Consider the following 57,671-nt stretch of genomic DNA (forward strand, 5'->3'; position numbering starts at 1 on the left):
GTAATTAAATATCTCCTTTCAGACTTTTATTTCTAAATGCAATACGAAATATTAAGATCTATTTTTAAATAGCTTCAATTCTAAATGCTATACAATGTACAAGAAACTAGTCTTACTCTCTTTTGTTTATCTATTATGTGCCTTTGATCGTGGTTCGGACGCTATTTTCACTTATACCAAAACTGGAGATCATGAAGCAATTGCCGTTTTACCCAATGGTAAGCATTTTATAGCCGGAAGCACTGGCTTTTTGGACCTTTGGAATGTGGAGACTGGTGAGAAAGTAAAAACGTTTACGAATTGGGGAAATCATAAAGCGATAGCAATTCTTCCAGATGGTAAACGTTTTATTGCAGGTAGCACTGGCTATTTAGATTTATGGGATATTGAGACAGGAGAGAAGTTGATGACTTATACAAAATCCGGTATTCATGAGGCAATTGCTATTCTACCTGATGGTAAACGTTTTATTGCAGGTAGTACGGGATACTTGGATTTATGGGACATTGAGACGGGAGAGAAGCTGAAGACCTACACAAAAACGGGTAGTCACAAAGCAATAGCTGTACTACCTGATGGCAAACGTTTTGTGGCAGGAAGTACCGGTTATTTGGATTTGTGGGATGTAGAGACAGGAGAGAAGCTGAAAACCTATACAAAGTCCGGTAATCATGAAGCTATTGTAGTTTTGCCTGATGGTGAACGTTTTATTGCAGGAAGTACCGGTTACTTAGATTTATGGGATGTTGAAACGGGACAAAAGTTACTTTCTTATACAGAAAGAGGAAGTCATAAAGCAATAGCATTATTGCCCGATGGTGAGCGTTTTATTGCAAGTAGTACGGGCTATTTAGATTTATGGGATATTGAATCTGGAAAAAAGATACATTCTTATACACATTTTGGAAGTCATGAGGTGATAGCTGTTTTACCTGATGGAAAACAGTTTATTGCATCAAGTAATAGAAGGCTTGAGAAGTGGAATGTAGAATAAAAAGGAGGTCATTAAAAAATAATCCACTCTTTATAATAATGTAAAGAGTGGATTATTCATTTATGATAGATTAAGGTGAGTCTAGCAAGTACTGTTCGGATTTTCAAAGTTGTTGCTTTCGTCTTCATCACGATCAGTCAGACATTTGAAGTCTTTTTCAATCAATAATTTCAATGAAGAACCATCTTCGTTATTTTGAACAGAAGAATAACCTACTTTACTTGTAGAGTGCCACTCGTTGATTTGCTCAACATTAAGGTGGAACTGTAAGCGGTTATTTTCCATGTCAACACTCATTTCTCCTTGCTCTACAGATTTGACGCCATAAGCAAAAGAAGTTTTTCCTAATTGTGAAACAGTCCAAACTTCACCTTCATTATAAAGAGTATCAAGATCGACTTTATTCAATCTTAATCGGATGCTGTTGTCTAATAATCTTAATTTCATAATCTATTTTTTATAGAACCAAATTGGTAATTTTTCATCTTTAGAGAAATCACTTTTTTCTCCTGGTAATTCAAGGAAAGCGTTGGCTTGTAAAAGGCTCGTCATATCACCTGATCCTCCACCTTTAACAGGTTGTGCCCAAAGTTTGCCCTCTTCATCATAATAGGCTTTAACTTGCAAGAAGAAGGAAAGAGGCTTCTTGAAAGTGAACTCATCTGACAATGTAGCGTACTTTTGAACTAGAGGAGCACTAATACATTCTTGTTTGTATAACCAAGGCATCAAATACCTATTTGTACATAAATAAGTTGAGACAGGGTTGCCTGGCAATGCAAAAATAGGTTGGTTTTTAGCCGTTACTCCAAACCAAAAAGGTTTTCCAGGCCTTTGTTTAACACCGTGAAACTTCTTGGAAACACCCAATTCCTCAAATACTTTTGGAAGATAATCAAACTTTCCTTTTGAAACGCCACCACTGAATACAAAAATATCATATTCTTCGAAAAGTGACTGTATCGCTTGTTTTAAACGCTCATAATCATCTTTAAGGTGGAAGATTTTAGAATCTAATCCTTCTTCTTGTAACCTGCTTTGAATTGTAAAGCAATTTGACATTCTGATCTGATGAGGAGCAGGTGTGTCTTCAATATTTACTAACTCATCACCAGTGGCGATAATGGCCACTTTTGGTTTTGCATATACTTTTACTTCGTATTTACCAACCGTAGCTAATAATCCAATTTCAGCTGATGTAATAGGTGTGCCACTTTCAAGCAGAAGATCACCTTTTTCTTGGTCATTTCCTTGCTTATGGATATTGCCAAAAGATTGAATATTGTTGAAGTCTTCAACAATCATTGCGTCACCTTCTTTTCGTGTCCACTCATAAGGAATAACTACATCTGCATTTTCAGGTAACATGGCGCCAGTCATCACTTCCAGACAATTTTCAGTATCTTGAAGCGTCATTTGTGGACTTCCTGCAGCCTGAATGCCTTCAATTTTAAACTGATGCTTTCCTTTTTCAATTGCATTATAATTAATGGCAATTCCATCCATGGCCACTCGGTTAAATGGAGGGAAATCACGATCTGCATGAATAGTCTCTGCCAATACTTTGCCTATTGCTTCTGAAAGTGAAACCGTTATTACCTCTGTTTTTAAAGCGACCTGACTAATTATTTGGTCAACTTCTAATAGTTCTATCAATTGATTTTGCATAGTAGTTTGTTTCTTTAGAAATTGGACTTCGAAATTACTTATAGAAAGCTTAAGAATGAAAAAAGAAGAAGAAAAAAACAATACCTTGACCCATCTTGATGAAGAAGGAAATCCTTCTATGGTAGATGTGGGAGGTAAAAGTGTAACGAAAAGAATAGCGATTGCTCAAACTGTTATAAGCTTTCCAAAAGAAGTGGCACTTCAGATTCAAGGTCAAGATAATTCGACTAAAAAAGGATCGATTTTTCAAACTGCGATGATTGCAGGTATCATGGGTACTAAAAAGACATCGGATTTAATTCCACTTTGTCACCCACTCCCTTTAGATAAGTGTAACATAGAAATTGATTGGTCTTCTGAAACAGAAATTACTATCAAAAGTACAGCCTCTGTTACTTCAAAAACTGGAGTTGAAATGGAAGCATTAACGGGTGCAAGCGTTGCAGCTTTAACGATTTATGACATGTGTAAGGCACTTTCACATGATATTGTCATCAAAGAGACAAAGTTGATGCATAAAACTGGCGGTAAATCGGATTTTAATAGATAGATGAAGCGTCAGAAAAAAGCCAAAATAGCACAGAGAGAAATAGGGAATTATGGTATCAATGAAATAGCCATAATGGGAGTAGATAACAATGCTATTCGTGAGTTTGTAGTTAATGTTTTCAGAGAGTTGCCTTCCCTAAAAATTGCACTTTTAGATCAAAGGGTAGATAAAGAACAAGCCTCCTTTATTAGAGGGGAAATCTTTGGTAATAATGATCATTCAGGACTCAAAAAGTTTGATGTTTCTGTATCAACTTCTGCATTTGAATTGAAAACTTACTTTAGAGATTGTGCTGTTACGTTTGTCAATGGAAATTATTTTACTGGTCAGCAGCAATTGTTGTTTATTGACAGTCGAACTTCTTTAATCGATCAAATTGAAGATATAAAAAATCCGATTGGAGTTGTATTTACAGAAGGGAGCAAGGCTATTCCCACTGAGTTGTTAACTGTAAAACCTGAGTTGGCTGATTTACCTACTTTTACAGTGTCAGATTTGGAAGGTATTGCTTCATCCATTTTATCTCATGTTGAAATTCAACCTCAATTAAAAGGTTTGGTGTTGGTGGGTGGTAAAAGTACTAGGATGGGTGAAGATAAAGCCATGTTAGATTACCACGGAAAACCTCAGTGGAAGTATTCGTATGATCTATTATCTCAATATTGTGATGAGGTTTTTGTATCTGTCGCAAATAAAGAAGACAAATATACAGAGGTTGAACAGCTAGAGGATAAGTTTTTAGGATTAGGGCCTTTAGGTGGAATCTTATCTGCTTTCCAAAGTGATCCTAATTCGGCTTGGTTGGTGGTCGCATGTGATTTGCCATTGCTGAGTGCTAATTCGATCAATCAATTAGTACAATCGAGGAATCCTCAGAAGTTGGCGACTACTTTTAAGAGTCCAGCCATGAAGTTTCCAGAACCTTTAATTTGTATTTGGGAACCGAAAGCCTATGGTAAATTATTAGAATTTTTGAGTTGGGGATATTCCTCTCCATTAAAAACATTAGTAAATAATGATATAGAATTAGTCATACCGACTTATAAAGAAGAAATGACCAATGCTAATACACCGGAAGAGTATCAACGATTGAAAGGTCTTTTATAAAAAATAACCCCATTCCTCTTTTTGATAGAGAATGGGGTCGTTTTATGATTAGAATAAATCCCAGTTTCCTTTTCCATAATACGTAGGAAGAACTGGATTATGAACTGTATTGACCTCAACCTGACTACTGTCAAATTCAACAAGTCCTTTTCCAAAAGAAGTTATACTATTGAGTGCTTCGTTATTCAACCAACGCGTTGGGATTTCTTCAATATCAAGACCTCTTATTTTTTGCTTCATTTCAGCAGGGCTTAACGTTTTTGTGCCCATTACCCATCCCCATTCACCTAGTGTTAATACCTGATTTCTCATAGGAATAGTATTGAAGCCAGCTTCTTGCATTGTTTTTTCTATACAATAAAAAGCTTTTGTAGCATAATAGGGACTTCCCGCTTGTGTTACAATTACGCCATTGGGTCTCAAATGATGCCAACACATTCTAAATGTTTCCATGGATTGTAATCTCCCTAATTCAATAGATTTGGGATCTGGGAAATCCATTAATATCACATCAAAAAACTCTTCTGTTTTCTCTAGATAAGTAAAAGCATCACTGTTGATAACCTCCACTTTTGAGTTGTTGAGTGCATTTCCATTGAGTTCAACAAAAATCGGGTGTTCTTGACCTAACCTTGTCATGCCTGGGTCGAGATCCACTAAGGTCACTTTTTCGATAGAAGGATACTTTAGTGCTTCTCTAGCTAAACATCCATCCCCACCACCAAGGATCAATACTTTTTGTGGACGCCCATTCAAAGATAAAGCTGGAATAGCCATAGGTTCATGGTAAAGCCATTCGTCAAAAGTACTTAACTGTAAGTGCCCGTTGATATATAACCAATAGTCATTTTTCCATTTGGTAACAACCAAACGTTGATAAGAAGTTTGCTCTTGAAATACAACCTTATCTTTATAGAGATGCTGTTCTCCAAAATTAATAACTTCCTTCGCACTGAACATTCCTATACCTATAACAATGAATAATGAAATACTGCCAATCTTTAATTTTTTGACCCAATTCGGTGCTATAATATCATCTAATCTCCATAATAATAATATGGCTACACTAAGGTTCACAAAGCCAAGGACAAAAGGAGTATACGTTAATCCTAAGAATGGAAGTCCTACAAAGGCGAAGAATAACCCTCCAAATAAACTGCCGAAATAGTCTTTTTCCATGACTGAGGAAATATTGACTTTCAGAGTTTCAAAAGAATCGTTTAGGCGTGTTGCCAATGGAATTTCTAAACCAATTAAAAAGCCAATACAAATACTGGTGAAGTAAATTAAAACACCATCAATTGGTAAGGGAAAAACATAGAGTTCTTGATTAAAACTCACGTAGGCCGAAATGCCATAGGCTATGATGGAACTAAAGGAAACTAAAAAGGAAAGGATGAATTCAACTAAAATAAATTTTTCAATCAAATTCTTGTCTAAATATTTACTGTATCTACTTCCTAATCCCATTGCGAAAAGCATGAAGGATAGGGTTAAAGTCCATTGTAAAACGGAGTTTCCTAAAAAGTAAGTGGCTAGCGTTGATAAGACATACTCTGCTACAATTCCTGATAAACCTGTAGCAAATAAAGCTAATTTTAAAGTGTTTGATTTAGATAAAAATGAAGTTTTCATTGTTTGTTTGAAACAAAAACCCTCAGTAGTATGAAATACTGAGGGCATTGAAAAATGGTAATTTAATATTTTTATTTTCCTCCTGAAGAAGAAGATCTTGATCTTGATGAAGCTCCGCTACCGTATCTAGAAGATGTACTTTTGTAACCCGAAGATCTAGAACCTGCTGCAGAACGGGCAGGGGAACGGCTTACACTATTGTTAACAGTGCTTTTAAAGCTACTACTTGTACTCATTCTTCTAGCAAAACTAGGGTTAGATTTAGATACACCAGAGGAGTAAGTACCGTATCTTGGTGAACCTGAGCTACCTCCGTAGTAGTTTCTGCCTGAGCTGTAATGTCTTCTGTAATCGTAGTAACTAGATCTGTAAATTGGGCCGTAGTAACCCATTCCAAAAATGCTTCTTAACATGGCATATCTTCCGTAAAACTCCCAAAAGCTTGTGCCTGTACTTGGGTTTGTTTTCCATTGACCATATTGAGAGTTACCTACATACCCAGAGTAACCTGGAGGTGAAACTTGCTTTGAAACTTTACCATCGATTTTCGAAGCGATTTCCATTCCAATATCTCCTGAATGTAAATTGAAAAATGCTTCAGAAACAGGATACCACTCAGTAGTTTTAGTCTGAGGGATACTATCTGCTCCCATCGTAATGATTTGATATTGGTGACGATATTCATTGGCAGTAAACATATGTTCTTCTGCATCCATGTCGTGAAGTAAGATAGTGAAGTCTTTTACATCACTCATGTCAACGATGAATTGATCGACAGGTGTTTTTCTGAAGGTTTCTTGAGAAGAACAAGAAATCAAAAAAAGAAAAGATAGAAATACGAATATTCTTCTCATGTTTTTAGATGTTTGCACGTTATGATTGTAAATGTATATAAATAATGTAACGTAATCTGTGCTTAAAAAGATATTACTTGAGCTTAACTAGTCGGTAAGATATTAGTGAACGCATCAGGTGAATAAACTATACCTTTTGATGCTTCAAAATCCTCATCTCCAAAACGCTCTAATGTGATTATATTTTTCTCCGTGTCGTCATAATATTCCCAACACATATATTCCAAACTGTCATCACCACTCATTGTTTGAGTATTTCTCCAATAGCCTACACTTTTTGAATCTCTGTAGTATGTAATGCCTTCAAATGTGATTTGCTTAGGTGGTTTGCCTTTTTGTAGAATTCCTTCTTCTACTTCTTCAGGAAGTTTACCCCACATGATTTTCTTGGAAACAGTACCTGTGATAAAATCATCTTCACCGATACTTAAGAATACGCTATCAGTAGCACTTTCAAGTTTGAATTCATAAGAGAAATCATTGTCTCCCCAGTCGTACTCAAACTCTTCAGTAACTTCCCAAGTTTGAAGATCAAAATCGAGTACATATCCTTTACGTAAATCAGTAATTCCAATATTGGTAGGGTCGTAATGTGACTCCTCTTTCTTTTTCTTTTTGAAAAATCCGAATGGCATATCTTTTATATTTTATTTGACACTATCAAATATAATATAAAACTCAATGAATAGAGTGAGTTTGAAATATAAATTTCATTAAAAAGAGAGATATGAAAGAGTGGATTAGTCTGTTTCGATAATTGTGAATTTTTTGCCTTCTTTGGCCAATTCAGTATTATCAAATTCAGTTCTAGACTCATCAAGAAGCACTTTGAGGTCGCCATATCGGGCTGAAAAGTGTCCGATTAATAGCTTGCCGACTTTTGCTTCTCTAGCAATTTGACCAGCCTGTAAAGCCGTGGTATGAAATGTAGTGTTAGCTCTTTCTAAATGTCTGTGCATGAAAGTGGATTCATGATACAATAGATCAACACCATAAACTTTTGAGATAACACTGCGACTAAACTTAGTGTCAGAACAAAATGCATACGACCTTGATTGACGAGGAGGGAGAGTGACATCTTGATATTGGATTGTTTCTCCTTGGAATTCTATGTTTTCTCCACGTTTCAATGCTCTAAAGGCATCAAAAGGAAGACCTGATGGTAATTTTTCTGGAATGATTCTATACTGTTTCTTCTTTTCCCTAAATAAGAAACCTGTACATGGTACTCGGTGGATTAACGGGATGGTTTCGACAGTAATATGATCGTTCTCAAAAATCACATCTGAAAACATAGTAGGATTGTCATACAGACAAATTTTGTAATTAAGCTCGGTATTTGAATGCTTAAAACTAGCCAATAAAACCTCGTCTAAACCTCTTGGTCCATGAATATACAAAGGAGCTGTTCTACGTTGGATATTCATCGTAGAAAGTAATCCTGGTAAACCAAAGAAGTGATCGCCATGAAGATGACTGATAAAAATATGCTCAATTTTATGTAAGCTAATTCCCATCTCAATTAATTGATGTTGTGTAGCTTCTCCACAATCAATCAAAAACTGATGGTTACCTATACGTACATGTTGAGATGTCATGTGCCTGCCTTTCACAGGTACAGCAGCACTAGACCCTAAAATTGTGATTTCGAACGACAAGGGATAAGTTTGTTAGTAATAAATTATTAAGCCGTTAAACAATTGTATTGTAATCGTTCAAACCTTTTTCTGTAGTCCACTGAGAATTGGAATTTTATTGTTGTGATCATAGCTTTAACTCTTTGATAACACGAAAAGATTTTCAATACTGCTTCTTTAACTGCTTAAAAAGCTCGAATTGCAAAAATTGCAATTCGAGCTTTATAAAAATAATACTATTTAATAATAAGGCTTAATTTTCTTCTTCGCCTTCAATATCTTTTTCGATTTCATGTAAAAATACAGAATCAATAGCCTCTTGTACTGTTGGTAAAAGGTTTAAAACTGTCTCTAACTTAGAAATCTTGATTAATTTCATTACGTGCTCATTCAAGCCAGCAAGAACTAGTCTACCGTTTACTTCACCTGCAAGGCGGTTAGCAACCAAAATAGAGCTTAATCCTGATGAATCAACATATTTCACGCTTGATAAATCAATGATAAGGTTCTCAGTACCTGATTGGAACATTGTAACAATTTCCGCTTTTAATTGAGGTGCTTTTAGAGAATCTAACTTTTCTTCTTCAGGGATTAATACCGTATATTTCTCGCTCTTATTTACAGAAAATCTCATAATTTCTTTATATAATATCTATTTTAATAAAAAGCAATATACACACATTTATTTAGAGATCGTAAAATTATCCTAATTGTGTGCTTATTGAATTAAAAATTTCTTCATCACGATTCTCATAGGAAGTTTTTTCAAACTTTTCTCCTGTGATTTTCTCGTACAATTCAATATATCTATCAGAAACAGAATTTACAAACTCGTCGCTCATATTCGGCTGAACTTGTCCATCTTTTCCTTGGAAATTATTTTCGATCAACCACTGTCTCACGAATTCCTTCGATAATTGTTTTTGAGGTTCGTTTGCATCTTGACGCTCAGCATAACCTTCTTTGTAAAAATACCTTGATGAATCTGGAGTATGTACTTCGTCAATCAAGTAAATCTCACCATCATATTTTCCAAACTCATACTTTGTATCTACCAAAATTAGGCCTTGCTCGTCGGCAAACTCAGTTCCTTTTTGGAATAAAGCATAAGTATATTCTTCTAACCTTGTGTAATCTTCTTCTGAAACAATTCCTTGTGCTAAGATTTCCTCACGAGAAATGTCCTCATCATGACCTTCTTTTGCTTTAGTAGAAGGAGTGATAATAGGAGTAGGAAGTTTGTCATTTTCCTTTAACCCTTCAGGAAGAGCTACACCACAAAGCATTCTTTTTCCTGCTTTGTACTCTCTCCAAGCGTGACCTGCTAAATAGCCTCTAATAACCATCTCCACTTCAAAAGCATCACACTTTTTACCGATGTGAACATTAGGACTTGGTGCTGATTCTAGCCAGTTTGGAACAACATCTGAAGTTAACTTCAGAAACTTTTCTGCGATTTGATTTAAAACTTGCCCTTTGTAAGGAATCGCTCGATCAAGTACAACATCAAATGCTGAAATTCGGTCGGTGGCAACGATAGCAATCTTATTTTCAAAGAAATACACATCTCTGACTTTGCCGTGGTAAACACCTGTGGCATTTTCGAAAGAAAAATTGGTGCTTTTAATTGCGTTCATAACTCTTTAAATGATGTACTTAATATTTGTATAATGTATAAATTTGCTGCAAACATACATAGTATAAATGTTTTATTGCAATTTTCTTTTCATCATTTTTTCACAAGATTTTCGTTTTGTCGTAAAACTATTGTGAAAATCAGTGGAATTACAAAATATAATATTTGAGTATTGTGACAATTTATAGAATTAATAGTGCTTATCCTTGAAATTCATATAAATATGTTCGTAATTTGGGAATAGGAAGTACTTAAACTTCACTATACCAAACAAAATACAAACTCACATCACAGGTTCCGCTACTGATCTTCAGCTTTCTGTACCTGTAGTACTATTATTATAAATATTCTCATGTTAGACTTAAACGAAAATATCCTTGATAAATTAGCTGGATTATATTCAGGTAAGCTATTCAAAGTTGTGGACGATTTTAAATACGAAATCGATGCACAAACATCAATAACAGTGGACAATAGCAACAACCTTCGCTTAGAAATTATTATGGACGGTTGTGAAAGTGGAGAAACGATGCCTTTAGCTATGAAAGAGGTAGGTTCAGATATGTTTGAAGTTTGCTGTAATGATCAAGAAGAATGTTTGGAAGGCAAAGTAGATCTATTGAATAGAATGCTGAGCTTTAAAGTAGAAAGTCCTAGAAGTGGCGAAACAGAATTTGTAGGTTGCATCTAATTTCTAGAACTTTCTCTGTTTATTTTTTATCTAGAGTAGATTAAATCTCTTGCGCTTATCATTGCTCCTTCTGAAGGTTGTGAGCCACCAATCATTTGTGCTATTTCCAAGACTCTTTCCTTTTCTGTAAGTGTCCTGATCTTACTGACTGTAGATTCACCAGAGTGATCTTTGTAAACATAATAATGTTGTTGCCCTAATGCTGCAATTTGTGGTAAGTGACTGATTGTAAATACTTGATGATTGTCGCTCATTTCTTCCATTATTTTACCCACTTTGATCGCAATCTCTCCTGAGATACCTGTGTCAATTTCGTCAAAGAAAATAGTAGGTAATGATGTTTTGCTCGCTAATATGTATTTAATGGCAAGCATTAATCGAGAAAATTCACCACCTGAAGCAGCATCTCTCAATGGAAGTGGAGTTCTTCCTTTGTTGGCTGTAAATAAGATTTCAACTTCATCTATACCTGATGCTGAAACTTCAGTTGTTTTTTGATCAATAAGAATTCGACCATTTGGCATTCCAAGATCATTCAATGCACTATTGAGCTCTTCAGTTAATGGCACAATCACTTTTTTACGAGCTTCAGAAAGTGTTTCAGAAATTTCCATTAAAGTTTCATAAGCCACTTTCTTTTCAGTCTCAGCTTCAAGAAGTGCTTCATCAAAGCTTTCAACTTTATCTACTTTAACACGAATGTCTTCTCGTTTTTCAATCAATTCTTTTAGATCATTGACTCTATGTTTTTGCTGTAAACCATATACTTGATCTAGAATCTCTTTGATTTGGAAAATGCGTTCTTGATCGAAAAGTAAATCTGTTTCTTCTCCTTCAATCTCACTGATAATATCTCTAAGTTCGATATGACAACTGTCTAAACGATCTCTTAAGTTAGAGAGTTTATCAGAGAAAGAAGACAGGTTAGACATTTCTGTAATGGAAGTATAAATACTTGCATCAGCAGAAAAATCAGATCTACTTAATGACTCTAACACTGTGTTTAAGGCAATTTTTATATTCTCAGCGTTCTCTAAACGCTCTAGTTCTTTTTCGAGTTCTTCTTGATCAATGTCATCTAAGTTTGCTTCATCCAATTCATTCAATTGGAATTGATTAAATTCAAACTCTTCTTTTACTTGCTGATATTCTTCCAATAGATGTTGGTAAGCTTGAGCTGTTTTGCGGTATTCTTTGTAAGCCACAAAAACGTGTTCAACTTTTCCATCTAATTTACCGTAGGAATCCACCAAGTTAAGTTGGTAGATATTAGATCCTAACTGTAATGTGTCATGTTGAGAGTGAATATCCATTAAACACTCACTGATCTTACGCATTACTTCTAAACGTACAGGAGTGTCGTTGATAAAAGCTCTTGACTTCCCACTTGGGGTAATCTCTCGTCTTAATAAAGAAACCTCTTCGTAATCTAATTCAAGATCTTCAAATACATCGTGTAATTTATAAGAAGAAACATCAAAAGTACCTTCAATAACACATTTTGTAGTTTGATCAAATAATGATTTTGTATCGGCTCTTCCTCCCTTTAACAATCCAAGTGCTCCAAGCATGATTGATTTACCTGCACCAGTTTCACCGGTGATAATATTCAGACCTTTGTCAGGAGTTATTTCTGTATGTTCAATTAAGGCGTAATTTTTAATCAGTAGATTCTTTAACATGACATTGTTATTTGATGGTCATCTATACCTTTACTACGTTTGTAATGCAATAGTAAACAAAAATGATTAGTATATCTAAATTACTTTGCCAAATTTACAAGAAATGTTTAAAAAATGAATAAAAAAATAGTAGTAGCTTCTAAAAATCCTGTTAAAATTAATGCTGCGTTATCAGGAATGCAGAAAATTTTACCAAATGTTCAATTTGATGTCATAGGGTGTGATGTGCCGTCTGGGGTGTCTGATCAGCCGATGACAAGTCAAGAGACATGGGAAGGGGCTTTGAATCGAGCTAATAATGCTAAAAAAATGGAACCGAATGCGGATTATTGGGTAGGCATGGAAGGTGGTATCGATAAAGATGAAGCCGGTAAGATGATCGCTTTTGCATGGATGTGTGTATTGGATAAAGATGGGAATATGGGGAAAGGACAGACAGGTATGTTTTATCTCCCGCCTAAAGTACAGAAGTTAGTAGAAGAAGGAGTGGAACTAGGCCATGCCAATGATCAGGTATTTAATGAGGTAGGTTCTAAACAAAAAGGAGGAGCAGTAGGGTCCCTTACTTTTGGAGCTTTAGGCAGAACAGAATATTATGTACAAGCAATGGTGTTGGCAATGATTCCTTTGGTCAACCCGAAATTGTATTTGGTCGACTAAGTTATAGAAGAGTCAGTTCTACTGAACGGCATTCTGTAGTGATAGAAAAAATGCACTATAAAACGAAAGGGTTAATAACATAGAGGACATGTTATTAACCCTTTTTCAATTGTTAAAGAGAGTGATAGGTCATTTAACCCATCAAAATATCGTCTAATTAACAAATAGATCCATTAAAAAACAAATATTAATTGTATTATTTACGTGACTAATAATATTATATTAATAATGTGTAATTCATTTTAGTTTAAATACGGAATTAATTTTTTACCGCATTTTCAATTTTGAATTTTGCTTTTTTGCCTGCTTTCTCTAATCCAGATGGTTCAAATTGATTGTAGGCTAAGTAGCCAATGATACAAATTGCAGCAATGGCAATTAATTTGATAGCTGTTTTAGCAATTCTCCATACAATTAAAGCAATAGCGATAACTACGATTAGTAGTGTATATTTTTGTTCTTCCGATAATACGGCGAAAAATTCTTGAACTTGATCCATAAAAAATGAGCTTTTAAAAAATGTGACCTAATTGATCTCAATGATAGCTATTTTTTCTGATTCAATTCAACATAAATAAAAGAAATATTGCACACCATACTTAAAATCTTGTATTTATCTGTTAACTTAAATAGATATGTACAAGAACTTATGTAAATTGCAATAAACTATATATAACCGGTATAAACTATAGGATTAGTATGTTATCCAAAAAGACAAAATATGCACTCAAAGCGTTACGCTTTTTGGCTTCAAAATATGGTGAGGGGCCTGTTTTGATCAGCGAAATTGCTGAGACAGAACATATCTCTCAGAAATTCTTGGAAAGTATATTGTTGGAGTTAAGAAAGGGGAGAGTTCTGAGTAGTAAAAAAGGAAAAGGTGGAGGATATTATTTGATTAAAGATCCAAACGAGGTGACACTTTGTGATATTCACCGAATGATCGAAGGGCCTATTGCTCCTTTGCCTTGTGTAAGCTTAAATTACTACGAACCTTGCGACGATTGCGATGACGAAGTGAGTTGTACATTGAAAAAAGTAATGTGCGACGTGAGAGATGCTCAATTAGATATTTTGAAACAGAAATCATTGATAGACCTGATACCAGAAGGGGTTGAAGCTCCAAAGTCAGATTTGATTGATGAATAATATCAGAAGCCATTAATGAAAGTTAGTGGCTTTTTCATGTACAAAAAAAGCTACTCCATCATTTGATAGAGTAGCTTTTTTATTGGTAAAAACGATGGGATTATTCTTCCATTGCTTCCATTCTTTGTAATAATGGAGGGTGAGAATAATGCATCTTTACATAATTAGGATCAGGAGTTAAGTTACTCAATGAATCCACTGATAATTTCTTTAAGGCATCAATTAAAGCTTCGCTTGATGAAGTGTCTTTTGCATAAGCATCGGCTTCAAACTCATTCTTTCTTGAGAATGCATTCACTACTAAACCAGTAATCATTGAGATAGGGCTGTAAAGCATTGAGAATGCAACTAAGTTCAATGGTGATAAGATTTGACGTTTCGTATTGAAAATGGCTTGCATTTTACTTGCTCCCATTGCCTCCGCTAATTCACTTGAGTTAATAAATAAACTCAAAATGAATAATGTAATAAACATGTTTACAGCTGAAATTAAGAACATCTGTAACGTATGTTTTCTCTTATAATGACCTACCTCGTGTGCCAAAACAGCTACGATCTCGGCAGTTGATAATTTCTCAATTAATGTATCGTATAATACAATGTTTTTATTTCCTCCTAAACCGCTAAAAAATGCATTCGCTTTTGTCGATCTTTTAGAGCCGTCCATTACCATTATTCTACCTAATGGGAAGTCAACACCCTCAGCATATTTTTCAATGGCTGTTCTTAATTCTCCATCTTCCAAAGGAGTAATTTTATTGAACATTGGTAAGATCAAGTTGGCATAAAACATTGTTGCGCCTAAAGCAAACAACATAAATACTACCCAAGCAATGATCCAATATGTATCAGGGAAATTAGAATAGAAAGCAACAAAGCCCCATAATAATAAACCACCGATCAGACCACCTAATGCATACCCTTTTACTTTGTCAAGAATATACGTTTTGGGTGTCATTTTATTAAAACCATACTTTTCTTCAATCTTAAAAGTATTGTGCAATTCAAAAGGAATTCCAATAAGGTCTGAAATCAATGAAATGATAGCAAAAAAGGCTAATACCTGCGTTACGTTAGAATCAAAAGTATCTCTTGTAAATTTGTCAATCCACGCATATCCACCTCCAACAAGAAGAATTACTGTCAATAAATAACTGGCTGTACTGCTGTAAAAACCAAGTTTATCTTTTTCAACTTGATAGTCCTGCGATTTCTTATACTCATCACTGTCATATAAACCAGAAAGTTTGGCTGGCAACGTGGCACTCATGGCTTTTATATTCAGAGAACTTAAAACTCTTTCGAGAATAAATTCAGCCGTTAGAATACCTACGATTATATATAAAATTGTTTCTCCGTTCATGATTGTGTTAAAAAAATTCTTACAAATCTAATAATTCATGGGAAAGGATAGTAGTATTTGCAACGAAAATATAGAACTTGTAACGCAACTAGGAGTATTAAATTAATTGACAAAAAATGCAAAGGAGATATAATTGTTTAATTGTAGACGATGAACAACTCGCAAGGACCTTATTATCAGCCTATATTGAAAAAATCCCCCATTTAGAAGTCATAGGTAGTTGTAAATCCCCTTTGGAAGCCATGAATTATTTAAGAGAAGGCAATGTAGATATCCTTTTCCTTGATATCCAAATGCCTGAATTAAACGGTGTCGATTTTTTAAAAACGATTGCTCAACAACCTGCCGTGATCTTCACAACCGCTTATGCTGAATATGCTGTCACTTCTTATGAATTAGATGCAGTGGATTATTTGCTTAAGCCGTTTGGATTTGATCGTTTTGTAAAGGCAGTCAATAAAGCCATTGAAAAAGTAGAGGCTAAAAATACTCCTTCGGATAAAAAGGAAGCGGAAGAGGTACTTTATATAAAAGGGGACCAGAAAATATATAAAGTAGAGCCTTCGAGCATATTGTATATTGAAGGGTTAAAGGAATATGTCTCTTATTTTATAGAAAACCAACAGCGAATTATTTCTCTTCATTCACTGACTAAACTTGAAAAAGAGTTAGCACAATATAATTTTATGAGAGTGCATCGCTCGTACATTGTCAACCTAAATCATGTGACCGCTTTTGAGCGACATGCACTTTGGATTGATAAAGAGGAAATTCCAATTGGAAAAACGTATAGAGATACTGTTAAAGAAAAACTCAACTGGTAAACTAAGCCTTCTAATAACTTTCAAAACCTAGAATTAATGTTCAAAATATATAGATCTTCAGCGGGAGCTGGAAAAACTTTCACGCTGGCAAAAGAATACATCAAAATTGTTCTTCAGATTCAACTTTTTGATGAAGAGTTCAATCCCAATTACTATCAGCATGTTTTGGCCGTGACTTTTACTAACTTGGCCACTTCAGAGATGAAGGATAGGATTCTAGAGCAATTAAAAACGTTTTCTCAAAAGCCCGACCCAAGTACGGAAGGGATGTTGGATGCCATTGTGAAAGATTATAAAGGAATGGATGAAAACATAGTGCTGAACAGGATCTATAGCCGTTCGAAGATTGTTCATCAAAGGATTCTTCATGGTTATTCTAACTTTTCGGTAAGTACAATTGATGCGTTTAGTCAGAAAATTGCCCAAGCCTTTAAGAGAGATCTTAATTTTCCATTCAATTATGAATTGGTTTTGAATGGTGATGAATTGATCGAAGATGCCACATATATTTTGATGGATAAACTAGGTCAGCAAGAACATGAGAAACTGACGGAAGCTTTAGAAGTATTTTCGATCAAGAAAGCGGAAGAGGGGACAAGTTGGAATATTTTGCCTCAAATCAAACAGTTTGGTAGAGTATTGTTTGATGAGGACCAACGGAAGATTATTGAGAAACTAGGAGTCAATCCGACTACCAACAATAAAATGAGTATTGAGGATTATACTCAATTGGCCAAGAAACTTCGAAAGGTAATTTATGAAGATCTTCAGCAGGAAAAAGATATAAAACTAGAAGATTTCAAAGAAGAAATGTCTGCCGTGGGAGTGCCTTTGGAAAGTCTAGCTAGGTTTGTAGCGAGTTACGCAGGAAAGTTTGAAGGTAAAATTGGTGATAATGATGTGACGCCCAATACCACTGCTCAGAAAGTTTTTGATGGAACAGATGGGAGCGTGTTGACAACGAAGGCCAATTACAAGAAAAGTCCTGCTCAGTTTGATCTTGCTTTGCCTATTTATCAAAATAGAATACAAGACCTGTTGGCGTTAGTACAAAAGGCAACGTTGATTAAAAATGTGTACGATAAAATCTATTTAATCATTACAGCTGAAGTGCTTAAAGAAGAAATGGGAGCACTGAAAGAAGAGCAAGGTGTAGTGCACATTTCTGAGATTGGAGAGAATATCAATAAGATTGTAGAAAGCTCGCCAGTGCCTTATCTATATGAGCGTTTGGGTGAGCGTTACAGACATATTTTGATTGATGAATTTCAAGATACTTCCAAGACGCAGTGGCATAACTTGATTCCATTGGTAGCTCATGCATTGTCGATGTATCAGGGAGAATGTTTGGTAGTAGGAGATGCGAAACAGTCCATTTATAGATGGAGGGGTGGAAAGCCGGAAATGTTGGTGGCATTACCGTCACTGCCTACAGCTAAAGGGACCGCTTTGGAAGAGGAAGAGTATACGCTTTCTGCAAGTGCTGACCCTCAGAACTTGGATACCAATTGGAGAAGTTACGAGAATGTGATCGACTTCAATAACTCTTTGTACAAGCATATCGATGAAGCTTACAAGAATGAATTATTGTCTAAGTTTTATCAAGATGTTTACCAAAAAAGCAATAAAAATAAAGGAGGTCAGGTAAGGGTCTCTGTTTGCCAAAAAGTAGGTGCGAAAGATACCGTTTTAGAGCCTAATTTGGAGAAAATTGTCAATACCATCACGACGTTGGTGTCTGAGAATAAATTTCAATTAAAAGACATTGCCATTTTAGTGCGATTTAATAAAGACGGCTCTCAGATCGCTGAAAAATTGGTGAAAGAAGGTTTGGAGGTGATTTCAAGTGAATCTTTATTGGTGAACAGTGCACCAAGTGTTCAGTTTTTGGTGCAAATGATCCGCCTTTTGGTAACACGAGCAGATAAAATTCTGTTTATGAATATTGCCCGCTTTTTAATGGGGCATTTTCAAGATGTCAAAAATGAAAGATGGAAGACCGTCAATGCAGAACCTCAAACGGTAAAAGGAGATGAATATATCCGATTAGGAGACAAAGTGGAGCAGTGTGAAAGTCATAAACAGTTTGAGTTGTTCCTTGAAAGTGAATTTGGAGTACATATTTCCATTTCAAATTTACGTCGAAAATCACTTTATGATTTAATAGAGTTATTGATCAGAACATTCCAATTGAATCAAAGAGTAACAGAGCAATCCTATCAAGTGAAGTTCCTGGATTTTATTTTGGAGCATTCCGAAAAGAATGGCAATAGTGCTCAGGAATTTTTGCAGAAATGGGAAATGAAAAAATCCATGCTTTCGATTTCTACACCAGAAAACACCAATGCGGTTAGAATTTTATCCATTCATAAATCAAAAGGTTTGGAATTTCCAGTGGTGATTTTACCATTCGCAGATTGGTCAACGATTCCGAAGAAAGGGGAAAGTAAATGGTTTGATTGGGAAAACAATGATATTATTCCGGAGCTCAATGCAGTTCAGCTCAGTGTTAATTCTAAATTGGAGGGAACACCTTTTGAAGAAGAATATCATGAAGAGTGTAATGATACGTATATTGATGCGATTAATATGCTCTATGTAGCAACGACCAGAGCAGAAAAGTACATGCATATCATTTGTACAGAAGAAGCAAAAGTCAATAAGAAAGGAGAGAAATATGAAACCAAAGACACCGTTTCTGTTCCTATTTTAAATTATATCAAAAAGAACAACCCTACAGAGCTTCCAACAGATGAAATTGATGATGTATTGTTCAATGAATTCCAATTCTATGAAGGTATCACCGAAGGAAAAGGAGCAGAGGAAGAAGAAATAGAAAAGCCCATCAATGATATTATTCATACCGATAATACCGATCAATTAAAACTTAAAAGTGGTACTTACGAACAAGGTGAACAAGAGGTGTCTTTCTTAGACATTCTTGAGGCGCAAGAAAGCGGTATATTAGTTCATAAGGCTTTTGAAAAGATAAAATATAAGGACGATGTGCATGATGCGGTCCGAAATTTGGAGGTAAACGGTTTTATCTCATCCACCGAAAAAGGAGACTATATCCAAAAATTATTTGACGTGGTGCATCATCCAGAATTAGAAACTTATTTTGATGAAAAATCAGGTTATGAAGTTTTAAATGAATCAGAAATAGTAACCCCTTCCCGCTTTGAAATGCAACAAGTGACGGTAGACCGTCCGGACCGTTTGCTGATAAGAGGGCAAGAAGCTGTTATTCTGGATTATAAAACGGGTTCTTATGAAAAGGATCACGAACGACAAATTCAAAGATATGGTACGGAATTACAGAAGATGGGATATACGTCCATCACACTTAAATTAGTATATACAGAAAACTTATATATCAAAAACGTAACTCTTTAATAACAATGAAAAAAGTATTGACACTAACTGGTGTATTCTTATTGTTTGTCCTTTCAACTTTTGCTCAAAAGGGGCAGCAATTTCCAACAATGGAAGCTGAAACGTTGACAGATAAGACCATTACATTACCTTCGATCGCAAAAGGAAAAGTAACATTAATAGGCGTATCATATTCAAAGAAGTCGCAAGCCAATTTGGAGACGTGGATGCAGCCCATTTACGATACATTTATCAATCCTCCCAAATCGGATCTTTTTGGTTCAACTTCTTATGATGTAAATATGTATTTTGTGGCTTTAGCGAGAGGTATTGCCAAGACTGCAGAAAAGTCAATCAAGGGTTCAATGAAGAAGAAAATTGATAAGAAATTACAACCTAATATTGCGATTGTAATGGGAGAGGTAAAACAACATAAAAAGAAATTAAAATTAGGAGATAAAGAAGATCCGTATTTCTACATTTTATCTCCTGAAGGAAAAATATTACATATTACATATGGAAAATATTCTCCAAGTAAAATGTCTGCCATAGAATCTGCGGTGGAAGAATATATGGATTAAACTCCCATAAATTAATTCTAAAAGGTTGTTAAAGTTTTAAAAAACTTGCTTTACATCCAAAAAGTGTATTTAAAATAAAAAGCAGTTTTTTAGATTTGCGTTACTCATGAAAAATTATTTGTGGGTATAGTAAAATCACACTATAAAGTATGAAGAAGCTAGATAAGCTATTATTAAAAGCATACATAGGTCCATTTGCGTTAACATCGTCAATTGTACTATTTATTTTTTGGTCTCAATACATGATCTCCAAGTTTGTATATTTCTTAGGAAAAGACTTAGGATATGATGTTTATATGGAATTGTTTTTCTGGTTTGCACTAGCTTTAGTACCAGTAGCCCTTCCATTAGCTGTATTACTTGCTACACTGATGACTTATGGTAGTTTAGGTCAACACTCTGAATTAACAGCCATCAAAGGTGCAGGTATTTCTCTATTAAGAATTTTACGTCCAGTTTTTCTATTTACAGTAGTTGTAGTTTTAGTTCAATTGGTCTATAACGATACAGTGGTACCCCACGCCAACTTGAAAGCGTACAGTTTACTTTATGATATCAAGCAAACTAAACCAACAATCAATCTAAAAGAAGGTGCTTTCTATGATGGATTAGATGGTTATAGTATCAAAGTGGCTAAAAAAGACGAAGACGGTGAAGGTATTCATGATGTAATCATTTACAAGCATGAGGGTCATAGAGGTAACAAAGAAGTAATCTTGGCCAACCATGGTAAGATGCAATTGATCAATGATGATACTTTTATGATGCTTACTTTATTTGAAGGTAATGCTTATAGTGAAGTAGAGGATAAAAAGAGTAAGTCTGATGTTCAATATGTTCACTCTGAATTTGATTCTTCAATATTTTATTTCAGCATGGCATCATATGCTATGAATGAAACAAAAGAAGATCTTTTCATGGGGCATAATTTAATGAAAAATCGTACTCAATTATTGGAAGAGCAAGATTCATTAAATTTAGCCATGGTGAACTATAGCAATATGTTAGTGAAAAATGGTAATACTCAATTCTACTACCGCTATACTTCAAATAAAAAAGAACATGATACAGAGAAGGTAACAACTAAGAAGTTTGACCCTGAAAAAACAGAGAATCAATTAAGAATTTATTCTTCAGCTTATAATAGTGCTTCAAGTTTCTATAACGTATTAAAATCAAATGCTTCTAGAAATAAGAATCAGATGAGAGAAGAAGTGCGTTATACTTTAGATGTACAGAAGAAAATATCTACAGCAATTGCTATTTTGATGATGTTCCTTATAGGTGCACCATTAGGAGCAATTATCAAGAAAGGTGGCTTAGGTGTACCGGTTTTGGTTTCTGTATTCTTCTTTGTAGTGTATTATATCATTACAATTACTGGTGAGAAAATGGCAAAAGAGCTTGTGATTGATCCAGTATTAGGTGCTTGGTTGTCCAATATCTTCTTATTTGTAATGGGTATGTTCTTTACTTTCCAAGCGAAGAACGATGCTAAATTATTTGATACAGATTATTATGGCGTGCTACTGAAAAGTCTTTTCAAAAAGAAGTAGTATCCGTTAGTTTAAAATACCAAAAACCCTATGTGTTTTTAGAATACATAGGGTTTTCTTTTTATATTCGTATGCTTTACGTTTTATAGGGTAAAGCAATTATTGTAGACTACCTCAGTGAGGTAGCAATGAATGAAGATCTTAAGAAATGAAGAAAATCATAATCGCCTTGGATGGGCATGCAGGTTGTGGAAAAAGTACTACCGCTAAAGCAGTTGCAAAAGCTTTAGATTATATATTTATTGATACAGGGGCTATGTACAGAGCCGTAACGTATCATTTTCTTTCAAACGATGTTGACTTTTCTGACTCAACAGAAGTGGATAAAGCTTTAGAGGCAATTTCGTTGAAGTTTGTATTCAACCCTGAAAGAGGAATTGGTGAAATCCATGTTAATGGTGTCAATGTTGAGCCATTTATCCGTAATATGGACATTACAAGTAGGGTGAGTGATGTTGCAAGTATCAAAGCTGTTCGTGTATTCAACGTAGCAGAACAGCAAAAAATGGGAGAGGAGAAAGGCATCGTCATGGATGGTAGAGATATTGGTACCGTTGTTTTCCCTGAGGCAGAGTTGAAAGTATTCATGACCGCTGATGTGACAGTAAGAGCAAAGCGCCGATTGAGGGAAATGGAAGCCAAAGGTGTGGCCACCAACCTTGAAGATGTAGAAGCAGATATCCGAAACAGAGATAATTTGGATTCAACTAGAAAAGAGAGTCCTTTGAAAAAAGCCGATGATGCTATTGTTGTAGATACATCTGCTTTGACCATTGAGCAACAAGTAGAAAGTATTTTGAAACTGGCAAAGAAGAAAATCAACGCATAGTTTTATATAAATAATAGAGAGGAGGTCAACTTTAATATGATTAGAGTTGACCTTTTTTGTGCATCAAAAATTACCTTCCATTGTCAATGAATGTATGTGAGTTGAATGATTCCATAATTTTCTATGTACATTTGCAAAAAAATAATAAAAGATACCACATTGGCAGATCAAGATTTCAAGATGACAGCCAAGACCTTTTTTGGCTTGGAAGAATTATTAAAAGAAGAACTTCTTGCAATTGGAGCAAGAAACGTAAAAGCGGTAAACAGAGCAGTGACTTTTGAGGGAGATAAAGAGATCCTTTATAAGGCTAACTTACATGTAAGAACCGCTTTGAAAATCTTACTTCCTATCAAAAACTTTAGAGCAAGAAATGAAGAGGATCTTTATGAGAAAACGAAAAAGGTCAATTGGGCAAAATACATAGATGTTGATGGTACTTTTGCCATTGACAGCACGGTTTGGTCAGATACATTCACACACTCTAAGTATGTCGCTTTAAAAGTAAAAGATGCAATTGCCGATCATTTCTCTGAAGTATTTAGAAGAAGACCAAATGTCAATGTGCAGTCTCCTGATGTGTTGGTGCATATCCATGTTTCGCAAAGAGAATGTATTTTATCTTTAGATAGTTCTGGAGAGTCATTACACCGAAGAGGTTATCGATCTGAGCAACGTCAAGCACCATTGAATGAAGTATTGGCGGCAGGGTTGATTATGCTGACAGGGTGGAAAGGTGATAGACCTTTCTTGGATCCAATGTGTGGTTCTGGTACTTTGTTGGTAGAGGCGGCTATGATTGCCAGCAACACTCCTCCAGGTTTGAAAAGAAAGTTTGCCTTCATGAATTGGAAGGATTATGATCGAAGATTATTCAATCAAATCTTCAGAGAGGCCAAAAGAAATAGAAAAGAAATTGAGGTGCCAATTGTTGGTTCTGATATTGATAGAGCAGCCATTGATATTTCATATGCCAATGCGGAACGTTCTGGTTTAGACGAAGATCTTCGAATTTCTAAAAACAGTTTCTTTGATCGTAAACCAATTGGTGAAAATGGTATCATTGTTTGTAACCCTCCTTACGGTGAGCGTATCGGCAAAGATATTGAAGAGCTTTATAAAAAAATGGGTGACAAGCTAAAGCAAGACTTTAGTGGTTATGATGCTTGGATTTTTAGTGGTAATATGAAAGCATTAAAATATGTAGGATTAAGACCAAGTAAGAAAATCCAACTGTATAATGGCTCTATTGAATGTCGATTAGCAAAGTTTGAAATGTACAAAGGGGCTAAAGCATAATGCACTTCTTTTCAAAATAGAAAAAACCTATTCATGAGTTGTTATGAATAGGTTTTTTTATTGATAAAATATACTATTTTTTTGTCGACTCTTGAATTGTAGTTGTCCTAGCCATAAGCCAATCTATTGTTTAATTAAATTTTTAATAATGAAAAGAAGCAAACTTAACTTTCTTACTTTAATCATTTGTACATTTCTCATTGGATTTATGTCTTGTGATAAAGATGTAGATCCCTCAGTAAACAAAAAGTATTCTAATTATATCAATACAGAGGGTATTGAGGAATATGGAGAAATGGTTTTTTACTCAAATGGGTCTTTCGTTGTTCATATGGAAACATTTGGAGGTGTAGATCTTGATCCTGTAATCAATTCAGTTGATTATATCACATTGAATACTTCTGGTAGATATGAAGAAACAGATAGTAGTTATATTTTATTTTACGAACATGTAAAAGCTTATGGAGCTTCTATTATTTCCAATCCTGCCTGCTATACAATCATAGCTAAAACTGAGGAGGATGTACAGGAATCTATTGAAATAGGGATGTCCGAACTTCTGACATGGAACGGTTTGGATAATGAGATCGACATTTGTATTGAGGATTAAGAAAAACTAACCTCAAAAATAATAGCTCCCTTCTGTTAGTAATACTACCGAACAGAAGGGAGTTTTTTATGGGGTGATTGATTCACTTTGCTATATCATGTGGTCACCCAAAGTAAGGAGTGATCAGCATGAGGCGTTTGTAATGTGATAAAACACCTTGAGATACTCTTTCTCTAATCGACTAATTCTTCTTGTTTTACACAGCTCTTAATCATATTAAGATACGCATCAATAGATTGGTCAACGATTTGAGCAATTTCATTAATTTGTTCTTCACTAAATACCTCTAGAATTTTTAAAGCATCTTTTGTGTGGTGTTCATCTTCTAGAACATGAACTTTCAAGAATGATAGTTGATTGTCGTTATATGTGTCTTTAAGCATATTATATAATACCTTACCTGTAGTTACTGCAAGGAATTCTAAGCCTAGTACCCATCCCATGATTGTGTAACTTCCTTTTAAAAATACTTTAGCAAAAGGGGATTCATAAATTTCTTTAGTTTCATTTAATTCTGGGAAGTCACTTAAGTTGAAACCCAGGTTTTTCAAATCATTCAAAGCTAAAATCTCATGATGACTTTCTTCGCCTATATGATCAGTTAATCTGTCAAAAAAGTCATTTTGTTCAAAAGGTGTTTTTACCCCGGCATAGGCCAATAGGCGGGTGGAGTATTGTACATAGTAATAGACTTGGGCCATTACATTACCATAATATTTCTTGTCAGACCATGGTAGTTGATTTAGAAGAGTTGTAGCTTCTTTACATTTTAGTTCAATAATTTTTTCAACATTTTTCATTAGAATTACTTTTTGGTTAAATATTCTTCCATTTTTTTTAGATCAATTTCCATCAAACTTAGTGGAGTGTCATTGCCATAAAAAACTACACCTGATACCATTTTATTTGAAATAATCTTCACGTCGAACATCTTCTTATAAACTCTAGATTGAGATGAAGTAGTGACGATATATGTATTTTTATGACCTTTATTTAAAGCGTGTTGAACAACTTTTAGGATCAAGCTCTTATAAAGTAGAAACCCACTGGAAAAGTTTCTGTCAATAGCTACGCGCCACCCGTTACAAACAGGTGATCCAGCTTTATGAATTTTCGAAAACTCATTTGGAAATAAAGGTTCATTAGGTAGCGGAGAATTAGTATCATTTTGATCGTAAGTGACGGAAACAGTACCAACAATTTGTTCATTATACTTTGCAACAAATATGCATGTGTTATCTAATTGGTCAATTCGAATAGCATTTTGTATTTTTTTCTTGCTGTCTTTGTTTGCTAAACCAGATTCTACATATTGTTTATAAACAAAATCATAGAGATCGTTTAATTGATTTTTGTTTAAGAAATCAATAGATACATTTTTAGTCATTCTTGAGCTTTAAGTAGTTGGATGTTACAGTATACTTTTTAAAAATTGCGCCAAGATAATTGGTATTACTTAATTAAAGGTAAGTGTTGAGTGTTATAGCCTTTAAGATTGTTGTTGTGATTTATAGAGAATAGTACATTGAATTTTTAAAATAAAACAGGCATTCACCTTTAAATGATGAATGCCTGTTTTCTTGTTTTTTATTTCGTTAACTGACCATTAATAACGATTTCTTTTTAATCGCTTCAACGGTTTCATTAAGAATTTTGAAAGCATTATTTGCCATAATATTGTCACGGTCTAATGTAGGGTTTACCTCTACCATTTCCCAACAAACCACTTTCTCGTTGCTAACTAGAATTGTATTTAATTCTTTTGCTTCTTCGACTGTAAGACCATGTTCAACAGGTGTGCCAGTGCCTCTGCTGATAGATGGGTCCATGCTGTCTACATCAAATGAAATGTAAATCATATCACAATCTGTCAATTTGTTAAGCGCTAATTCAGCAGCTGCTTGAGTTCCCATTGCTCTCACTTCATCCACTGTGATATTGCGGATGTTATGTTTTTTCATAATTTCATTTTCAGGACCTTCTGTATCTCTAACACCAATAAAAACCACGTCAGAGGGATCAATTTTGGATGAAGTAGTTCCAACTTTTTTGATGTCTTCCCAATACGCTACAGTTTCCTCAGAGGGGTTATTGACTGCATTTTCTTTATTGTCAATACCTGAAACCATTGCTAATGGCATGCCGTGCATATTTCCCGAAGGAGTAGTGTAAGGAGAGTGGAAGTCTGCGTGAGCATCAATCCAAATGACGCCCAATTTCTGGTGAGGAAATGCTTTTTTTATACCAGAAATCGTTCCTGCAGCCGTAGAGTGATCTCCTGCTAAAACAACTGGAGTTTCACCCGCTTTCAATGTATCATAAGTGTGATTGCTCACTCTATTCAACATAGTATGCACGCCGTCAATGTGTTTAGCATTAGGGTAATTGTTGTTGTTGAATAAAATATTATTGACATCGTCAATGTTCTGTACTTTATGTTCCTTAAAGAAAGTTGATTTTTGATCTAAACTAGCAACAATCAATGCGTCAATTCCCATTCCTGCGCCTCTTGTTCCTGCAGCAATTTCAGAACGAACTGTTAGTAACTTAATAGTTTCCATAAAATGTTTGTATGTAAAATATGTGGTATGTGTGTTATATATGTCACCATTTATGATTAATAATCCATATAGGAGATAGTATGTATGTGGTAAGAGTACGAATAGAAAACTATAGGTATACAGTCACAACACTTCCCTCGGAAATTAACCGCAAGTATTTTGGTGTAAGAAAAATTAAGGAAAAATACTACCAATAATCATATGGTAGTTATTAGGGTACAGAATTACGAAAATGCCAACAACTGAGATGGATCAAAGGAAAGATCCTCCATTACATATAGGGTATATGTCTGTTGTTTTAAAACCATTTTGACAATAACTTTTTAAGTTTAATTCTACGCAATTATATGTTTAATATTTTTTATCTGCAAAAAAAATAACCAAAAAACTTTTAATGATAATTAAGTGTATGCAGTAGTAATTAGTTTTTTTAAATTATTTAGTCGCTGATAATAAGAGAGTTGTATTTGGTTAGGGTTGATGTTGGAAAAAATTGTCGTCGATACTTAAAAATATCTTATTATGCTGAGTAACTATCCAAACAGAAAATGAAAAGCAAATTAACACTTTAAACATTCTATGAAAGTGGTGTAATAGAATTCAAATATGGAAACATTGTCAATATTGACTAAGATCCCTTAATACATCATCTAAAGTAGGTTGCTTTTATAAGCGTTATAGTATTAAATCAAGTGTATATTTAGTATTTTTGTTCAAGCAAACAATTAGTATCATTTCAATACTACTCACAATGAGATTTACTTTTTTTATCATGGGACTTCTTTTTGTCTCACTTTTTTCAACTGCTCAAACACCAATTTATACTTTAGAGGAGTTATCATTTTTAACCGAAAGAGAGAAACAAGCGTTTGAAAATTATATTAATGACTCCACTCAATTTCTGCCTTTACTAGTTGAAATGGGAGAGAATTCTAATCCTGAATTATATGCGAAGGTCGATAAGAAACTACAAAGTCTGTACGCTTATTTGGAAGGTTTGAAGGTTGCAAGCAAGAAGCCTAAAAAACAGATTCAAATCATTTATAATGAAGTACATAAAGCTTTTTTCAAGAAATACGTTGAAGTGATTCCTTTCTACAAAATTTTTACAGATGGGGAGTATAATTGTGCCACTGCTACAGCTATATATGCCATGGTGTTAGATCATTTTGAAATTCCTTATCAGATCAAAGAAAAACCAAATCATGTTTATTTGATTGCATATCCAGAACAGGAAAGTATTGTGATGGAATCAACAACTCCTAGTGATACAAAACTGATCACAATGAATATGAAAATGAAGTCAAATATCATCGATGCTTTGATAAAAGATAAGTTGGTTACTGAATCTGAGGTGAAATTAAAAGGTGTAAATGAAGTTTTCAACGAGTATTTCTTTAATGATAAGAATATTAATTTCAAGGAATTAATTTCTTGGTTGTATGCCAATGAGGGGTATGCTTATATAATTGATGAATATTTCAAAGATGCTTTAGAGCAGATGAAAAAAGCAGATTATATTAAAAGTAATGAAATTTTTAAAGAAGTGATTGTAAGCCTCAATGCGCAATTGCTTGTTACTTCAAAACCTTTTTCTATAGAATATGCAGAGGGTGTTGTGAAATTAGTTCGTTTTAAAGGGTATAATAAGGAACTTGAAGACAACAACTTTTCATTGGAACACCTCTCATTTATCAACGAGCTATTAGTGAATAACAATGACTTAGAAACGTATAAAGATACTTATGAAATTTTTGCGACTATTGAGGATAGCGTGATTTTACATACTATTCAATACAATCATTATGATGCTTTGGCAAGATACTATTATGATAATGAAGATTTTGGTAATGCTGTAAGAAAAGGGATGAAGGCACATGAATTAAAGCCTAAGAACAATGAAATAATGAAACTTGTAACGGTGTCGATGTTAAATCATTGCCAGAAAAAATATAGAGTGGATGTAAGTGGAAGAATAAATTATTTGACTAAAAAAATGGAGTTATATCCAGTTTTAAAAGAAAATACAAAACTTCAAACAGTGCTAGTAGCATCTTATTTGGAGAATGCACATTCTATGATCCTAAACAATGAAATACCAGAGGCAGAGGCTAATCTTAAAGAATTTGAGTGGAAATATAATCCCGAAGAGCATTATCAAATTGATCAAAGAAGTGTAGAGGCTTTGTATGAACAGTTTGGAATGTATTATTTCAAGCGGAATCAAATTACTAAGGCGAGGAAAGCATTTCAGAAAGGACTTTCCTATTTTCCTAATTCTTATATTTTAAAAACAAGATTAAGTTATTTATAAAAAATACTCCCACTTCAAAAATATGAGGTGGGAGTATTTTTTTACTTTTTCTTAGATGTGAGAAACAGATAGGTTATATATTGTTTTGTCAATTTTTTTTCGTCCACCTATCGTTGTGTATTCAGCAATGATTGGAATTCTCTTCATAACACCATACCCTTTTGGAATTGTGATTTCTACTACACCTCTTTTATCAAACATGTTGACAGTGTGAAGATTGTATTTGGCAATGTCAATGGTTTTGACATTTATATTGTGATCTTCAGCAACATAAAAACGAACATTTTTTCTTTTTTCTGAAAGAGTGATTTCCAAAACAACCTTGTCATATAAAGCTGTATCATCATTCTCTTTTACCAATATCTTAGGATATTTAGTCTTCAGTTTCCCGGATTTATAATATTCTTTTAATTCATTGGTAGGTTTCTCATTTATGTATTTCGCTATAGATTTTAATGTGCCATCTTGATAGTAATATTTACGTTGTTTGACTTCATTATTTTCATAAAAAGCTTCTTTATAAATATTCCCGTTGGTATGATACATTTTACTTACACCGTCTTTCTTTCCCATTACATAATTGACTTCTTGCTTTAATTTACCAGACTTGTAATAGGTTTTTGCTACACCATTTTTTACTCCTTTTGTGTAATTGATTTCTGCTCGCTTTTGCTTTGAATTGTCATAATTGAAGACATGTAGACCTTCCTTAATTTCATTTGATGTAGGTGAAGCTTTGATTACATCTGTTACAGTATTACTTTTTGTTTCTTGAGGAGGTTCACATGAAAGGGTCCCAATTAGTAAACTTAATAATAAACAATAGTTGAATTTCATTTTGCTTTAATAGTTTAATTCATTAATCAATTTTAAAAATAATAAAAAAAACTCATTACAATGATAGATCATATCAATCATTATAATGAGTCTTTCTATTGGGGGAATCTATGTTTTAAGGCATTTTCACCACAAAAGCATCACTGAAGCCTAAGCTTCTGATTCTTAGTTTTAAAGATTGAGCGGTTTCAGTTGTTGGTACATTACCTACAGTATATTTATAGATCTTTTTATTGTCTCTAATAATCTCATGTTCCTTGATCAAATGTCCTTGGCTTAATAACTTCTGGAAATGAGGATTAGTGTTTGAGACTTTCTTATTAGTGGCTAAAATTTGAATGCTGTAATTATCGCCTTGAGGTACATCAGATTGTTGATGGAAACTTTGGAATCCTTGGAAAATCGCATTAGCAATCTCCTTCTGACCTTTTTCAGAGTTAATGTACCTTCTTTCATAAGGGTTTGATAGGAAACCACATTCAATCAATACAGAAGGCATACTTGTATTTTTTAAGACATACAAATTGTAACCTCTATCTTGCTTATTCATCAGTCCTCGAGACTGAATTAAAGTTTTCTTTTCGATACTATTCAATAAAACCTTAGCAAGTGCTACACTTACTTGATCTTGATCCGTGTCAACATGAGCTTTAGCACCTACAATCCACTTGTTTGGATTAGAATTGCTATGAATACTCAAGAAGTAATCCGCTTGTGCCACTTCTGCAAAATCAACTCTGTCTTCTAAGCTGATGTATTTATCACTTGTACGAGTATAATATACCTGAATGTTGGGCATATATTGTCTCATCAGTAAACCTACCTTTTTAGCGATTCTAAGGTTGAGTTCTTTCTCATGCATATAGGCACTAGAACCTCTAGGTTTTCCTGGGTCTTTACCGCCGTGTCCGGGGTCTATTACCACCACATAAGTTTTTTTACTTTGGGCAACCACCTTTGTAGATGATCCAAGTACAGTGAAAAAGAGGAAGGTGATAAAGACGGTTGTATATATTTTTTTGAGTGTTCCCATTATCTTGTTAAGGAGTTGGAATGTTGTGGGTTTGAATCAGATGATCTATGAAATTGTCGACACTTTCTGATACTACTTGATAGCAATTTTCAAATCCTGAAATACCTCCATAATAAGGGTCATCCACATCTTTATTCGAAGTTTGATTGTCGAAAGACCTTAGTTTTGAAACTTTGGATAATTGCACATCATCAGTTGCTAGTCGAGTAACATTTGTATAATTACTGTCATCCATTACAATGACGTAGTCAAAGTGATCTAAATCTTCTGCTAAAAATTGTCGAGCAATAGAGGCTAATTCTACACCATGCTTCTGAGCTGTTGATCGCATACGCGAATCCGCTCTTTCTCCCGCATGACCAGCATATGTACCTGCTGAATCAATTTCAAAAAAGCGATCTAATTTTCTCTCTGCTATTTTATGGTGCATTAAACCGTCAGCCAATGGAGAACGACAAATATTACCAAGACAAACAAAAATTACTTTAACAGTAGACGTCATTCAAAAAATGTTTTAAAAAGTATTTATATTATACGGTATGTAAAACTAATTAAAATTTATTTCAGTTAGATTTGATTATAAAATTTATTGAAATAAAATTGAGAAATGTAAGTATTAAGTTTAGGATAGAACACACATCTCTTAATAATTACAAATATTTGAAATTCTACTCAAAAAAGTAAAGATTATTTATATAAAAATGTAATACAGGTGAATTTTGATTGTAATTTAAGTAAAAGAACCACTAAAATTGGCATCAAAATTTATCTGAGTTTAGTAGGTAATACATTTTTTAAGCACTTCGTGGAGGTCATTCTATTATAAAAGTATTTTCACAAGTGCATTATTTACAATACAACAATGAAACAAATTTTACTAAAAGTGCTCTATTTCTTCTTATTTCTAATAGTTGCATCAGTAGTTTTCTTCTTTTGGGCTAAATCTCCAAACCTTGAGAAATCCGATTATGCAAAGGTAGTTCAATTTGAGAACTCTAAAGCAGTGGAAGATGATTCCACTATCAGTATTATCTCTTACAATATTGGTTATTTGTCGGGCATGACAAACAATACATCTGTAAGGCCAACAGAGGAATTTTATCAAGGGAATATGGATAAAATATTGAAAGATTTAAAGGCCTACAGACCGAGTATACTGGCATTGCAAGAAATAGATTATGGAGGGAAAAGGTCTTATTATGTAAATCAGTTTGAGGTGATAGGAAAGGAGTTGGGATACCAAAACGGTGGAATGACGATTAACTGGGATAAGACGTATGTGCCATTTCCTTATTTCCCACCTTCAGTTCATTTTGGGAAAATGTTGAGTGGTCAGGCTATTTTGTCTGATTATAAGATTAAGGAGCATGAAAGAGTAGAATTATCGAGAGTAAGAAGCCACCCTTATTATTATTCTTCAATGTATTTGGATCGTCTAGCTGAAAGAGTTTTGGTAAACATTGGAGGGCAAGATGTGATGGTATTCAATGTGCATACAGAAGCTTTTGATGTGCCTACAAGAGAATTGCATATCAGTTTCCTAAAAGATTGGTTTTTGAGGGTAGAAGAAAAAATGCCAGTGATTATGGTGGGAGACTTTAACAGTGATCCTACATATAAGGAAAGAGGAGTTTTGGAGTTTTATAATGATGAAAGAATTGGAGCAATGTGTTCTAAAGAAGATTTATTAAAAGAAGGGACACTCACTTATCCTACAGATACAGCCATTGAACAACTGGATTTTGTCTTCTTTTCTAAAAAGCATTTTGAGCTCATAGATTGGAAAGTACTATCAGAATTTGGTCAAGTTTCGGATCACTTCCCAGTCTTTACAAAGTTGAAACTAAAAAAATAAAGATTTCACAAAAAGCATTCTGAAAAAGAGTGCTTTTTTTATTAGCTTTGTCAGCTTATGAAATATGCTGTAATTGATCTTGAGACAACAGGAGGGTCGGTAGCCCAAGGAGGAAGAATTATTGAGATAGCCATCATTGTTTTAGAGGATGGTGTTGAGATAGATCGCTTTGAGTCGTTTGTGAACCCTGAAATGAATATTCCACCTTTTATCCAAAATTTGACAGGGATAAAAAATGGAATGGTGAAGAATGCACCAAAGTTTTTTGAAATCGCCAAAAAGGTCGTTGAAATAACGAAAGATTGCTTATTTGTAGCTCATAATGCGGACTTTGATTACAACTTTGTGAAAGATGAGTTTAAATCATTAGGCTACAAGTACAGAAGAAATTCAGTGTGTACCGTTGAATTATCAAGGGTATTATTACCTGGGAAGAAGTCTTATAGTTTGGGGAAACTATGTGATGAAATTGGTATTCCACATAATTCAAGGCACAGAGCAATTGGTGATACAGAAGCTACAGCTAAATTATTCCAATTATTATTACAGCAACAAAAAGCGGATGAAGTAATTGAAGAAATGACTGATTATGATGTTTATTCTTCAAAGAAACATTACCAGCTTTCAAAAGATAAAATAGATAATCTTCCTGACGAAACAGGAGTGTATTATCTCTACAATGCTGAGGAAGAATTAATCTACATCGGTAAAAGTAAAAATATCCGAAAAAGAATCCTCCAACATCTTTCAAATAAGAGCACTCCAAGAGCCATAAGAATGGCTGAAATGGTAAGAGATGTGAAAACTACGCTCACGGGCAGTGAATTAATTGCATTGTTATTGGAATCTGACGAAATTAAGAAACACCTTCCAAGGTTTAACAGAGCACAACGACGTGCGAAGACCTTCTTTGGTATTTATCAGTCTTATGATGATAATGGGTATGTTAATTTCAGTATAGCTCCATTATCTGAAGGTGATCATCCTGTTACTACAACTTTTTCAAGAAAAGAAGCGGAAAAGATTTTAGATAGGATGGTGGATAAGAATAATCTTTGTCAGAAACTGTCAGGTATTGACCACAGTGATAAAGCTTGTTTTAGGTATCATCTGAAAAATTGTAATGGTGCTTGTGTCGGTGAAGAAACTCCCGAAGATTACAATAAAAGAGCATTACAAGCTTCAATGAGATTTAGCTATGGAGTTCCTAATATGTTCTTAATTGACAAAGGAAGAGAAGAAGATGAAAGAGCCGTTGTACAAATTGCAAAAGGAATTTACAGAGGTTTCGGTTACATCAAAATGAACGAAAACTACTCTCCAAAAGAACTCGAAAAGGTCATTACTCCTTATGATGACAACGCTGATGTAAATAAAATAATCCGTGGAATTCTTCGAAAGAAAAAAGGTATTGAAAGAAAGGTCTTTTATTAAACTATTACTGACAATATGTGCGTTCATTGCACTTCATTTTAATGCAGTTGCCAATGAAGGCGTACTGATGTTTAGTAATCAAAATATCGATCTTGGAGTCGTAAGTCATGAAGTTACTTACCATATCATTATCCCTTTTAAAAATATAGGAAAGCAAAGCGTTGAATTGTTGAAAATAGATACGGACTGTGGTTGTTCTGAGGCTTCTTTTTCAAAACAAATGATAGCCCCTGGAGATTCAGCTACGATCAGTGTTGATTTTAAACCTACAGAAGGAGAAACGCCTTTTTATAGAAGTATTGTATTATTGACGAACGGTAAAATCGGTCAATATACGATTTCCTTACAGGGAACAGTGGCGAATTCCAATCCAATAATTGCTACTAATAATGAGTATCATATTCCTTGGAAATCTGCGAAAAGTGCGATCCCGTTACTATCAAAATATGCTTTAAGAGTAGAAGGGAAAAAAGGAGATGTTATCAACTATCCGTTGTATGTGACCAACCTTGGACAGAAACCTTTAGTGCTTAACCAATTTGATACAAAAGGAAAAGCAGAGACGATGCAGTACCCTAGATTGGTACAACAAGGAGAGATTTTGATGATTCCTCTTCAAATAAAGTTAACTGAAAGTGGAGTTTTTCGAGACTATTTCAAACTTATGACGGATGAGAAAAATATCCTGATCCGTTTACAGACTATTGTGAATTAAAATGCCAATTGTTAAACCTCAAAAGTACAAACTGCCGTTCTGGCAATTTAATGGACATCTACAGACCATTCTTCCATCTATCCAAAGAAAAATAGAAGGTGTTTCTTATGAACGAGAACGAATTGAATTGGAAGATGGCGATTTCTTTGATTTTGATTGGTTGAGAAATGGTAATCAACGTTTGGTGATTGTTTTACATGGCCTGGAAGGTGGTGTTGATAGACATTATTGTAAAGGGATCGCAAAACTATTTTCAGAAAATCAATGGGATGTTTTAGGATGGAATTGTAGATCATGTAGTGGTGAAATCAATAGATTACCAAGGTTCTATCATCATGGAGATATCAAAGATGTAGAAGTGGTTTTATCAAAAATAGAAAAGTATAATTATAAGGAAATCGCTTTCGTAGGTTTTAGTATGGGAGGTGCCATTTCTTTAAATACTTTAGGTACACCGTCTTTAAAACTTGATAATGTAATTGGTGCAGTAGCAGTTTCAACTCCTATTGATTTAAAGACTTGCAGTGATGAATTAGAGAAAAGATCGAAACGTTTTTATAATCAAAAGTTCAATAAGAAGTTGAGTGCTAAAGTTATAGCCAAAACAAAAGTAATGGACGGGATTGATGATCGTTTAATTCAGGAAGGAAAGATCAAATCATTAAGGGATTTTGATCGTTTTTATACCGCACCATTGCATGGATTCACATCAGCAGACGACTTTTATTATCAAGCTAGTCCACAAAGGAAAATAAATAATATCCAAAAGCCTGTTCTTCTTTTAAATGCATTAAATGACCCTTTTCTCACCAAAGAAAGTTACCCATTTGATCTTGCAAAAGAGAGTAAATACTTATATTTGGAAGCTCCAAAAAAAGGGGGACATGTTGGCTTTTGCAGAGATAAAGAATACTACACTTATTCTGAGCAGAGAAGCTTAGAATTCCTAAACAATTGTTCAGCATTTTAGAATTAAAAGAAATGAGTATGATCAAGTCAAAAACAATACTTCGATTCCTAGTTTTATTCAACCTATCGTTTTTCATGTTTTCATGTCTTTCTAAAGAAGGTGCTAAATCTGATTTAGAAAAGTCTTATTTACCAATGGCCAAGGGGAAACCTGGTGAAATGGTGTTGGTGATGGACTCTGTACAATGGAAACCTCAAGACGGAGTAGGTGCTGATTTATACAAACTAGTATTAGGGAAATCAAGAGGAGTACTACCTCAGCCAGAACCTCAATTTACAGTAACACAGGTAATCCCTTCAGGATTTACAAGTATTCTTAAGCAAGCTAGAAATGTATTGATCGTAACAACATTTGATCAAAATACGAGAGAAAGTGCCGTTTTAAGATCATTTTTTGGGAAAGGTGTAATCGAGAAATTAAGAAAAGAGAAAGATAAATTTCATTTTATCAAATACGATGCGTGGGCACAAGGGCAAACAGTCGAGCTATTATTTGCGAAAGATGAAGCAACATTAAGAGAGGTTTTGAATGACCCTGCAAAACAAAGAGCAATCGCAGAGCCTTTTCATGATTTAGAAACAAAGAACCTTCAAAAAGCCATCAATAAGACATATTCAAGAGTAACGGACAAGTTTTTAAGAAAGAACATGAACGTTTCTATGAAATTATTAGATGGTTATAAAGTAGCTCAAAATGATGATAACTTTTTATGGTTAAGACATCCAGAGCAAAGCTTTGATAAAAATATTTTCATTTCTAGAGTACCTTACACTGATCAAAAGCAATTTGACCCTGAGCAAATCATTATCGATAGAGATAGGTTGGCAAAGCAGTATTTGTATGGTGACCCAAGTAACCAAAACTCTTTTGTAGTGACTGAGAAATTAGTACCAGTAGAGTCGCAAAACACAAAAGTGGATGGACGCTTGGCTATTGAGACAAGAGGACTTTGGAAAACGAATAATATCACAATGGGTGGTCCTTTTGTGAGCTATACTTTTACAGATAAATCAGGAGCCTATTTATACTACGTAGAAGGCTTCATTTTTGCACCAGGAATGGATAAAAGAGAGCTTGTAAGAGAAATGGAAGCTCAATTAAAGACATTCAAGGAAATAGACTAGAGAAATTAAAGATGTATTACTATATTAGGGGGAAGTTAACGAAAAAACTTCCCACTTTCGCTGTGTTAGACGTACAAGGAATTGGGTATGAAATTCGTTGGCCATTAAATGCATTCAGTCTTTTGAATGAAGGAGAAGAATGTACTTTATATACTTATCTATATGTGAAAGAAGATGTCCAACAGTTGTATGGATTTGCGACTGAAAACGACAGAAGCTTGTTTTTATTATTGATAAGTGTTTCAGGTATAGGACCCTCCACTGGATTAGCGTTTTTATCTTCTCTGTCTTCATCTGAAATATGTTCTGCGATTATGCAGGAAGACTCGAAGACTATTCAAAGTGTAAAAGGCATTGGAGCCAAAACTGCGCAAAGAGTAGTGATCGAGTTGAGAGATAAAATATCTAAGTTACAGTATTCAGGAGAGTTGACGCAAACCACTGTTGCCGTAGCACCAGATAACGCTAAAGTGGATGAAGCTATGGACGCACTTGTAGCTTTAGGTTTTACAAGAGCAGGAGCACAGAAATCGATCAAACTGATTATCAAGAAACATGGTTCAGATTTATCAGTTGAAAAATTAATAAAACTAGCTTTGAAAAATAATTAATCTCCTCAGCCTATAGATAAATTTTTTACTTTTTGAGCACCTTGCGTGCATTAAATTATCAACATAATCTGACCTCAATTTGTTTCGCTTTACAGTTGCAACTATTGTCAACGTACTGTTATATGTATTCTTTTTAAACGATGCTTATTCATCAACAGCATATCATAGTACAGCATACGAGGTTTTTCAGCAAGAGAAACCTCAGGAGATAAGACAAGAACAAGACACAAGTAAATATGTGCCTTCTAAGCCTTATGAAAAAGATAGGTTCGGGGATCCTATTGCCTCTCCTGAACGAAAGTCTCCTCTGATTAGTACTAAACCAAATACGGAAACGAGTATTAGTATTGATTCTGCAGGTAAAACCTACAATGTGAAGGAGACATTGAATGGTGATGTAGACTATAGAACCCCTTCTTACATTCATTACGATGCCTATAAAGACTACCTCTTCAGAAAGCAGATGGCTGATTATTACAATAGTCTTTCTGTAGCTCAAGATGGTAATGATGTTTTGCCTGGAATGGATGGAGGTCGTTTGATCCCTGAAATTGAATTGGGTAGAGCTGCCGATTTCTTGTTTGGAGGTAGTACGCTTGACTTTGAGTTGAATGGTAATGCCATGTTGGATTTTGGTTTTCTTTTTCAAAGAGTTGATAATCCACAAGTTCCTGTAACACAACAACGAAATGGTGGTTTCAATTTTGATCAACAAGTAGGATTAGGTATGGTTGGTAAGATTGGAGATAAGTTAGAACTATCGGCCAATTTCGATACCAAGAGTACATTCCAGTTTGATCAACAATATAATATGAGTTACACGGCCTATGATTATGATATCATTCAGGATATTCAAGTAGGTAACGTAAGTTTTAATGTTCGAAATTCATTGATTTCAGGTGCTCAAAACTTATTTGGTGTATATTCTAGATTGCGTTTTGGTAATCTATATGTAAGTAGTGTTTTCTCTTCACAAAGAGGTTCGCAAGAAACGATTACGATCAAGAATGGTGGTCAGAACAGAGAATTTGAATTTAGATCCGATACTTACGATAATAATCGACACTTCTTCATTGGGCATTTCTTCAGAGGTAAATATGAAGAATCTTTAAAGGCCACTCCCAATATTATTTCAGGTGTAGTTGTAACAAGAATGAAGGTTTATGTTACAAATAGAAGTAACGACACCGAAACACAAAGAAACTTAGTCGGTTTAATGGATTTGGGTGAAGCCGTTCCATACAATCCAGCTTGGGTAGATATCAGTAATAATAATTCTGCCGCTGATAATAATGCCAACTTATTGTACAATCAGGTCAGAAACCTTAACCGTCAGTCTGACGCAATAAAAGGTCAACTTGAGGGAATAGGATTAGAAAATGGTTCTGAATTTGAAATTTTACGTAGTGCAAGAGAGTTATCTCCCACTGAATTCCAATACAATCAACAATTAGGTTATGTCTCTTTATCTTCTCCATTGAGAAATGATGAAGTATTAGCCATCGCTTTTGAATACACCTTTAATGGAGTGAACTATAAGGTGGGTGAATTGAATGAGGACTTAGCGAACCTTTCTCAAGATGAGGTAATGTTCATGAAACTATTAAGTCCTTCAACGATCATTACAAAAGCACCTGACCTTTACAACCCTGGTCAAGAAGTTGTATTCCCAATGTGGGACTTAATGATGAAGAATATCTATTCTTTACAAACATCAGGAATACAAAAAGAGGATTTCCAATTTAGAATTATCTATAGAGATGATGCAACGGGTGTTGACAACCCAAGTATTCAAGAAGGAGCTATTGCAGGTGTACCATTGATCGAAGTGACAGGTTTGGATCGTTTGAATATGAACTTAGAACTTCAAAAGGATGGTAACTTTGACTTTGTGGAAGGCGTGACTGTAGATTCTAAAAACGGACGGATTATTTTCCCTGTATTAGAACCATTTGGCTCTACGATAGAAACAAGTTTACAAAACGATCCTGTAACTATTCAAGATAAATATGTATTCAATGACCTGTATGAAAAAACGCAGGCTGATGCCGTATTGAATACTAGGCAGAACAAATACTTCATGTTGGGTAGTTACAAAGGAGGTTCATCTAATGAGATATTACTTCCAGGAATTAATATTGCAGAAAACTCTGTAGTGATTACTTCAGGTGGAGTTACCTTGACAGAGGGAGTACAATATACAGTAGATTATCAATTTGGTAGAGTTACCATTTTGGATCAAGGTGTATTGACTTCAGGTAAAGATATCAGAATCACATACGAGAGAGCAGACCTTTTTAACTTCCAGACGAAAACGTTGGCAGGGGTGGATTTAGAATATCACTTTAATGAAGATTTCATTATTTCTGGTACATTAATGCACCTTTCAGAAAAACCCTTGATTTCTCGTGTCAATGTGGGAAGTGAACCCATTAAGAATACCATGTGGGGTCTTACCTTGGATTACACTACAGAATCGAGATTACTGACAAAGTTAGTAGATGGTATTCCAGGTTTAGATACAAAAGAAAGATCTAGTTTCTCTTTTAAAGGAGAGTTTGCCCAATTGATACCAGGTACTCCATCTTTAATCGGAACAGATGGTACTGGTTATATTGATGACTTTGAAGGAGCAGAGGTGCCCTATGATTTAGGATTAAACCCGACGTCTTGGGCACACGGTAGTACTCCATTGAAAATATTGAAAGACCAAGGCTTGGAGGATAATCCGCCGATGACGCCTCAAGATTCATTGAAATACAATGACCGAAGAGCATTATTATCTTGGTATAATATTGATAACGTATTTTATTATACATCAGGAAATACAAGTAGACCTTCTAATATTTCGGATGAAGATATGCAAAACCATTATGTGAGACTTATCCCATATAATGAGGTATTTAAAAACCGTCAAGCCAATCAAATCAATACCAATGAGGTGACATTTGACCTCGCTTATTATCCAACAGAAAAAGGGCCTTACAACTACAATACAGATCTCAATGCAGATGGTACGCTTAAAGACCCTACCAAAAATTTTGGTGCAATTACGAAAGCTATTACCACTGATGTAGATTTTGATAACTTGAACGTTCAGTATTTGGAATTCTGGATGATGGACCCTTTCATTCAAGGACAAAATGCGTTGGTAGAAGGTCAAAATAACAATACGGGGGGTAAACTATACATTGATTTAGGTAGCGTTTCTGAAGATGTAGTTCCTGACGGAAGACATTTCTTTGAAAATGGAATGACAACAAACAAAAGTCTATTGAACGAATCAGTTTGGGGTTACTCGCCTACCACACAATTTGTTAATAACGTATTCAATACAGCAGTTCCAAGAGCTGCACAAGATGTTGGTTATGATGGTTTGACGAGTGAAGAAGAAGCTGATTTCTTTAGAACAAATTTCATTGATAAATTACCCAATGTATTATCGCCAGAGGCTAGAGCTGCTATTCTTGCCGATCCATCAAGTGATGACTTTAGATATTATTTGGGTGGAGATTTAGATGCAGAAGATTTAAAAGTATTAGAGCGTTATAAACGTTTTAATGGACCTGACGGTAACTCACCTGAAAATTCAGGAGGAACGTCTTTTACACCTTCAAATACCAATTATCCAAACAATGAAGATTTAAATGGAGACAATACGCTGAATGAACTAAATGCTTACTACGAGTACGAGTTTGAGATGCGTCCAAATCAATTGTCCAACAACCCGTATATCGTCGACAGAGTAACATCAGAAGCTCCAGATTCAAGAGAATTAGTGACATGGTACCAAGTTCGAATTCCTATTCGTAATGAAGATAATTATGAGAAGTTTGGTAGCATAGACAATTTCAAATCAATCAAATTCATTCGTTTATTTATGACAGACTGGGAGCAGCCTGTTGTATTAAGAATGTTGAATTTCCAATTGGTAGGTGCACAATGGAGACCTTACACATTGAATATTGATGATGAAGGAGGTAATCCATCTACTGCAACTGTAAACATTTCATCGGTAAACATTGAGCAAAATGGTGTAACAGATGAAAGTGGCAAAATTCCTTATGTATTACCTCCAGGTTTTGAAAGAGACTATGATGCAACATCAACGGTTTCAAGAAGAATTAACGAACAGTCGCTTCAAGTTTGTATCGATAATCTGGGTGATGATGACGGTGTAGCGGTCTTTAAGAACTTTAGCTTGGACCTTGTCAATTATAAAAGAATTAAAATGGAGCTCCATGCTCAATCTGATAATGCGAAAGATGAAGATTTGAGAGCATTCTTAAGAGTGGGTACCGATTTGGTTGATAACTACTATGAAATTGAAGTTCCTTTATACATCACACCAAGGTATACTACAACCCAAGAGGCGATTTGGCCTAGGGAAAATGAGATTGATATTGCTCTGGAAGAACTCTACAGATTAAAATCCGAGCGAAATAAAAGTGGTGTAAAAAGGAATGAACTTTACCCTACAGATCTGACACAACCTAACATCAGAAACTATAGAGTGAGAGTGGTAGGTAATCCGGATTTAAGTGCAGTTCAGACGGCAATGATTGGTGTTAGAAACCCTAAAACTACAGATCCGAGCCCTTACAATGTATGTATTTGGGCCAATGAGTTAAGGGCTACCGAATATAGTACTTTCTCTGCATGGGCAGCAAACGCCTCAGTGGATGCAACGTTGGCGGACTTTATGAATATTAAAGCCAATACAAGATACAGTACTGTCGGTTTTGGTGGAATTCAAGATAAAATTGGTGATCGCCAAAGAGAAAGTAATCTTGAATTTGGTATCTCAACGAATATTAACTTAGAAAAAATATTCCTGAACCGTGTAGGTCTATCGATCCCGATTTATATGAGTTATGATCAAAAGGGATCCAATCCTTATTTTGACCCGTTAGACCCAGATACGCCTTTGGATATCTCTCAAGGAAGTTTTGAAACCGCAGCAGAAGGAGCTTATTATGCGGATCAAGTGAGGTACCTAGAGGTGTCTAGAAGTATTAATATCTCTAATTTGAGTAAAGTTAAGATGAACCCTGAGGCAAAGAGTTATCCTTGGGATATTGAAAACTTAAGCTTAAGTGGCGGGTACTCTGACTCCAAAATGAGGGATAAAAATACGGAAGCTAGAGATTACACCCAATGGCAGTTAGGTGCAGCTTATTCTTATCAATCACCACTAAAAAATTGGGAGCCATTTAAAAATACGGAAATGGGTGAATGGGGTACATTGGTGAAAGATTTTAATATTATGCCAATTCCAAACTCTTATTCAGTAAGAGGTAATCTAAACCGTACTTATCGCTATACACAATTCAGAACACTGAATGATGATGGTCAATTTACTACTGAAGGTATTTTGCCTACCTACGAAAAGCAGTTCCTTTTTGATAGAGGATATAACTTAGGTTGGAACTTTGCTAAAAGTTTGAAATTGGACTATAATGCTACAGCAAACGCATTGGTTGATGAGCCTGAAGGGGCTATAGATACGGATGTGAAACGAGATTCGATTATTAATAATTTATTGGATTTCGGACGAATGAAACAATTCAATCAGACCATTGCAGGTACTTACAATATACCGATCAATAAAATTCCAGCATTAGATTTTATTGGGGCCAATGCACGTTATACAGCGAATACGAATTGGACGGCAGGAACTTTAGGTATTGCAGATACCCTGGGTAATGTAATTTCCAACAGACAAGATATTGCCTTTAACTCCAAATTGGACCTTAACAGTATCTATAAGAAAATAGGTTATGTAAATCACTTGGAAAATGGTGTTTCCTCTCGTTCTAGAAGTCGATCGAGATCCAGAAATACATCTGGTTCAAAGAAGAAGAAAGACAACACCCGATTGGCTTATGAGAAAATTAGGTTGAAAGATAAGCTTAAAAAACTAAGAGCAAAGCAAAAGGAGCTAAGAACGGAAGAGGCAGATAAGAAAAAAGCGGAAAAAGAGAAGTTGGAAGGGAAGATTGCGAAGCTTAAAACAAAAATTGAGAAGTATAAAGCTAAAGAGAAAGATATTGCTCCATTGGAATTGAAAATAGAAGAATATACGACTCAAATCGCTGCACTTTCAGAAAAGAAAGAAACGGATACCGTTGAGGAAGAGAAAAAAAATTCGAAGCTGGCAAAACTTGATGCCGAAATCAAAGAATACGAACAAGAACTTTTAGCCGTCAACAAACAGCTGAAAGAAAGAGAAACACCAAGAAAATCTGCTGGAGAAAGTTTAGGAGATGTTGGTATACGTTTGGCAACAATGGTTAAAGATGTTGACCTAACGTATTCAGAAAATAACTCTACAATTCTTCCGGGTTATATGCCAACGGCAAAATACTTAGGTTTTGATGAGAACTTTGGAGCTCCAGGTTTAGGTTTCATTTTAGGTAGTCAAGATCCTAATATTCGTTTTGACGCAGCAAAAAGTGGATGGCTTTCATCAAGTTTATATCTCAATCAACAGTTTACGCAAGTAAAACAAGAAAAGTATCAAGTGCGAGCAAATCTTGAGCCTTTCAAAGATTTGAAAATCACTTTAACGAGTGAGCACAATACAACACAATCGTATACTGAGATTTTCCGATTTACAGAAGCTACGAATGATTATGAATCACTTTCACCTCAAAGAACCGGTACTTTTGGTATGAGTTTCTTTAGTTTACCAACGGCGTTTAGTGCACCTGATGGAAACAATCAATCTGCAATTTTTGATCAATTCGTAGCCAATAGAGAGGTTGTGAAAAACAGATTGAACTCCATGAGAACTCAATCGCAAGAAGAATATGTCAACAATGATCAGGATGTTTTAATTCCAGCTTTCATAGCGGCTTATACCGGTCAAGATGTAAATAATGTTGGTTTAACAGCCTTTCCGAGTTCATTCCCTATTCCAAACTGGGACATTCGTTATACAGGTTTGTCCAACATTAAAGGATTAAATGATGTGTTTAAGACGATCACTTTATCGCATAGTTATAAATCAAATTATACGGTAGGTAGTTATAACTCTTCATTACTTTATGGAGCAACGGAGATTGGACCAGACAAAGGAATCAATGATACACCAAGTGCCAAAGATGACGGTCAAGGAAATATCGTTCCTGTTTATGTTATAAACCAAGTAAATATTGAAGAACGTTTTGGACCTTTGATTGGTATCAACATCAAATTGATGAATGATTTGCAAATCAAATTTGATTATAATAAAGGTAGACTGTTAGCATTAAACCTCTCCAATGCTCAGGTAACAGAACAGTTGAATAATGATTTTACGGTAGATGTTGGTTATACTAAATCGGGAATGAAACTTCCATTTAGATCAAAGGGTAGAACAAGAGTATTGAAAAACGATATCACTTTTAGACTTGCTTTCTCTATTCGTGATAACCAAACTACTCAATACAGAATTGATGAGGACAATGTGGTTACTGCAGGTAATATGAACTTGGCTTTAAGACCTACAATCAACTATATGTTGAATGACAGAGCGAGTTTACAATGTTACTTTGATAGAACAATCAATGATCCGAAAGTCTCTAATGCTTTTAGAAGAACATCAACAGCATTCGGTTTCCAGTTTAAATACTCACTGACTCAGTAAAATTATAAAAGAAAAAGAACTTCTTCTTTTCAAAAAGGCCATCACTTGTTTATGCATTTGATGGCCTTTTTGGTTTGAAATTTTTCCCTTTCAGCTGAAAATATTAAATTGTGCAACAGGGTGGCATAAAGAAATCTTTTCATGATTGAAATTGCGTTCCAAAAACTTTATATACCAAAGGTGGCTTTGGTTAAATCCTTGTTATCTGCAAAATAAGAAACCCATATTTTAATAAATCCAAGTACAGAGTTTAAATACTTGAGCTTGTTTTTATTTGATACCCCATCTAAGAAGTGATTTAAAATCGAAAGAGGTATTATAATGAAAGTAGAAGTATATCCAGTCGATCTTCAATTAAGACATACTTTTAAAATAGCCCATGATGAGAGAGATATTCAAAAATCAGTGATTGTGGCATTATCAGACGGTCATTATACAGGATATGGTGAGGCTACAGCTAATAATTTTTATGGTGTCAGCCAAGAACAAATTATTCAATCGATACATAGTATTGAAGACAAAATAACGGCCTTAGACACTTTGTCTCCATTACAGTTTCATCAAAAAATTTCTACATGGCTGGCAGGGGCTAGTTTCCCGATTTGTGCATTAGATGAAGCATATCACGATTTTTACGGAAAGAAGCATCGACAAAAGAATTATAAAACATGGGATGTTGATGGGAAGGTATTTCCTTTATCCAATTATACTATTGGTATTGGAACGATTGAAGAGATGGTCGCCAAGATGAAGGAATTCCCAAACCCAATTTATAAAATAAAGTTAGGGACAAAAGAAGACATCAAAATTGTAGAAGCTTTGAGAAAACACACTGATGCCATTTTTAGAGTTGATGCTAATTGTGCTTGGGGACTGGAAGAAAGTATTGAAAATTCCATTGCTTTTAAAGAATTGGGTGTAGAACTTATTGAACAACCTATGCATCCGTTGGAGGTAGAAGGAATGAGGAGAGTATACAAATCATCTCAATTACCATTACTCGCAGATGAATCTTGCATAGTGGAATCTGATGTGGAAAAATGTATTGGACAGTTTCATGCCATCAATATAAAACTAACAAAATGCGGGGGGCCTACAGTTGCTGTAAGGATGATTGAAAAAGCCCGTCAGTTGGGTTTAAAAGTGATGGTTGGTTGTATGACAGAATCGTCAGTAGGCATTTCAGCAATAGCTCAGTTACTTCCGTTGTTAGATTTTGTCGATATGGATGGTGCATTATTATTGAAAAATGATCCTGCTTCTGGGGTTGAAATTATCAATGGTAAAGCTCATTTTCCAAATGTTTATGGTAATGGTGTTGTACTTAAAGAAATGAATTAATGATGAAAAAATATATACTATTCAGTTTATCTATCGTACTTTTTATTAGTTGTCATTCAGTACCTAACGATGATGAAGCATTGTCATTGATGTTGAATTCAATTAAAAGTCATTATGTACCGGACAGCCGATTGGGTGTTTTTGACATTGAAATTAAAAAAGAAAATAATAAAAAAGTACTAGTAGGGAGCACAACAAATGCTCATGTTATTAAGGAAATAAAAGAAAATATCGGAAAGATTTTACCTTCCGTAGAAGTGGATGTAAAGGTGCTTCCTGACCAAAATTTAGGAAGTGAGATTTACGGAGTGATTAATAATTCAGTGATCAATATGCGTATAAAACCAGGTTTTTCTTCTGGCATGGCAAAACAGGCCCTTTTGGGGGAAAAGATCACTTTGTTGGAAGAGAAAGGTGGTTGGTACAGAGCCAAGACTTCAGATGGTTATATTTCATGGTTAATAAAAAGTGCATTTACGACTATGGATGAAATAGCATTGAACGAATGGGATCATAAAACGAAAGTCATTTATACTCAAGATTACGGCAGTAGTGTAGCTATTGAAAACCGTAATCAAAAAGTGAGTGATTTAGTATACGGTAATCTATTAGCAGTAGACGAAGATAGAGGTAAATACTACATTGTTCTTTATCCTGATGGTAGAAAGGCAATCGTTCAGAAAAATGAAGTGACATTGTTAGAGGAATGGACAAATACTAGAAAGTTGACACAACAAAACCTTTTAGCAACGGCAAAAACCTTTATGGGAGTGCCTTATTCATGGGGAGGAAATTCTTATAAAGGGGTGGATTGTAGTGGATTTACAAGTTCAGTATACGGTATGAATGGTATGCAAATTCCTAGAGATGCCTCTTTACAGGTATTGGAAGGAACAGAAATCGATACATTGGGTCACTATTCCAAATTAGAAGTTGGAGACTTGTTGTTTTTTGGTAGAAAAGCAACTGAAGATAAAACAGAAAGAGTGGTGCATGTGGGGATGTGGATTGGTAATGGTCAGTTTATTCACTCCCAAGGAAACGTTCATATCAGCAGTTTTGATAAAACATCTCCTTTCTACGATGAATTTAACCTCAACCGCTTTTTAAGAGTCAAAAGAATTTTTGAGAACAATAACATATAAGTCAATTATTGAAGTAAGTATTTTGCGTTTCATTACGTTAATTTTAAGCATGAGAAAGCCATCACAATTTTTGTGATGGCTCTTTATTATTACAAAAAGAGAAATTGAACTTCTACTATAAATTACCTCTTAAAGCCTGCTCTCTTTCAATGGCTTCAAACAAAGCTTTGAAATTACCCTTACCAAATGATTTAGCACCTTTTCGTTGAATGATTTCAAAGAAAAGAGTAGGACGATCTTCAACAGGTTTAGTGAAAATCTGTAACAAATAACCTTCCTCATCTCTATCAACAAGAATATTGAGTGCTTTGAGTTGATCAATTTCTTCATCAATATCACCTACACGATCTCTTAAGTCATCGTAATAATTATCAGGGACATAAAGAAATTCTATACCTCTGTTTCTTAGTTCCTGTACCGTATAGCAGATGTCGTCAGTAGCGACTGCAATGTGTTGTACTCCGGCACCGTTGTAAAAGTCTAAGTACTCTTCAATTTGTGATTTCTTTTTTCCTTCTGCTGGTTCATTGATTGGGAATTTTACATAGCCATTGCCATTTGAGACCACCTTGGACATTAGTGCAGTGTAATCCGTAGAGATGTCATTATCATCAAAAGTCAATAGCAACTTAAAGCCCATCACTTCTTCATAAAAATTGACCCACTTATCCATTTCACCCAAATCTACATTTCCCACACAATGATCTACATATTTGAGACCCACTGTTTTTGTTGGGAAATTAGAAGCACGAGCTTCAAATTTAGGGAGGAAGGTGCCCTTATAGTTTTTTCTTTCCACAAAAGTGTGGACGGTATCTCCATAAGTTTTTATAGTGGCCATGATGACTTCTCCATTTTCATCAGACATTACCCTTGGGGTGTGAACAGGTATTGCTCCTCTTTTTACAGTTTCCTCAAAAGATTTTCGGGCATCATCAACCCAAAGTGCAAGTACTTTTACACCATCGCCATGTTTATGTACATGATCAGAAATTTCAGAATTCGAAGAAAGCGAAGTTGTGAATACAAAACGAAGCTTACCTTGTTGCAAGACGTAACTGCTACGATCTCTCACTCCAGTTTCAGGCCCAGAGTAAGCAAGGAGTTCAAAGCCGAAAGCAGCTTGATAAAAATAAGCAGCTTGTTTTGCATTTCCGACATAGAATTCGATGTGATCGGTACCGTTGATAGGGAGGAAATCTACCTCTTCTATCTGTTTTGTACTAGATGTTAGCATGTGAGTAATAATTAAATGGTTTATGATTTATATGTGTTTGAGTGTTTACTTTTATGTGTTTACAAAAGTATAGAGCCAAAAAAAAGCCTTTGTATTCCTATAACAAATGAAATGCATGATCAGAAATCATGTCTTTCAACATGGAAAACAAAGGCTTTTATATATTTAGTGTTGTCTCATAGATGAGATAATATCTTTCTTTAGTAATGTGTTTTTATATACGTGAATTAAATATACTTAGTTTAATTGATCTTTTAAAATTCTGAACTCCACAATTGGTGAAATTCTTTCATATAAGATGTTGTATACAGCTCTGGTGATAGGCATTTCATTCTCAATTTCAAGACGTTTGGCGATCTCGAAGATACTGTTTACAGCATAGTATCCTTCGGCAACCATTTGCATTTCCAATTGAGCAGCTTTCACTGAATAGCCATGGCCAATCATATTACCAAAAGTTCTATTTCTACTGAATTGTGAATAAGAAGTGACCAACATATCACCCAAATAGGCAGTACCTAGTAAGTTACGTTTAATGTGGTAAGCCGCTTTTAAGAAATATTGTACTTCTTGCATAGCGTTTGACACTAATACAGCTTGAAAGTTATCGCCATATCCCAACCCATGTGCAATACCACAAGAGATGGCAACAATATTTTTCATTACTGCAGAGTATTCCACTCCATAAATATCTCTGATAGAAGTGGTTTTGATATATCGATTACTCATCGCTTCAGAGAGTGCAGTGCCAAACCTTTTACTTCCTGATGCAATTGTCAAATAAGCCTGTTTTTCCATGGCTACCTCCTCCGCGTGACAAGGACCTCCAATTACAGCGACTTTTTTATGATGCACATTGAAGTTCTTTTCAATATGTTCAGTGACCAATATATGTTTTTCAGGAATAAGACCTTTAATGGCAGAAATTACAAATTTATCTTTGAAATCTTCCGGTGTTAAATCTTTGATTGCATCTAAAACAAATGCTGCAGGAACCGCTAATAAGATGGCATTGGCACCTCTAATAGCATCTTTTATATTGCTAAATGGTTTTACTGTTTCATTTGAAATTTTAGCCGAGGGTAAATATCTAGGGTTTGAATGATATTGTTTGATGTGATTGATATCATCTTGATTTCTGATCCACCAATGCAATTTAGTCAATCCTCCATCTGATAAAATTTTTACTAATGCAGTCGCCCAACTTCCACCGCCTATCACTGCAATTGTAGAGATGTCGGGTATCTCTTGTTGATTATCAGTGTTTTGTATATTTTGAATTTCTTTTGCCACTCTATTATAAGGTAAATTTTATGTAAAGGTAATAAATACACTTTAGAATGATGGTCATTTCACAGTACAATAATGCCTATTTAATTTATGCTTTACAATTGATTTAGTATGAGATTTAAATAATTGTTTGAAAATAGTGATACGAATTTCATTTTAAACATTGAATAATTTTGTCAATAATTAAAAATGTATGTTAATTTGTTTAATTATTTCAATTAACTATAGATTTAATTCAATTTTTTGTAATTTTGAAGTTATTACTATCTGAAACAAATCTGATATGAAAGATATACAATCATTAGAAAGCTGGTCTGTAGTAAAAAATGGCGGTCCAATCGCCATTGCAGGTCCATGTAGTGCAGAGTCTGAGGAGCAGTTAATGGATACTTGCCGTCAGATTACTGAAGAGATAGGTATCACGTTATTGAGAGCGGGTATCTGGAAACCAAGAACTAGACCGGGATCTTTTGAAGGTATTGGTGAGGAAGGTTTGAAGTGGTTTGCAAATGTGAAGAAAGAATTGAATATGCCTATCACTACTGAAGTGGCTAACGCTCAACACGTTGAGTTAGCATTGAAGTATGGTGTAGACGTTCTTTGGATTGGTGCTCGTAGTACTGTAAACCCGTTCACTATCCAAGAGATTGCAGATGCATTGAAAGGTGTGAAAGACGTTCCTGTAATGATCAAGAACCCGATCAACCCTGATGTAGCGCTTTGGAAAGGAGCTATCGAAAGAATTTATGGTGCTGGCGTTCGTCAAATCGCTGGTATTCACCGTGGTTTCTCTTCTTTTGAGAAAACACAATATAGAAACGTTCCAATGTGGAAATTAGCAATCGCTCTTAAAACTGAGCTTCCTAATTTACCATTGATCTGTGACCCATCTCATATTGGTGGTACACGTGACCTTATCTACCCTGTATCTCAAAAAGCAATCGACTTAGACTTCGACGGTTTAATGATCGAGACACACAGAGATCCAGATAATGCTTGGTCAGATGCTTCACAACAAGTAACTCCTAAGCGTTTAGCTGAAATCCTTAATGAAGTAAACATTAAGAAGAGCACTACTGACGCTGAGGAAGTAAATTCTAAATTAGATACTCTTCGTGGTAAAATTGACCGTTTAGATAACGAGTTATTAGAAGTATTATCTCAAAGAATGAACGTTGTTGGTGAAATTGGAGATTACAAGAGAGAAAACAACTTGACTGTATTCCAAGCAGGTCGTTGGATCGATATCTTCCAAAATCGTCCAGAGCAAGCAGCTAAGTTAGGATTAAGCAAAGCATTCATGGAGCAATTATTCAAATTGGTTCACGACGAGTCTATCCGTCTTCAAACTGCAGTTGTAAATACAGAAAAAGCATAAGTGAAATCTGTATTTGAAGAATATTAAAGGCGGTGCACATTAGTGTTGCCGCCTTATTTTTTTGATCTAAGTACTGGGAATGGGAAAAGTAATTGGATGTTTTGCGCACCATAGTTAAAACTATGGGCAAGTGATAGAGCAACCTAACCAAGACTAAAGTCTTGAAGGTTGAAATGAGAGGCAATACTTTAGTGTTGTCGGAGTCGATATCACTAATCTTGACTTCAGTCATTGTGCACGATATTTCCCCTTTTTTCTTCTTTCCATGTACTTGAGTATAATAGACATAAAATAATTGGACTATGAGTATCAATAAGGTATCTATTTTAAAATCTGTTGATCAAAATACTTTTGAGGGATTAAAGGGGTACACTAACCTTGCAGTCATTGTAGATGAAAACACAAAAAGAGACTGTTACCCTATAGTCAAAGAACTATTACCAGTTCACTTATTGATTGAAGTAGTAAGTGGAGAGGAAAATAAAAACTTAGAAACATGTCAGCACATCTGGCAAGAGTTAACCAATGCTAGTTTTGATAGAAAAGCAGCAGTATTGGATCTAGGTGGAGGTGTGATTGGTGATATGGGAGGTTTTTGTGCTTCTACTTACAAAAGAGGAATAGACTTTTGGCAAATGCCTACTACTTTATTATCACAAGTTGATGCAAGTGTAGGAGGGAAGTTAGGAGTCGATTTTGGTAAGTTGAAAAACCATATTGGTGTGTTCAGAATTCCTGACATGGTGTTGGTTTATCCTGAATTTATCAAGACTTTACCTCAAAATGAATTGAGATCTGGTTTTGCAGAGGTGATTAAGCACTGTTTGATTGCAGATGCAGACCATTGGAAAACGGTTTCCTCAAAACCATTGTCAGAGCAGGATTTAGCGACAATCATTCCTCACTCTATCAACATTAAAGATGGTGTAGTTACTTCTGACCCAACAGAGAAAGGATTGAGAAAAATCCTGAACTATGGTCATACGATTGGTCACGCTATTGAAAGCTACCTTTTAGATATTCCTGGAAGAAAACTATTGCATGGTGAAGCAATTGCGATTGGTATGATTGCAGAAGCCTACCTTTCAGTGAAATTTACAGGTCTTCAAGAAGAAGAATTAAAGCAAATTCAAGAATATATTTTATCTGTTTACGGTAAAGTTGAAATCTTGGATAGCGATTTAGAGCATTTGTATGCTTATCTTCTTCAAGACAAAAAGAATAGTGGTAAAAAATTAAGTTTCTCTTTATTATCAAAAATTGGTGATTGTACTTTTGATCAATTTATTGAGTGGAATGAGATTGAAGAGGCTATAAAGTATTATATGAGTTTGTAAATAGAGGACTGTTACTCCGTTTACCTAAAATCCCTTCTAAATGTTTTTTTGGAGGGATTTTTTAATTTCTTGTGGCATGTGAAAGAGTTATCAGAATAGAATTATTTACCGGTTGATACAAGTACTGGATGAATAATTTTTTTGATTAAACGATCAGCTTGTTCCTGATAATGGAAGTTCTTTAATTTCCAACCTCTATTTTTTGCGACCATTTCCAATAAGCTGTGTTCCTCCTTAATGAAATTAGTGATAGTGATAATCTGAATGGTTTTATCTATTCCATTTTCAGATAATTCTACAAAAAACGAATGCTTTTCATAAAGATTAAATGGGAACTTTAGGTCCTTACTATCGATCAATAAAATTTTTTTATTTTTTAGTAGAGGAGCAATTTCTTGAATGGCATGCAATACATCTTCTCTGGAAGGTACTTTAGCTAGCTTCAAAAAAACGTAATTAGGTGTTGCAGAAATACTGTAATTCATATCTCTATTTTTCTTTGTTGTACGATGTTATGTAAAGTTAAATAAAAAAATCATTTAAATGATGATAGTTACCTAAAAAAGGTGACTTTCGTCAATTAAATGATTTTACGCAGAAAAAAATATGAATTATTTACATCTGTACATTTTCTAATACATCAAAAGGATCAGGAATGTCATCAGGACTTTCACCCACACAAGTTCTCACATCGATCTCAATAGATCTTGAGATTGTAGAGATAGGGACATCATTGGCTGAGCCTTCAAATGGATTTTCACCTACTGTTCCGATCCTTTCCATGGTATGGAATACCCACGACACCATAGCGGCAAAAGGAATACCCATCCAAACCAATAACCCTCCAATAAAAGGGTGAATACCAATTAAACTTTCTCCAAGTTTTGCGAATTCAGGAACTAAGCCAAATGGTAAAATAAAGATGAAAATCCATACAAAAAACACATTCAAAGTAGCATACTGTCTAGGGTAAGGGAAGTTTTTGATCCTTTCAGATTTCCCTTGAAGGGCCAATAATGTTCTCAAGATTTCTTCCAATCTTAGAAAAGAAAATTCCCAGATTAATCCTTTTTCCTTTAAGGTTCTCAAATGATTTGATTGTAACTTGATGATATGTGCAGCTTTATTTCCACCCACATCCATGACTTTCTGAAGTTCATCAGGCTGTAAATAATGGGCTAAAGCTTCTTCCTCAGGAATTACAAACTCAGGTGTATGAATTTTCTGGGCCCATTCTCTATTGGTAGGATGATCCATAAAACTCTCCCATGGCTTTTTTGCTCTCATCGCATAACGCAATGCTGTCAGCCAAGCCATATGTCTGTGAACTAATATTCTTTTTTGTTTTGATAATTCTTCCTTAGAAAGTTCTTGACCTTCTTTTGCATATTCATTGGTGACCATGTCTCCGACATAAATTGCAAATGTTCGAGAGTCATTCACTATTCCTCCCCATATTTTTCTTCCCTCCCAAAGACGTCCATAGACAGCGTTATTCCTAAAACCAATCACAAAAGCCAGAGCCGTACCTACTAACGCAATTGGAGTCCAAGGCATTGCAATCCATTTTTGTTCTAAAACTTCATAAATGAAAGTAACTGTTGTAGCAAGCATTACAAAAAACAATGTTTCTTTTCGTGTCCAAAGAAACATTTCAGATACCGAGAAGTATTTTTTAATGAGCATAGATTCTAAAAAATAATGTTTTTAAGTGTCTATGAATCTAATCATTAAAATGGAATTTTGAAAGGTATCAATTCTTTTGACCATTGATCGTTTTTATTATAATTGGTTTAAATCATATATAATAATGAGATCATCAAATTTATAGTTAGATAAGATTTGAGCTTCTTCTCCTTTTAAGTACTCAAATTGAAGATCTTCATTTATTATCCAACAACCTGTTTCTTTATGAAGAACGAAGACATCAAGTTCATCATTATGGTATCGTTTTCCTTGATAAAAAATAGGAGTGTCCCTACTGCTTACTAGTAAAGGTTCACCAATTATTACAAAGTAATTTTCAAATTTTATGTTTGTTTTATAAATATCCTGTTTTGAAAATATATATGTTCTGGAAAATGTATCCATGATTTCATTCGGAAATACACGAATAATATTTTTCTCTCTAATTATATTTTTGGGCACTTTCATGGAGTACTTTCCATCTTCTTGGGTGAATGTGGAATACACCTGATCTAAAGTTATCAAAGCTACTCTCATGTGTGTAAATTCAACCTTATCTTGACGATAGGAACATTCTATTTGCCCTTTAATAGTTACAAATTGATCAGTATTGGTAATATCAATTTTATCTTGATTAGAAGGGATTAATGATTGGCTAAAAGCTTCGGTGCTCAATGTTAAAGAACTCACTATGATAGCACTCATCGCTAATTTATAAGGAGAAAATTTAAATGTTTGCGTCTTTCGGAGCGGTAAGAAATTTTGTGTTGGTTTGATTCTGATACAAATGTTTTCACCTTTTTCCTCAAAAAGATTTTCAACTTCAGGAGTAGATAAGTCTATTAAGTCATACACCTTTTTAGAACACACTTCACAAAATCTACCTTTTTCAACGGGAGTCATTTGATCCCAATTCTCATGACAAGGATTGGGTATCGTTAAAAATTTTTTCACTAATAGCTTACTTTAAAATCGAATATTTCTTTTCAAAGTAAATTAGTGATTTTATTCAAAAGATTGAAACGTAAGAATAGAAGCGTTGATAAGGGTCTTGCTTTCTGAGAATTGAGAGGTGTTATTGTCTATTTTTCTTTGTATCAATGTTAATAAACCCTTTACCGTATTTTCATCATCTTGTTCTATTTCATGCCCCAGTAACCAAGGAATACTAGTTTTTTCACCGTTCTTGTGCGTAAAAGTGAGAAAGCTTCTTGAAGAACTTTTATCTCTGTCTTCAAAACTTACCACATCATTTAGGTTCACGCTTCTTCGATTAAAGCCCGTTCTATTGACAATAAGCTCATCTCCATCAAAATAAATAAAGCTTTTATACCATGCAGTAGGGGAATTGCTTAGGTAGGGTTTTATGGCAAGAAGAAAGCTTACTTCTCCGAAAAAAATAAGATCATCAAACCAAAAATCTTTGAGAAAAGAAGAAAAAGTAACTTCTGTAAATAAAATTTCACGAAGGTAACTGACAGCATCAAACCCTAAAGCTAGAGCTCCTGCATAAGTCATGATTTGAGCGAAGGTAAAACCTCCATAGTACTTCGGTTTTTTTACGATTCCATTGAAATCGAGGGGGATATAAACGTTTACACTAGACATAAAAAAATAGATAGTCAAAAAGATAGTAATTATTTACAAATGTTTACACGTTAAATTCTTTTAATAGGTTGCGTTTAAAATGTTAATCTTGCAAGAATAGTGATAAAAAATATGTTTTTTGTCTAGTTTTTTATTGAGATGTATAATTAGGCGTAGGATCATAGTCGTTGGGAGGGATGATAATTAAATCATAGTTATCCAGCGTTTTAGCCACTTCATTATAATTTTTAACGCCAATGATACTCACTTTTCCACTTTTGATTTCTGATTGAATTGAGCTTAAATCAATAATTGTCCATTGGTCCATCTGAGCAAAGTTTGTAAAAGGAACCAACATTTTTTTATACTCATCATCGCCATCATAATAGCCTGCTTTAATGCATATATTCAGGCTTTTAAAGTTATTTAGTTGAGCTAACTCTTCAGTCAAGGCCCCTATGTCATAATTACCAAATGACAAGTCTTTTTTACCTGCATGTAGACTGCCAATTTTGATGAAATATTTAGAGTTGGGGTTTGCTCATGTATAAGATATTGTTCCAAAAAGTTTCTTCTGATGAGTTTGACACGATCTTTATGCGATTTTCTGTAATTCGTATAGATAGCCCAACTTTCTTTCATATCATTCAATATTTGAAAAGCAGTGGTGTCGTTTTCATCAAAATAATTGGTGAAAGCCACATACTTTTCATCTTTTTGAATTTCTTCAAATAATTGTATATCCTCATCAATGTCTTTTCTGTAAAGTGTTATGATTTCCTTTTTGGCCTCATTCCATGCTTTTGAAATTTCAAGAATATCTTTTCTATTTTTCGACTTTTCCAAAATCATATCACCTAAAAACAATGTTGAATTGTAATACTCT

General features: G+C 34.6%; 50 protein-coding genes (1 of these 50 running past the window's edge). 25 read left to right on the forward strand and 25 right to left on the reverse strand.

All coding sequences use genetic code 11. The annotated features are described in order from the left end of the window. The first annotated feature begins 94 nt into the window (after nt 1-94). Nucleotides 95-994, forward strand: a complete 900-nt coding sequence (locus IC221_RS19420; RefSeq protein WP_188170557.1) for a WD40 repeat domain-containing protein — start codon at nt 95-97, stop codon at nt 992-994. 81 nt (nt 995-1,075) lie between these two features. On the opposite strand, the gene IC221_RS19425 is transcribed toward IC221_RS19420, so the two are convergent. Both IC221_RS19425 and IC221_RS19430 read right to left on the reverse strand, forming a co-directional pair. After that, complete coding sequence (locus tag IC221_RS19425; protein ID WP_044202661.1) at nt 1,076-1,441, reverse strand: hypothetical protein; 366 nt, start codon at nt 1,439-1,441, stop codon at nt 1,076-1,078. Between the two features lie 3 nt (nt 1,442-1,444). Beyond that, a complete protein-coding gene (locus IC221_RS19430) occupies nt 1,445-2,662 on the reverse strand; it encodes a molybdopterin molybdotransferase MoeA (protein WP_188170558.1) in 1,218 nt (405 codons plus the stop codon). A gap of 55 nt (nt 2,663-2,717) precedes the next feature. On the opposite strand from IC221_RS19430, the gene moaC reads away from it, so the two are divergent. Further along, complete coding sequence (moaC, locus tag IC221_RS19435) at nt 2,718-3,212, forward strand: cyclic pyranopterin monophosphate synthase MoaC (RefSeq protein ID WP_044202659.1); 495 nt, start codon at nt 2,718-2,720, stop codon at nt 3,210-3,212. Then, entirely contained in the window at nt 3,213-4,319 is a 1,107-nt protein-coding gene (locus tag IC221_RS19440; protein ID WP_188170559.1) for an NTP transferase domain-containing protein, read from the forward strand. A gap of 48 nt (nt 4,320-4,367) precedes the next feature. On the opposite strand, the gene IC221_RS19445 is transcribed toward IC221_RS19440, so the two are convergent. From IC221_RS19445 to IC221_RS19470, 6 genes are all read right to left on the reverse strand, one after another. Continuing rightward, on the reverse strand, nt 4,368-5,954 hold the full coding sequence (locus tag IC221_RS19445) for a polyamine aminopropyltransferase (RefSeq protein WP_188170560.1): 1,587 nt from the start codon (nt 5,952-5,954) through the stop codon (nt 4,368-4,370). A gap of 71 nt (nt 5,955-6,025) precedes the next feature. Further along, nucleotides 6,026-6,808: a hypothetical protein gene (locus IC221_RS19450; protein WP_188170561.1), complete on the reverse strand. Its 783-nt coding sequence runs from the start codon at nt 6,806-6,808 to the stop codon at nt 6,026-6,028. Nucleotides 6,809-6,891: 83 nt separating this feature from the next. Then, nucleotides 6,892-7,443 carry a DUF4178 domain-containing protein gene (locus IC221_RS19455; protein ID WP_188170562.1) on the reverse strand — a complete coding sequence of 184 codons (552 nt, stop codon included), beginning with the start codon at nt 7,441-7,443 and terminating at the stop codon, nt 6,892-6,894. A 105-nt stretch (nt 7,444-7,548) separates the two neighbouring features. Further along, nucleotides 7,549-8,466 (reverse strand): ribonuclease Z, encoded by a 918-nt coding sequence (locus tag IC221_RS19460; protein ID WP_188170563.1) that lies wholly within the window; start codon nt 8,464-8,466, stop codon nt 7,549-7,551. A 232-nt stretch (nt 8,467-8,698) separates the two neighbouring features. Continuing rightward, the gene (locus IC221_RS19465) at nt 8,699-9,079 is read right to left on the reverse strand and encodes an STAS domain-containing protein (RefSeq protein WP_044202651.1); all 381 of its coding nucleotides are present in this window, start codon (nt 9,077-9,079) and stop codon (nt 8,699-8,701) included. A 67-nt stretch (nt 9,080-9,146) separates the two neighbouring features. Beyond that, entirely contained in the window at nt 9,147-10,082 is a 936-nt protein-coding gene (locus tag IC221_RS19470; protein WP_188170564.1) for a phosphoribosylaminoimidazolesuccinocarboxamide synthase, read from the reverse strand. 351 nt (nt 10,083-10,433) lie between these two features. Here IC221_RS19470 and IC221_RS19475 point away from each other — a divergent pair, with 351 nt between their 5' ends. Beyond that, on the forward strand, nt 10,434-10,772 hold the full coding sequence (locus IC221_RS19475) for a hypothetical protein (RefSeq protein ID WP_188170565.1): 339 nt from the start codon (nt 10,434-10,436) through the stop codon (nt 10,770-10,772). A gap of 26 nt (nt 10,773-10,798) precedes the next feature. Here IC221_RS19475 and recN read toward each other — a convergent pair whose 3' ends face one another. Further along, on the reverse strand, nt 10,799-12,454 hold the full coding sequence (gene recN / locus IC221_RS19480) for a DNA repair protein RecN (protein WP_188170566.1): 1,656 nt from the start codon (nt 12,452-12,454) through the stop codon (nt 10,799-10,801). A 114-nt stretch (nt 12,455-12,568) separates the two neighbouring features. Between recN and yjjX the strand changes: the two genes are divergently transcribed. Then, nucleotides 12,569-13,114 (forward strand): inosine/xanthosine triphosphatase, encoded by a 546-nt coding sequence (gene yjjX, locus IC221_RS19485; protein WP_188170567.1) that lies wholly within the window; start codon nt 12,569-12,571, stop codon nt 13,112-13,114. 259 nt (nt 13,115-13,373) lie between these two features. On the opposite strand, the gene IC221_RS19490 is transcribed toward yjjX, so the two are convergent. Then, entirely contained in the window at nt 13,374-13,613 is a 240-nt protein-coding gene (locus tag IC221_RS19490; protein WP_044202644.1) for a hypothetical protein, read from the reverse strand. A 200-nt stretch (nt 13,614-13,813) separates the two neighbouring features. Here IC221_RS19490 and IC221_RS19495 point away from each other — a divergent pair, with 200 nt between their 5' ends. Continuing rightward, a complete protein-coding gene (locus tag IC221_RS19495) occupies nt 13,814-14,263 on the forward strand; it encodes an Rrf2 family transcriptional regulator (protein WP_044202641.1) in 450 nt (149 codons plus the stop codon). Nucleotides 14,264-14,363: 100 nt separating this feature from the next. On the opposite strand, the gene IC221_RS19500 is transcribed toward IC221_RS19495, so the two are convergent. Beyond that, the gene (locus IC221_RS19500) at nt 14,364-15,626 is read right to left on the reverse strand and encodes a M48 family metallopeptidase (RefSeq protein WP_044202640.1); all 1,263 of its coding nucleotides are present in this window, start codon (nt 15,624-15,626) and stop codon (nt 14,364-14,366) included. Nucleotides 15,627-15,742: 116 nt separating this feature from the next. Here IC221_RS19500 and IC221_RS19505 point away from each other — a divergent pair, with 116 nt between their 5' ends. From IC221_RS19505 to IC221_RS19535, 7 genes are all read left to right on the forward strand, one after another. Continuing rightward, nucleotides 15,743-16,450 carry a LytTR family DNA-binding domain-containing protein gene (locus IC221_RS19505; RefSeq protein WP_062616976.1) on the forward strand — a complete coding sequence of 236 codons (708 nt, stop codon included), beginning with the start codon at nt 15,743-15,745 and terminating at the stop codon, nt 16,448-16,450. Between the two features lie 36 nt (nt 16,451-16,486). Further along, nucleotides 16,487-19,846: an exodeoxyribonuclease V subunit beta gene (locus IC221_RS19510; RefSeq protein WP_188170568.1), complete on the forward strand. Its 3,360-nt coding sequence runs from the start codon at nt 16,487-16,489 to the stop codon at nt 19,844-19,846. A gap of 5 nt (nt 19,847-19,851) precedes the next feature. Further along, nucleotides 19,852-20,406, forward strand: coding sequence for a hypothetical protein (locus IC221_RS19515; RefSeq protein ID WP_188170569.1), 555 nt, complete (start codon nt 19,852-19,854; stop codon nt 20,404-20,406). A 149-nt stretch (nt 20,407-20,555) separates the two neighbouring features. Then, nucleotides 20,556-21,962 carry an LptF/LptG family permease gene (locus IC221_RS19520; protein WP_188170570.1) on the forward strand — a complete coding sequence of 469 codons (1,407 nt, stop codon included), beginning with the start codon at nt 20,556-20,558 and terminating at the stop codon, nt 21,960-21,962. 148 nt (nt 21,963-22,110) lie between these two features. After that, complete coding sequence (cmk, locus tag IC221_RS19525) at nt 22,111-22,791, forward strand: (d)CMP kinase (RefSeq protein ID WP_188170571.1); 681 nt, start codon at nt 22,111-22,113, stop codon at nt 22,789-22,791. Nucleotides 22,792-22,950: 159 nt separating this feature from the next. Further along, on the forward strand, nt 22,951-24,090 hold the full coding sequence (locus IC221_RS19530) for a class I SAM-dependent RNA methyltransferase (RefSeq protein WP_223241438.1): 1,140 nt from the start codon (nt 22,951-22,953) through the stop codon (nt 24,088-24,090). A gap of 148 nt (nt 24,091-24,238) precedes the next feature. Continuing rightward, the gene (locus IC221_RS19535; RefSeq protein WP_188170573.1) at nt 24,239-24,700 is read left to right on the forward strand and encodes a hypothetical protein; all 462 of its coding nucleotides are present in this window, start codon (nt 24,239-24,241) and stop codon (nt 24,698-24,700) included. Between the two features lie 173 nt (nt 24,701-24,873). Here IC221_RS19535 and IC221_RS19540 read toward each other — a convergent pair whose 3' ends face one another. The 3 genes from IC221_RS19540 to rocF all read right to left on the reverse strand — a co-directional run bounded on the left by IC221_RS19540 (nt 24,874) and on the right by rocF (nt 27,261). Continuing rightward, on the reverse strand, nt 24,874-25,500 hold the full coding sequence (locus IC221_RS19540) for an iron-containing redox enzyme family protein (RefSeq protein WP_188170574.1): 627 nt from the start codon (nt 25,498-25,500) through the stop codon (nt 24,874-24,876). A 5-nt stretch (nt 25,501-25,505) separates the two neighbouring features. Beyond that, entirely contained in the window at nt 25,506-26,087 is a 582-nt protein-coding gene (locus IC221_RS19545; RefSeq protein ID WP_188170575.1) for a hypothetical protein, read from the reverse strand. A 208-nt stretch (nt 26,088-26,295) separates the two neighbouring features. Next, a complete protein-coding gene (rocF, locus tag IC221_RS19550) occupies nt 26,296-27,261 on the reverse strand; it encodes an arginase (protein ID WP_188170576.1) in 966 nt (321 codons plus the stop codon). Between the two features lie 751 nt (nt 27,262-28,012). On the opposite strand from rocF, the gene IC221_RS19555 reads away from it, so the two are divergent. Then, entirely contained in the window at nt 28,013-29,575 is a 1,563-nt protein-coding gene (locus IC221_RS19555) for a hypothetical protein (RefSeq protein ID WP_188170577.1), read from the forward strand. A 51-nt stretch (nt 29,576-29,626) separates the two neighbouring features. Here IC221_RS19555 and IC221_RS19560 read toward each other — a convergent pair whose 3' ends face one another. From IC221_RS19560 to IC221_RS19570, 3 genes are all read right to left on the reverse strand, one after another. After that, nucleotides 29,627-30,412 (reverse strand): toxin-antitoxin system YwqK family antitoxin, encoded by a 786-nt coding sequence (locus IC221_RS19560; protein WP_188170578.1) that lies wholly within the window; start codon nt 30,410-30,412, stop codon nt 29,627-29,629. A gap of 115 nt (nt 30,413-30,527) precedes the next feature. Beyond that, nucleotides 30,528-31,445 (reverse strand): N-acetylmuramoyl-L-alanine amidase, encoded by a 918-nt coding sequence (locus tag IC221_RS19565; protein WP_188170579.1) that lies wholly within the window; start codon nt 31,443-31,445, stop codon nt 30,528-30,530. Nucleotides 31,446-31,452: 7 nt separating this feature from the next. Then, the gene (locus IC221_RS19570) at nt 31,453-31,947 is read right to left on the reverse strand and encodes a low molecular weight protein-tyrosine-phosphatase (RefSeq protein WP_188170580.1); all 495 of its coding nucleotides are present in this window, start codon (nt 31,945-31,947) and stop codon (nt 31,453-31,455) included. 360 nt (nt 31,948-32,307) lie between these two features. Here IC221_RS19570 and IC221_RS19575 point away from each other — a divergent pair, with 360 nt between their 5' ends. From IC221_RS19575 to IC221_RS19615, 9 genes are all read left to right on the forward strand, one after another. Further along, nucleotides 32,308-33,300 carry an endonuclease/exonuclease/phosphatase family protein gene (locus IC221_RS19575; RefSeq protein WP_188170581.1) on the forward strand — a complete coding sequence of 331 codons (993 nt, stop codon included), beginning with the start codon at nt 32,308-32,310 and terminating at the stop codon, nt 33,298-33,300. Between the two features lie 57 nt (nt 33,301-33,357). After that, nucleotides 33,358-34,734, forward strand: coding sequence for an exonuclease domain-containing protein (locus IC221_RS19580; RefSeq protein WP_188170582.1), 1,377 nt, complete (start codon nt 33,358-33,360; stop codon nt 34,732-34,734). Continuing rightward, complete coding sequence (locus tag IC221_RS19585) at nt 34,685-35,449, forward strand: DUF1573 domain-containing protein (protein WP_188170583.1); 765 nt, start codon at nt 34,685-34,687, stop codon at nt 35,447-35,449. Before IC221_RS19580 ends, IC221_RS19585 begins: the two co-directional genes overlap by 50 nt. A gap of 1 nt (nt 35,450) precedes the next feature. Next, complete coding sequence (locus tag IC221_RS19590; protein ID WP_188170584.1) at nt 35,451-36,419, forward strand: YheT family hydrolase; 969 nt, start codon at nt 35,451-35,453, stop codon at nt 36,417-36,419. A gap of 17 nt (nt 36,420-36,436) precedes the next feature. Further along, on the forward strand, nt 36,437-37,543 hold the full coding sequence (locus IC221_RS19595) for a DUF4837 family protein (RefSeq protein WP_188170585.1): 1,107 nt from the start codon (nt 36,437-36,439) through the stop codon (nt 37,541-37,543). Nucleotides 37,544-37,554: 11 nt separating this feature from the next. Continuing rightward, nucleotides 37,555-38,154, forward strand: a complete 600-nt coding sequence (gene ruvA, locus IC221_RS19600; RefSeq protein ID WP_044202605.1) for a Holliday junction branch migration protein RuvA — start codon at nt 37,555-37,557, stop codon at nt 38,152-38,154. 79 nt (nt 38,155-38,233) lie between these two features. Beyond that, entirely contained in the window at nt 38,234-45,784 is a 7,551-nt protein-coding gene (gene sprA / locus IC221_RS19605) for a cell surface protein SprA (RefSeq protein ID WP_188170586.1), read from the forward strand. 321 nt (nt 45,785-46,105) lie between these two features. Continuing rightward, nucleotides 46,106-47,125, forward strand: coding sequence for a dipeptide epimerase (locus tag IC221_RS19610; protein WP_188170587.1), 1,020 nt, complete (start codon nt 46,106-46,108; stop codon nt 47,123-47,125). A 2-nt stretch (nt 47,126-47,127) separates the two neighbouring features. Then, on the forward strand, nt 47,128-48,270 hold the full coding sequence (locus IC221_RS19615) for a C40 family peptidase (protein WP_188170588.1): 1,143 nt from the start codon (nt 47,128-47,130) through the stop codon (nt 48,268-48,270). 115 nt (nt 48,271-48,385) lie between these two features. On the opposite strand, the gene hppD is transcribed toward IC221_RS19615, so the two are convergent. Further along, nucleotides 48,386-49,507: a 4-hydroxyphenylpyruvate dioxygenase gene (hppD, locus tag IC221_RS19620; protein WP_188170589.1), complete on the reverse strand. Its 1,122-nt coding sequence runs from the start codon at nt 49,505-49,507 to the stop codon at nt 48,386-48,388. Between the two features lie 237 nt (nt 49,508-49,744). Further along, on the reverse strand, nt 49,745-50,800 hold the full coding sequence (locus IC221_RS19625; RefSeq protein ID WP_253273967.1) for an NAD(P)H-dependent glycerol-3-phosphate dehydrogenase: 1,056 nt from the start codon (nt 50,798-50,800) through the stop codon (nt 49,745-49,747). A 280-nt stretch (nt 50,801-51,080) separates the two neighbouring features. Here IC221_RS19625 and IC221_RS19630 point away from each other — a divergent pair, with 280 nt between their 5' ends. Then, a complete protein-coding gene (locus IC221_RS19630; protein WP_044202603.1) occupies nt 51,081-52,175 on the forward strand; it encodes a chorismate mutase in 1,095 nt (364 codons plus the stop codon). 302 nt (nt 52,176-52,477) lie between these two features. Beyond that, entirely contained in the window at nt 52,478-53,512 is a 1,035-nt protein-coding gene (aroB, locus tag IC221_RS19635; protein WP_188170590.1) for a 3-dehydroquinate synthase, read from the forward strand. Between the two features lie 101 nt (nt 53,513-53,613). Here the strand turns inward: aroB and IC221_RS19640 are convergent, their stop codons facing one another. The 6 genes from IC221_RS19640 to IC221_RS19665 form a co-directional block, all read right to left on the reverse strand. After that, on the reverse strand, nt 53,614-53,997 hold the full coding sequence (locus tag IC221_RS19640; protein WP_188170591.1) for a hypothetical protein: 384 nt from the start codon (nt 53,995-53,997) through the stop codon (nt 53,614-53,616). A 130-nt stretch (nt 53,998-54,127) separates the two neighbouring features. Next, the gene (locus IC221_RS19645) at nt 54,128-55,198 is read right to left on the reverse strand and encodes a bestrophin family protein (RefSeq protein WP_188170592.1); all 1,071 of its coding nucleotides are present in this window, start codon (nt 55,196-55,198) and stop codon (nt 54,128-54,130) included. A 96-nt stretch (nt 55,199-55,294) separates the two neighbouring features. Continuing rightward, nucleotides 55,295-56,152 (reverse strand): hypothetical protein, encoded by an 858-nt coding sequence (locus IC221_RS19650; RefSeq protein WP_188170593.1) that lies wholly within the window; start codon nt 56,150-56,152, stop codon nt 55,295-55,297. Nucleotides 56,153-56,203: 51 nt separating this feature from the next. Then, the gene (locus IC221_RS19655) at nt 56,204-56,806 is read right to left on the reverse strand and encodes a hypothetical protein (protein ID WP_188170594.1); all 603 of its coding nucleotides are present in this window, start codon (nt 56,804-56,806) and stop codon (nt 56,204-56,206) included. Nucleotides 56,807-56,936: 130 nt separating this feature from the next. Beyond that, nucleotides 56,937-57,236, reverse strand: coding sequence for a hypothetical protein (locus IC221_RS19660; protein WP_188170595.1), 300 nt, complete (start codon nt 57,234-57,236; stop codon nt 56,937-56,939). Between the two features lie 5 nt (nt 57,237-57,241). Next, nucleotides 57,242-57,671 carry the end of a hypothetical protein gene (locus IC221_RS19665; protein WP_188170596.1) on the reverse strand. It continues 494 nt past the right edge of the window, so the window shows 430 of its 924 coding nt (coding positions 495-924); the start codon falls outside the window, past its right edge; its stop codon occupies nt 57,242-57,244.

Source organism: Flammeovirga sp. EKP202 (assembly GCF_014534745.1).
Taxonomy (GTDB): domain Bacteria; phylum Bacteroidota; class Bacteroidia; order Cytophagales; family Flammeovirgaceae; genus Flammeovirga.

What these genes read in the sequence shown, in the direction of transcription:
- IC221_RS19420 (WP_188170557.1), top strand. Translation starts at nt 95, where the DNA reads ATGTACAAGAAACTAGTCTTACTCTCTTTTGTTTATCTATTATGTGCC.
- IC221_RS19425 (WP_044202661.1), bottom strand. Translation starts at nt 1,441, where the DNA reads ATGAAATTAAGATTATTAGACAACAGCATCCGATTAAGATTGAATAAA.
- IC221_RS19430 (WP_188170558.1), bottom strand. Translation starts at nt 2,662, where the DNA reads ATGCAAAATCAATTGATAGAACTATTAGAAGTTGACCAAATAATTAGT.
- moaC (WP_044202659.1), top strand. Translation starts at nt 2,718, where the DNA reads ATGAAAAAAGAAGAAGAAAAAAACAATACCTTGACCCATCTTGATGAA.
- IC221_RS19440 (WP_188170559.1), top strand. Translation starts at nt 3,213, where the DNA reads ATGAAGCGTCAGAAAAAAGCCAAAATAGCACAGAGAGAAATAGGGAAT.
- IC221_RS19445 (WP_188170560.1), bottom strand. Translation starts at nt 5,954, where the DNA reads ATGAAAACTTCATTTTTATCTAAATCAAACACTTTAAAATTAGCTTTA.
- IC221_RS19450 (WP_188170561.1), bottom strand. Translation starts at nt 6,808, where the DNA reads ATGAGAAGAATATTCGTATTTCTATCTTTTCTTTTTTTGATTTCTTGT.
- IC221_RS19455 (WP_188170562.1), bottom strand. Translation starts at nt 7,443, where the DNA reads ATGCCATTCGGATTTTTCAAAAAGAAAAAGAAAGAGGAGTCACATTAC.
- IC221_RS19465 (WP_044202651.1), bottom strand. Translation starts at nt 9,079, where the DNA reads ATGAGATTTTCTGTAAATAAGAGCGAGAAATATACGGTATTAATCCCT.
- IC221_RS19470 (WP_188170564.1), bottom strand. Translation starts at nt 10,082, where the DNA reads ATGAACGCAATTAAAAGCACCAATTTTTCTTTCGAAAATGCCACAGGT.
- IC221_RS19475 (WP_188170565.1), top strand. Translation starts at nt 10,434, where the DNA reads ATGTTAGACTTAAACGAAAATATCCTTGATAAATTAGCTGGATTATAT.
- recN (WP_188170566.1), bottom strand. Translation starts at nt 12,454, where the DNA reads ATGTTAAAGAATCTACTGATTAAAAATTACGCCTTAATTGAACATACA.
- yjjX (WP_188170567.1), top strand. Translation starts at nt 12,569, where the DNA reads ATGAATAAAAAAATAGTAGTAGCTTCTAAAAATCCTGTTAAAATTAAT.
- IC221_RS19490 (WP_044202644.1), bottom strand. Translation starts at nt 13,613, where the DNA reads ATGGATCAAGTTCAAGAATTTTTCGCCGTATTATCGGAAGAACAAAAA.
- IC221_RS19495 (WP_044202641.1), top strand. Translation starts at nt 13,814, where the DNA reads ATGTTATCCAAAAAGACAAAATATGCACTCAAAGCGTTACGCTTTTTG.
- IC221_RS19500 (WP_044202640.1), bottom strand. Translation starts at nt 15,626, where the DNA reads ATGAACGGAGAAACAATTTTATATATAATCGTAGGTATTCTAACGGCT.
- IC221_RS19505 (WP_062616976.1), top strand. Translation starts at nt 15,743, where the DNA reads ATGCAAAGGAGATATAATTGTTTAATTGTAGACGATGAACAACTCGCA.
- IC221_RS19510 (WP_188170568.1), top strand. Translation starts at nt 16,487, where the DNA reads ATGTTCAAAATATATAGATCTTCAGCGGGAGCTGGAAAAACTTTCACG.
- IC221_RS19515 (WP_188170569.1), top strand. Translation starts at nt 19,852, where the DNA reads ATGAAAAAAGTATTGACACTAACTGGTGTATTCTTATTGTTTGTCCTT.
- IC221_RS19520 (WP_188170570.1), top strand. Translation starts at nt 20,556, where the DNA reads ATGAAGAAGCTAGATAAGCTATTATTAAAAGCATACATAGGTCCATTT.
- cmk (WP_188170571.1), top strand. Translation starts at nt 22,111, where the DNA reads ATGAAGAAAATCATAATCGCCTTGGATGGGCATGCAGGTTGTGGAAAA.
- IC221_RS19535 (WP_188170573.1), top strand. Translation starts at nt 24,239, where the DNA reads ATGAAAAGAAGCAAACTTAACTTTCTTACTTTAATCATTTGTACATTT.
- IC221_RS19540 (WP_188170574.1), bottom strand. Translation starts at nt 25,500, where the DNA reads ATGAAAAATGTTGAAAAAATTATTGAACTAAAATGTAAAGAAGCTACA.
- IC221_RS19545 (WP_188170575.1), bottom strand. Translation starts at nt 26,087, where the DNA reads ATGACTAAAAATGTATCTATTGATTTCTTAAACAAAAATCAATTAAAC.
- rocF (WP_188170576.1), bottom strand. Translation starts at nt 27,261, where the DNA reads ATGGAAACTATTAAGTTACTAACAGTTCGTTCTGAAATTGCTGCAGGA.
- IC221_RS19555 (WP_188170577.1), top strand. Translation starts at nt 28,013, where the DNA reads ATGAGATTTACTTTTTTTATCATGGGACTTCTTTTTGTCTCACTTTTT.
- IC221_RS19560 (WP_188170578.1), bottom strand. Translation starts at nt 30,412, where the DNA reads ATGAAATTCAACTATTGTTTATTATTAAGTTTACTAATTGGGACCCTT.
- IC221_RS19565 (WP_188170579.1), bottom strand. Translation starts at nt 31,445, where the DNA reads ATGGGAACACTCAAAAAAATATATACAACCGTCTTTATCACCTTCCTC.
- IC221_RS19570 (WP_188170580.1), bottom strand. Translation starts at nt 31,947, where the DNA reads ATGACGTCTACTGTTAAAGTAATTTTTGTTTGTCTTGGTAATATTTGT.
- IC221_RS19575 (WP_188170581.1), top strand. Translation starts at nt 32,308, where the DNA reads ATGAAACAAATTTTACTAAAAGTGCTCTATTTCTTCTTATTTCTAATA.
- IC221_RS19580 (WP_188170582.1), top strand. Translation starts at nt 33,358, where the DNA reads ATGAAATATGCTGTAATTGATCTTGAGACAACAGGAGGGTCGGTAGCC.
- IC221_RS19590 (WP_188170584.1), top strand. Translation starts at nt 35,451, where the DNA reads ATGCCAATTGTTAAACCTCAAAAGTACAAACTGCCGTTCTGGCAATTT.
- IC221_RS19595 (WP_188170585.1), top strand. Translation starts at nt 36,437, where the DNA reads ATGATCAAGTCAAAAACAATACTTCGATTCCTAGTTTTATTCAACCTA.
- ruvA (WP_044202605.1), top strand. Translation starts at nt 37,555, where the DNA reads ATGTATTACTATATTAGGGGGAAGTTAACGAAAAAACTTCCCACTTTC.
- IC221_RS19610 (WP_188170587.1), top strand. Translation starts at nt 46,106, where the DNA reads ATGAAAGTAGAAGTATATCCAGTCGATCTTCAATTAAGACATACTTTT.
- IC221_RS19615 (WP_188170588.1), top strand. Translation starts at nt 47,128, where the DNA reads ATGAAAAAATATATACTATTCAGTTTATCTATCGTACTTTTTATTAGT.
- hppD (WP_188170589.1), bottom strand. Translation starts at nt 49,507, where the DNA reads ATGCTAACATCTAGTACAAAACAGATAGAAGAGGTAGATTTCCTCCCT.
- IC221_RS19630 (WP_044202603.1), top strand. Translation starts at nt 51,081, where the DNA reads ATGAAAGATATACAATCATTAGAAAGCTGGTCTGTAGTAAAAAATGGC.
- aroB (WP_188170590.1), top strand. Translation starts at nt 52,478, where the DNA reads ATGAGTATCAATAAGGTATCTATTTTAAAATCTGTTGATCAAAATACT.
- IC221_RS19640 (WP_188170591.1), bottom strand. Translation starts at nt 53,997, where the DNA reads ATGAATTACAGTATTTCTGCAACACCTAATTACGTTTTTTTGAAGCTA.
- IC221_RS19645 (WP_188170592.1), bottom strand. Translation starts at nt 55,198, where the DNA reads ATGCTCATTAAAAAATACTTCTCGGTATCTGAAATGTTTCTTTGGACA.
- IC221_RS19655 (WP_188170594.1), bottom strand. Translation starts at nt 56,806, where the DNA reads ATGTCTAGTGTAAACGTTTATATCCCCCTCGATTTCAATGGAATCGTA.